Here is a 54515-nt window from a genome sequence, read left to right as displayed (position 1 = left end):
GGTTCTACCCGGTCGCCTGCGTGGCGTTGGAGGTGACGCAGCGCTGCAATCTGGATTGCACGCTTTGCTATCTCTCGGACCGGGCCGAGATGACCTATGATCCGCCTCTCTCGGTTCTGTTAGCGCGGTTGGCCATAATCCATAGCCATTACGGAGATGGCGTCTCGGTTCAGTTGACCGGCGGTGACCCAACCCTGCGCAAGGTCGAGGATCTTGAGGCTCTGTGCCGCGAAATCCGCAGGCTGGGCATGCGATCCTGCCTGATGACAAACGGTATCCGCGCCAGCCGCGCATTCCTGACCCGTCTGGCAGCGGCCGGGCTGGAAGATGTGGCGTTTCACGTGGACATGACGCAGGAACGTTCGGGGTTTCACTCCGAGGTCGAGCTGAACCATGTGCGCGGCAAATACATCGACCGAACGCGGGGCCTCGGGCTGCGGGTCTTGTTCAACACAACCGTGTTCGAAGGCAACTTTTCGGAACTTCCTGCCCTTGCCCGTTTTCTGCGCGATCAGCCCGAGGTCGCCTTTGTCTCGTTCCAGATGCAAGCCGATACCGGGCGCGGTGTCCTGCGAGCGCGACCCGATGCGATCACGCAGGACAGTGTGATCAGGGCAGTGGAGGCCGGGTATGAGACGCCGCTGCATTTCGATGCTGCGGCAGTCGGCCATTCCCGTTGTAATCGTTATGCCAGCGTGTTGGTCGCCGGGGGGCGGGCCGTTCCGGTACTGTCGAACCACCGCCTTGTTCAGCGCGGTATTGCGGCGTTGGAACAACTTGAGGAAGGGCAAGAGGCGCATTTGGATATCCGCGCAACCGTCTTGCGACTGGCCGTGCGGCGACCTCTGCTCGCCCTGCGTGTGGCAACACATCTGGCTCTGTCTACACTGAGGTTGGGCATGGGATTGTTACGTGGACATGTCCGGCGGCAGGCCATCTTCATCCATAATTTCATGGCCGCCGATGCGTTAGAGGAAGACCGCTGCACCGCGTGTGTGTTTATGGTCGCCACCGCAAACGGGCCGCTGTCGATGTGTGTTCACAACGCCGAGCGGGATATCCATTTGCAGGCAGCGGACCGGCTGGATGGTCCAAAAGGACCGCAATGGTGGAACGCCGCGAGCCGCAGCTTGTCCAACAAACCCAACCTGCCGGGGCTGGGCAATCCTGATCTGGCACCGATCAAACGGCTGAAGGGCCAGTTGAGAGCCAAACGCCGGAACCGGAAGGGCACGTCATGAGACTCGCGATTACCGTATTGCTGCTGCCGTTGCTGGCCACCTGCGCCAGCGTGGAGCGTTTGGTTTTGCCCGCGCCGGAGCCGTTGCAAAACCCGGCACTGACACAGGCGGCATTGCCGCCCGGCGCAAAGGTGGATCACAGCGATTGGAGTGCCTTCCTCTCGCGCTATGTCTCGTCTGACACGCAGGGTGTGAATCGGGTGGCCTACGCGCAGGTGACGCAAACCGATCATGCGCGGCTGGAGGCGTATCTGAAGAATATGCAAACGGTCGATCCCGCCCGGCTGACCCGAGATCAGCAATTGGCCTTTTGGATCAACCTCTACAATGCACTGACGGTCGACGTGGTTCTGAACAATTACCCTGTTGCATCGATCCGCGATATCAAAGACGGCCCATTGTCAATTGGCCCGTGGAATCGCTCTCTGGCACAGGTGGCGGGTCAAACCCTGACGCTGAACGACATCGAACATCGCATCATCCGCCCTACGTTTGACGAGCCGCGCATCCATTATGCCTTGAATTGTGCCGCCGTAGGCTGCCCGAATCTGATGGACCGGGCGTGGCAGGCCAGCACGCTTGAGGAAGACTTCGCCGCTGCCGAGCGCGCCTATGTCAACGACCCGCGTGGGGTGCGGTTCGATGATCGTGGGCGGTTGATCCTGTCGAAGATCTATATCTGGTTCCGCGAGGATTTCGGTGACAGCGAAAAGGCGGTGATTGCGTCTATTGCGCGAGCGGCAGAGCCGGAATTGAAAGCCCGATTAACGCAAGCCCCCCGTGTCAGTGCCTACACATACGATTGGGCACTGAACGATGTGGGGGGCTCGTAGTAGTGTGACTTAGCGACTTACAGCAAGCCTTCGGCGCGCAGCAGTTCCTGCATGTTCGCTTCGGGGCGCGGGCCAATATGGCTGATCACTTCGCCGGCGCAGACATTGCCGATCTTGGCACAGGTCTCGTAATCGCGGCCCGTGGCCATGCCAAACAGGAAACCCGCCGCAAACTGGTCGCCCGCACCTGTTGCGTCGACTGGGACAACCTTTTCGACGGGCACGTCAATACGTGTATCGCCGTTCAGAACGGTCACGCCGTCGCCGGACCGGGTGCAGACCACCAACGGGCAGATCGCAGAGGTTTTAGCCAGCGCTTCATCCAGATCGTCGGTTTCGAACAGGGATTTGATCTCGGCTTCGTTGCCGATCACGAAATCCAGTTCGTTTTCGATCAGCAGAAGGAAATCGACCCGGTGGCGTTCTACGCAGAACGGGTCGGAAATGGCGATACCCGCCTTGCCGCCACCCTTGTGGCAGGCGCGCGCAGCCTCAAGAAACGCGGCCTTGCCCTTTTCCTTGTCGAACAGATAGCCCTCGAGGAACATGATCTGGCTGTTGCCGGCGACATCATCGGACACGTCCTGAGACGACAGTTCCGAGGAAATACCCAGATAGGTGTTCATCGACCGCTCGCCATCGGGCGAGACAAAGATCATCGAGCGCGAGGTCGGCAGCTCTCCCCCCGGCACAGGCGGGTTAACGAAATCCACGCCGTCTTCGTTCATCGCGTCCGCATAGAACCGGCCCAGCGCGTCGTCGTGCACGCGACCGATAAAAGCGGCATCCAGCCCCAGCGCACCGGCACCCGCAATTGTATTGGCGACAGACCCACCCGGCGTCTGCACGCGGCCTTCCATCGAGGCATACAGCACCTCGCCGCGTTCCTGCTCGATCAGCTGCATGATGCCCTTTTCGATGCCCATCAGTTCCAGGAAACTGTCATCGGCCTGGGAAATCACGTCCACAACGGCATTTCCGATGCCGGTCAGTTGGTAGGTCTTCATAAGGTTTTGTCCTCGAATTGACAGAGATCACGGATGATACAGGTCGGGCATTGCGGCTTGCGCGCCTTGCAATGGTACCGGCCATGCAGGATCAGCCAGTGATGTGCATGGAGTTGAAAGTCTGCAGGTATGTTATCTTCGATGGCGCGCTCGACCGCGTCCACGTCCTTGCCGGGGCAAATACCGGTGCGGTTGCCGACGCGAAAGATATGCGTGTCGACGGCCTGTGCTGGCTGCCGCCACCACATGTTCAGAACCACATTTGCCGTCTTGCGCCCGACACCCGGCAGCGATTGCAGCGCGGCGCGGGAATTGGGCACTTCACCGTTATAGTCGTCGACCAGAATACGGCTAAGCTTGATGACGTTCTTGGCCTTCTGGCGAAACAAGCCGATGGTCTTGATATGCTCGATCAGCCCGTCTTCACCCAGATCCAGCATTTTTTGCGGCGTGTCGGCGATCTTGAACAACGCGCGCGTGGCTTTGTTGACCCCTGCATCGGTCGCTTGCGCCGAAAGGGCAACAGCCACGACCAGAGTATAGACGTTCACATGCTCCAGCTCGCCCTTGGGTTCGGGGTCGGCATCCTGAAAGCGCGTAAAAATCTCGCGGATCGTATGATAGTCGAGTTGCTTTGCCATCCGGGCCTTAATGCCGTTCGCCGGGCCATGACACAAGCCCAAAGCCAATGCGCAAGTTCCGGGTCGCTTGGGCGTGACCTGCGCGCTATGGTTTTGTCAGGAAATGAGGTGGAACCATGAACGTCCAGACCCCAGAAAGCGGATACCATTACAACGTCATGCGCCGGGCAATCGATTTGATCGATCAGGGCGGCGAAACCCTCAGCCTTGAAGAGCTTGCTCGCCAGATGGATATGAGCCCGGCCCACTTCCAGCGTCTGTTTTCGCGCTGGACCGGCGTGTCGCCGAAACGCTACCAGCAATACCTGACCCTGGGCCATGCAAAGGCTCTGCTGCGTGAACGGTTCACGACCCTGGAAACCGCGCATAACGTCGGCCTTTCCGGCAGCGGCCGCCTGCATGATCTGTTCCTGAAATGGGAATCCATGAGCCCCGGCGAATACGCCCGCAAGGGCGAAGGTTTGACGATCTATTGGGGCTGGTTCGAATGCCCGTTTGGCCCAGCGCTGGTGATGGGTACCGACAAAGGGATTTGCGGTATGGCCTTCGGAGCCGAGACCGGCGAAGAGGCCGCGATGGAAGACATGATCTCGCGCTGGCCCAAAGCGGAGTTCATCGAGGATCCGATGCGCCTGCGCCCCTGGGTGCTGAGCGCTTTTGGTGCCGCCAGCGACCGGCTGGAGCCAACGCCGCTCTACCTGATTGGCTCGCCCCTTCAAATCAAGGTGTGGGAAGCGCTGATGCATATCCCTTCGGGGCAGGTCACCACCTATTCCGAGATCGCCCAGCGGGTTGGTTCACCGCAGGCGGTGCGTGCAGTGGGCACCGCCGTGGGCCGCAACCCGGTCAGCTGGCTGATCCCTTGTCACCGTGCTTTGCGCAAATCGGGTGGGTTAGGCGGCTATCACTGGGGCCTGCCGGTCAAGCGCGCCATGCTGGCCTATGAAGCCGCTCAGGCGGATGCCTGAGAAATAGAGTGAGGCACCTTTGGGTGCCTCTCAACTGGATCACGTCACTGTCTGTCTATTCAGCAGCCCAGCCACCGACAGCTTTGACTTCGAGAAAGTCCTCCAGGCCAAAGACACCGCCTTCGCGCCCGTTTCCGGACTGTTTCATACCGCCGAACGGAGAGCCTGCGCTGCGCGATTGGCCGTTCATTTCAACCATGCCCGACCGCAGAACCCGCGCCATGCGATTGGCACGGGCGCCGTCTTGGGTCTGAACATAGTTGGTCAGGCCATAGGGCGTGTCATTGGCGATCTCGATGGCCTCTTCTTCGGTGTCGAAGGGGATCATGGTCAGGACCGGACCAAAGATTTCCTCACGCGCGACGGTCATCTGGTTGTTTGCATCGGCAAAGACGGTGGGGCGAACGTAGTAGCCCTTGTTCAACCCCTCAGGCCGCCCGGTGCCACCAGCGATCAGACGCGCGCCTTCGTCGATACCTTTCTGGATCAAGTCCTGAATCTTGGTCCACTGGACCTCATTCACAACCGGGCCGATATGACGGCCTGCTTCGGCTGCTGGCCCGACCTTGACCATGTTGGCTACTTCAGTCGCCATTTCCACCGCCTTGTCGTAGATCGGGCGCTGCACCAGCATCCGGCTGGGGGCGTTACAGCTTTGACCGGTGTTTTGCATCATGTGCAGCACACCGCGTTTGACCGCTTTCTCGTCCGCGTCTTCAAAGATCACGTTCGCGCCTTTGCCGCCCAGTTCCAGATGCACTTTCTTAAGCGTTTCGGCGGCATTCTTCGAAATCGCAGTGCCAGCGCGGGTCGAGCCGGTAAAGCTGACCATATCCACATCTGGATGACCTGACAGCTGAGAACCGACGCCCACACCGTCGCCGTTGACCAGGTTGAACACACCGGGCGGGAAGCCTGCCTCGTCCATCATCTCGGCAAAAATAATCGCGTTCAGCGGGCTTTGTTCCGATGGTTTCAGAACCATGGTGCAGCCTGCGATTGCCGCCGCACCGACCTTGAGCGTGATCTGGTTCATCGGCCAGTTCCAGGGTGTGATCAAAGCAGCGACGCCAACCGCCTCATAGATGATGCGATCATTCGGTGCGTGCCCCCCCAACGGGCGCTCGAATTCAAACGCCTTGGCCGCGCGGATGAAGTTCTTCAGGTGGTAAATACCCGCGCCCGCCTGCGCCGAGCGGGCCAGATCAATGGGTGCTCCCATCTCCAGAGACATCGCCTGGGCCAGATCCTCGGACCGCGCCGCATAAAGGTCGACCAGTTTTTCTACCAGTGCGATGCGGGTTTCCACCGGGGTTGCCATCCAACCGGGCAGAGCAGCCTTGGCAGCGGCAACCGCCGCATTTGTGTCGGCTTCTGCGCCAAGCGAAATCACCGCGCAGGGCTCCTCGGTCGAGGGGTTGATGACCTCGAAATCATTGGGTTGCGACGGTGCGACCCAGTGACCGTAAATATAGAAATCCCGCTTTTCGATCATCATGAGACCTCCTGAAGGTTCAGCATTCATCCGGCAGTTCGCGCACACTCTGTCACCCATCCCAAGATGGGGCAATAGAAGATTTGATCAAATTATTCTCCCAAATTGTCCACGAAATCCGTATCCTTGGGTGAGGTGGATGGTTTAACCTTCGCGCATAGTGATTAGGTTCTCAGCAACCGACTCAGGTTTTTCACAGGAAAGGAGATGCCCCATGGGTTTGCGCATCAACGATACCGTCCCGAATTTCACCGCAGAAACGGATCAGGGCACCGTTCAGTTTCACGACTGGATCGGCGATAGCTGGGCCATTCTGTTCTCGCACCCAAAGGATTTCACCCCTGTCTGCACCACCGAGTTTTCGGCTGTTGCGCAGCTGAATGATGAATGGGCCGCCCGCAACACCAAGGTGATCGGTGTGTCGGTCGACGGTGTCGAGGACCACAAGAAGTGGAAAAAAGATATCGAGGAATACGGCAACGCCAACCCCGGTTTCCCGATCATCGCCGATGACGGTTTGGCTGTGTCCAAAGCCTTCGACATGCTGCCTGCCGAAGCCTACCTGCCCGATGGCCGCACCCCGGCCGACAGCGCCACCGTGCGCTCGGTCTTCATCATCGGCCCGGACAAGCAGTTGAAACTGTCGATGACTTACCCGATGACCGTGGGTCGGAACTTTGCCGAGATTCTGCGTGCGCTGGACGGGCTGCAGATGTCGGCCAAGGGTGTGGCGACACCGGCCAACTGGGTGCCGGGTGAAGATGTGATCATTCCGCCTGCAGTGTCGAACGACGAAGCAAAAGAGAAGTTCGGCGAGTTCGAAACGATCTTCCCCTATTTGCGCAAGACCAAAGCGCCGTCTTAAGACGGTTGCCGGGTCAGGGGGGCTGTCTGCCCCCCATCGCGCCTGAAGGCACGATTCCCCCCGAGGATATTTTTAGCCAGATGAAGCAGGCGATTGTTGTGGACATGGCGCTCTACGGTACATCCGACATGAGTTGTTTTATCCGGATGCCCCCGCGCCTGAGGCACGAGGGCAAGAAGGCGACAGAAAACCGGTGAGAAACCTGACGCCCAACGCGATCAGAAGTTGTAGCGAAGCCCGAAATTGACGCTGAATGTGTCCAGATCATCTTCGACGGTGCCGGTCAAAGCTCCGTTCGGGGCCAGACGCTGTGAGGAAACGTCGAACGCCCGCGCATAACGCGCATCGACGGTAAAGGCAGTAGACGCATTGATGTCATAGGCCACACCGGCGATCAGTTGGGCTGCAAATGTGGTATCGCTGTCATCCAGCGCCACACCCGGCCCATAAGCAAAGTTCAGGTCCGAATAGGTGGCACCCAGACCAAACCCGGCAAACGGTGTCAGTGCACCTGCCTGTTTGAAATCGAATAACACATTGGCAAACAGCGAGGTCTGCGAGACATCGCCCGAGATATTGCCCTCGGCCCCCGGACCGTTGCCGGTAAAGTTCACGCCGTCCACGTCATTGTCGCGATAGGAAAGTTCCAGTTCCACCCGCGTTCCGATACTGTCATTGGACCATTGCGGGATCTCTTTACCGATCGCTACACCCAGACCGAAACCGGCGTCGAAATCCGTGTCGACCGATTGCGTCGAGCCACCGATGGTGCCCGAGAAATTGCTGTCCTGCAGCTGGCTGTAGCCGATGAAGCCCTGAATATAGGTGCCATCGCCCAGGCTCTGCGCGGCAAGCGCCGTTGAGCTGATAGCCAGAGCCGTTGAGGCAAGAATGAGGCGCGTGAACATTACCATCTCCATTGTTCCGAAGTCCGCATGGTTCGGATGTGGGCAAAGCGGGCAAAAAGGAAAGGCGCGAGGCCTTCACTTCAGTTCACAGGTTTTTAGGGGAGTGTGAGTGAATAAACGCGCAGTTGTGCAGGTAGGCCCTGCTGCGGGCTCAGGAGAACTGATCTGAGGGATCCGGGGCGTCTTTCACCAATGGCTCGGACAGAAGTTCGTCGACAAAAAAACTGAGCAACTGCAACCGGCTGGACACGCCTGCCTTGCGATAGACCGCAGCACTTTGCGCCTTGATCGTTCCCTCTTTGGTTTGTCGCATTTCCGCGATTTCAGCGATGGACAGGCCTTTGATCGACATCAGGGCCACGTCGCGTTCGGCGTCGCTCAGCTGCCATTCGCTGAACTGGCTTTCGATGATCTGGGCGAAGGCCCCTTGTGCAACACGCAGCTGCCGTTGCATGTCGCGCACGCGTCTGGTCTGGGACCGGATTAGGGCGATAGTGGCGCTTAAACCCCCGACAAGGGCCAGCGCCAGAAACAGCTCGAACGAATGCAGGAGGCGAAACCCGGCGCTTTCGCCGCCTGTCCAGTCCAGTGCCGCATCCGCCATGAAAAAGGCGGCGCAGAGGGCCTGCACCACCAGAAGGAGCCAGAGTAAAGTCGTTTGAGAGATTTTCATACGGCTCCTTGGATACAGTAAATTCAGTCGTCGTCCTCTTCGAGTTCGATGGCTGTCACCACGCCGTCAGTCTCGGTCAGAACCAGTTCAGTTTCCACCCCATCCTTGAGCAGTTCAACCTCGATCTCACCGTCTTCGAATTCGATCTCTTCGATCTGGTATCCTTGCGCTTCAAGTGTCGCGCGAATTTCGGCCTCGCTGGTGCCCAGTTTGTCACCCAACCCGACATTGGCCAAGGCAAGAACCGGTGTGGTTGCGATCAATCCAGTTAGGGTCAGCAGTTTCAAGGTTTCCATATCGCATCTCCTTTTTGCGTTGTGGCGATGCGGTTGAACTGGGGACGGGGAAGGGGCGCTGCGATTGGCTTTTGGTTGAAATGGGGTGAATTGAACCAAGGTTTATGCCATCCGATGGCCGTTTCAGGCTGTCAGGTTCTGATCTTGCTAAATTTGTGGTAGGTTGTTTCCGGGGGAAATACAGGCACGCGGCCAGCGACATCGGGTTTTCTGACTGTTTTGAACAGGAGATGACGATGGCATTTACAGATTGGTACGTAGAAGGCGATGCGTTCGGGAACTGCAATTGCGGTTATGCCTGTCCTTGCCAGTTCGAGGAATTGCCGACCCACGGCAATTGCCGCGGATTCGAGGTTCTGGAAGTTTCCAAGGGGCATTTTGGCGATACCGACCTTGCGGGCACGAAGGCCGCGCTGATCTATGCCTGGCCCGGTCCGATCTTCGAGGGCGGCGGCGAGATGCAAGTGATCATCGACCCCGGTGCCTCAGAGGCTCAGCGATCGGCGCTGGAAAAGGTTTTTCACGGTGAAGAAACCCAAGAAATGGCAACGCATTGGTTTGTGTTCCGGGCCATGTGCAAAACCGTTCACGACACCCTGTATGTGCCGATTGATTTCGAAATGGACATGGAGGGGCGTACGGCCAGAGTCTCAATCGGTGACGTCCTTCAATCCACCGGAGAGCCGATTCAAGCACCGCATGGCGGCGGGCCGCATCGTGTACGGATCGACATCCCCGGCGGTATTGAATTCACCCTGGCCGAGATCGGCAGCGCCTCGACCAAGGCGGACGCAGCGATCAAATTGGATCTGAACGACAGTTATGGCCAATGGCATGTGATGAAACACGGGCCGTCCGGGATTGCGGCATAGAGCGCTCTGACAATTCCCGTTTCAAGCACCGAGGAATACACTTGTTTCAACGTTTAGCGCGCATTATCCGAATTTAGCGAGGTCAGGAACCCGCGCATAACATTGATATTAAGGGTATGGTATGACGTTGATTTCCAAAAAGGTAAGTGCCGCTTGGGCGGCAACTGCTTTCGTTCTGTTCGGGTGCGCCGAAGATCCATCCAGCGAACGCGCAGAGCGAAATGTCGAGTATTCGGGATTTTATAACGAGATATCGGGCACCCTGTCAGACGGGTCCGCAGTTGCCGGCGTGGCGTGGTTCACCGGAGCGCCAGTCAGAGGCAACTTTTGTCTGCAGACGCAAGAAACCGTTTGCTCGGGCAAGTACTCGGCAAGTCTTGCACGCCGGATCTCAGGTGATTTTATCTGCGCGAATGGTTTGACGGGCAGCTACAAAACGCAACGTATTCCCAATGGCGACTTTGTCGTGCCAGTAAAGGCGACGGGCGCTTTGTCGGACGGGCGCAGTGCGAGCGTCGTTTTTTCCGAGCTCAAGCAGGGAAGCGGCACTACGTCCTGTTTCATCACAGCAGGCCGGTAAGCCCACCGTTTGTGACTCAGTAAAGTCCAGCGCAAAGACGAGCGGCCCTGAATCGCAATAGTCCCAATGAAAAAAGACCCCGGCGGAAACCGGGGTCCTTGGTGCTTTAAAGGAGCGACAGATTACTCTGCGCTTTCTTCTTTCTTTTCTTTCTTCTCGGGAACGATCTCTTCGCCGGTTTCCTGATCGACCACTTTCATCGACAGGCGAACCTTGCCGCGGTCGTCAAAGCCAAGCAGCTTGACTTTCACTTCCTGACCTTCCTTCAAAACATCCGATGGATGGTTCAGACGGCGGTTTTCGATCTGGGACACGTGGACCAGACCGTCGCGCTTGCCAAAGAAGTTCACGAAGGCGCCGAAGTCGACGATCTTGACCACTTTACCGGTGTAGACCTGACCTTCTTCCGGCTCTGCCACGATCGAATAGATCATGTCATAGGCCTTCTTGATCGATTCACCGTCAGGCGAGGCGATCTTGATGACGCCGTCGTCGTTGATGTCGACCTTGGCACCGGAAACCTCAACGATTTCACGGATGACCTTACCGCCCGAACCGATCACTTCGCGGATTTTGTCGGTCGGGATGTTCATGGTCTCGATGCGCGGCGCGTGGACTGAGAATTCGTTGGTCTCGGACAGGGCTTTGCCCATTTCACCCAGAATGTGCATACGGCCGTCCTTGGCTTGCGCCAGGGCTTTCTCCATAATCTCGGGTGTGATGCCCGCAACCTTGATGTCCATCTGCAGCGAGGTGATGCCGTTTTCGGTACCTGCAACCTTGAAGTCCATGTCGCCAAGGTGGTCTTCGTCACCCAGAATATCCGACAGGATGGCGTAGTTGCCGTCATCTTCCAGGATCAGACCCATGGCCACACCGGCAACCGGTGCTTTCAGCGGGACGCCCGCGTCCATCATCGACAGCGAACCGCCGCAGACCGACGCCATCGAGCTGGAGCCGTTGGATTCAGTGATCTCCGACACGATGCGGATCGTGTAGGGGAAGTCGGTCGCCGCAGGCAGAACCGCCTGCAGGGCGCGCCATGCCAGCTTGCCGTGGCCGATTTCACGACGGCCAGGGCCGCCAACGCGGCCAACTTCACCAACTGAGTAGGGCGGGAAGTTGTAGTGCAGCAGGAAGTTCGATTTGAAGTTGCCATGCAGCGCATCGATGAACTGTTCGTCGTCGCCGGTGCCCAGCGTGGTCACGGCCAGCGCCTGCGTTTCACCACGGGTGAACAGGGCAGACCCGTGCGTACGAGGCAACATCGAGGTTTCGGCTTCGATCCCACGGATGTCGGTGGTCGAGCGACCGTCGATCCGCTTGCCGCCTTTGACGACATCGCCGCGCAGGATGCCGGCTTCCAGCTTTTTCATTGCCGAACCCAGGTTGCCGTCTTCCAGCTGTTCCTCGGTCAGCGCTTCCTTGATCGCTTCACGGGCAGCGGCAACAGCGGCGGTGCGCTCTTGCTTGTCGGTGATTGCGAAAGCGGCCCGCATCTGCTCTTCACCGGCGGCTGCAACGGCGGCGTACAGTTCCGAATAATCAGGCGCCTCGAATTCAAACGGTTCCTTCGCGGTTTCTTCGGCCAGATCGATGATCAGGTCCAGAACCGGCTGAATCTGCTCATGCGCGAAGTTCACGGCGCCCAGCATCTCTGCCTCGGACAGCTCGTACGCTTCCGATTCCACCATCATCACGGCGTTCTTGGTGCCGGCAACAACCAGATCCAGACGCTGTTCGGGGTTCAGGCGCAGGTCCTGCATGTCGTCCACGGTCGGGTTCAGGACGTATTCGCCATCCACGAAACCAACACGGGCACCGGCGATCGGGCCCATGAACGGCGCGCCGGAAATGGTCAGCGCAGCAGACGCTGCGATCATTGCAACGATGTCGGGATCATTGACCAGATCGTGCGACAGCACGGTGCACATGACCAGAACTTCGTTCTTGAAGCCGTCAACAAACAGCGGGCGGATCGGACGGTCGATCAGACGCGCGGTCAGCGTCTCTTTCTCGGTCGGGCGCGCCTCGCGCTTGAAAAAGCCGCCCGGAACCTTACCGGCGGCATAGTATTTCTCTTGGTAATGTACGGTCAGCGGGAAAAAGTCCTGACCGGGCTTTTGTTGCTTGGCAAAGGTCACGTTTGCCATGACGCTGGTTTCGCCCAGCGTGGCAATCACGGTGCCGTCCGCCTGACGGGCAACCTTGCCGGTTTCCAGTGTCAGCGTCTCTTCGCCCCACTGCATCGATTTCTTAGTTACATCAAACATATGCGTATCCTAGATGGGAGCACTCCCGGCCCTCCGGGTCTCCCGTTTGCATGGCGGCCCCATTGCCGCCGACCCCACTTTATCTTCCATTCGAGTGCCGGGGTCAGGGCACAACGTCTCAGATACTCGCGCGCATACATGAGAATGCGTTGGAAGGAAAGAGAAACCGCATAGGGTGGCCGGATCATGCTGAGACAAGTAACCGTTTCTCCAACAGGCGCAAATTTATAACCGCAACAAAAATGGTTAATGGCAGAGCACCAAGTTTCATCATGGTTGGTGACCTTAGAGTTCAAGGCCCACCTGCATCGCTAACATCGTAAAATTTGAATGCATTTTGTATAAATATGAAGGCAGTATAAGCTTTTACCATAAAGCCCGCGGTCGAAATGACGGAAACGCGCCAAGGGGGTAACTATCTCATAACCGTCCGCTGACCGAATACCTTGGCGTTTGCAGATAGCGAACAGAAGGGCAATCGAATGGCACAAACAAAGAAGATGCTGGATCCGGACCCCCGGATTTACGACTTCGAAACGGAATATGAACTGGGGCAGGACAACGTCCGGCCATTTGGTCTGGACATCCACAACCCAGTCTTCCTGATCTCGAGTATCCTGATCTTTGCGTTCGTTCTGATCGCATTGGCCAACCAAGAGGCTGCCGCCTCGTTCTTTGGCTGGCTTCGGCCTTGGCTGACCAGCACGTTTGACTGGTTTCTGGTACTTTCGGTGGATGCAATCACCCTGTTTTGCCTCGTTCTGATCATCCTGCCCGTCGGCAGCGTGCGGATCGGAGGCAAAGACGCCAAGCCTGATTATTCTTATGCCGGATGGATCGCGATGATGTTCGCGGCCGGTATTGGTATCGGCCTGCTGTTCTTTGGTGTGATGGAACCGGTTTACTACAACTTTGCCGAAGACGGGAACGCACGGCCCCTGGGTATCGACATCGCTGTTCCAGGCAACGAGTACATAGGCGTCGTTGGCACCATTCATCATTGGGGTCTGGAAGGCTGGGCGGTCTATGCAGCTGTAGGCCTGAGCCTTGCTATCTTCGCTTATAACCTGAACCTGCCACTGACCCTGCGCTCGGCCTTTTATCCGATCCTAGGCGAGCGTGTCTGGGGCTGGTGGGGTCATATGATCGACACGCTTGCGGTTTTTGCCACCTTGTTCGGCCTGACGACCTCTTTGGGTCTTGGGGCGCAACAGGTTGCGGCGGGGCTGAACGAAGTGTTTGGCATCGAACCCAGTCCGACCGTGACAGTCCTGCTGATCATTGGCATCACTCTGATTGCGTTGGGATCAGTCCTGATGGGTATGGATGCAGGTGTCAAACGGCTGAGTGAGATCAACATGATCATGGCCGTGGGCCTGTTCATCTTTGTGATCGTCGTCACAGGCGTCGGCACGGCCATCGCGCGGTATTTCAACGTCATGGTAGATTACGTGACGCACCTTCCGGCATTGTCCAATCCGTTCGGGCGAGAAGACACCAGTTACTTCCATGGCTGGACGACCTTCTATTGGGCCTGGTGGATCGCGTGGTCGCCCTTTGTGGGCATGTTCATCGCCCGTATTTCCAAGGGCCGCACGGTGCGTGAGTTCATCCTCTGCGCGCTACTGGCCCCCACGGCGGTCTGCGCCCTGTGGATGTCGACCTTCGGTGGTGCCGCGATCGACATGCTGAACGCAGGCGGAGCCGAGGGCGTCCGCGCCACCGTGATCGACAGCTACGCCCCCGAGGGCGCCCTGTTCGGTTTCCTAAAGGAACTGCCGCTCTATGGCATCATCGCACCAATCGCCCTGATATTGATCGTTGTGTTCTTTGTGACCTCTTCGGATTCAGGTTCGTTAGTGATTGATACCATTACTGCCGGAGGCAAGATGGATGCTCCGGTGGTCCAACGGGTGTTCTGGTGTACGCTCGAGGGTCTGGTGGCAATCGCTCTGCTCTTGGGAGGCGGCCTTGCGGCTTTGCAAGGCGCAGCGGTGTCAACGGGCATCCCGTTCACGTTGGTGGTTCTGATTATGTGCTACTGCCTATGGCTGGCGCTTAAATCGGAAAAGGCAAAGATGTAGCGACGCACCTGCATGCAGGGCCTTCCAGCCCTGGCTACACAGCAACACCAAAAAAAACGCCCGCTGTTTCGGCGGGCGTTTGATATCAATTTGATCAGTTCTGATCTTAGCGGCGGATGCCCAGCTTTTTGATCAGGTCCTGGTAACGTGCTTCTTCCTTGCCCTTCAGGTAGTCCAGCAGCTTACGGCGCTGGGCAACCATCTTCAGCAGACCGCGACGACCGTGGTTGTCTTTCTTGTGAGTCTTGAAGTGCTCGGTCAGGGTGGTGATGCGCGAGGTCAGGATTGCAACCTGGACTTCAGGCGAACCGGTGTCGCCTTCTTTGGTTGCGAATTCTTTCATGACGCGTGCTTTTTCAGCGGCAGTGATCGACATCGGGGTCTCCTTTAAAGGTTAGAGTTGATGGCGCAGGCCGGGATGTCGTCCAGCACAGGCCCATGGAGAAAACCGCACCGATTCCGATGCGGATGGGCGCGTATAGGCGCATTTGCGGTAAATGGCAAAGGGAATCTGCGGGCGAAGACCAGCCTCCCGGCGATGCAGAAAAGCTCTGAGTGTGAAAATCCTGTGCAATCGGCATCGGGTCAAAGTCTGGCCATCGAAATGGTTGGTATTTGTCACCATTGCTCGGGCTGTTGGGTGTAGGCGATATAGAGCGGATGCTTGGGGTGCCCGTCCTTGGTCAGACCCAGATGAAACAATGGCTGTCCGGTTTCACGTAGCAGGTGTTCAACCGCTGGCCCGCGCTCCAGATGCGCACCATGTGTGCCCCAGGCGGCGATGACCTGATCGGCCCAGTCGACGCCCTCCAGAATGGCCGCATCATTCGCGGGCCCCACCGGATCGGAGGCGGCGCGCATCTTGCGCGGGTCGGTATCGCGCCAGGCGAAGATGTTGGTGACCTGAAACGCGCCGAAGCCCAACGCCCGCGCACGGCGTTCGCAGCGCTCGACCGTCGGATCGTTCTGCACCTCTGTTGCAGTCGAGGGGTTCAGCATCACGAACAGCGCCTTGCGCCCACCCGCATCCCAAATGCGGGTCAGGCTGTAGCGATACTTCTCGCAATCGGAATAAACGGCGGTCGAGGGCGCGTCGCCCTTGGTGTGGGAGCGGGTGATCATGGGCCGGGTGTGGCTGGATTCGGCCTGTTTTTCAAGGGTTGATGCCTGCCATCCCTTCCTGTGTTAACCTTCCGGCATTTGATTGGTTCTTCTGGGGGTTTGAAGATGAATTTCGAAACACTTGATCCGGCAGATTGGGAAGAGACGCGAAAGCTGGCGCATGCCATGCTGGACATGGCGCTGGATCACACTCGCGACGTGCGGGATCGTCCTATCTGGCAGGATATGCCGTCTGACATTCGCAACAGCTTTGACACGTCCGCGCCGCAGCAGGGGATGCCTCTGGCTGACTTGATGGACGATGTGGGCACCCGTGTGATGGATTATCCGATGGGCAATATCCATCCCCGTTTCTGGGGCTGGTACATGGGGGCCAGCAACTTCACCGGGGCCATGGCGGATTTTCTGGCCGCAGTTCAGGGGTCTAATCTGGGCGGCGGCAACCATGCAGCGGCCCTGATCGACCGGCAGGTGGTCGATTGGCTGCGCGAGATGATCGGCCTCCCCGATGGGGCCAGTGGTACGCTTGTCAGCGGCGGCAGTGTGGCGAACATGATTGGTCTGACGGTCGCGCGAAATGCGAAATCGGGGATCGACATGCGGCAGCTTGGTGTGGCGGCGATGGATCGTCCGATGCGGTATTACGGCTCGGACCAGATGCACAGCTGCCATCAAAAGTCACTTGAGACCCTTGGTCTTGGCGATCAGGCGCTGCGTCGGGTTCCGACCCGGGACGATTTGACGATGGAGCTCGACGCACTGCGCGAGATGGTCGCGCAGGACCGTGATGCGGGGCTGAACCCGGCTTGCGTCATCGCCACGGCGGGAACGGTGAACACTGGGGCAATCGACGATCTGACAGCAATCGCCGATTTCTGCACGGCAGAGGGGCTGTGGTTCCACGTCGATGGTTGCATTGGCGCGCTGATTGCAATCGCACCCGAAAATGGCTGGCGCGTGGCCGGGATCGAGAGGGCGGATTCCGTTGCGCTGGATCCGCATAAATGGCTGCATGCCCCGTTCGAGGTCGGGTGCGCCCTGGTCAGGGATCACGACACGCATCACGGAACCTTCACCTTGACGCCGGAATATCTGAAACCTCAGACCCGAGGCGTCGCGGGGGCCGCTTTCCTGCATGACTACGGTATACAGACGTCACGCGGATTTCGGGCGTTGAAGGTGTGGATGTCGTTGCGCGAACACGGTGTGCAGAAGTTCGGCAGGCTCATCGATCAGGATATTGAAAAAGCCCAATACTTGACGGGTTTGATCGAGGGGCAGGACAGGCTGAAACTGATGTTTCCGACCAATATCAACATCGTCTGTTTCCGCTATGATCCGGGTGGATTGAACCCCGAAACGCTGCGGGTGATCAATACCGAGATCATGTTGCATCTACAGGAAGAGGGGACGGCTGTCCTGTCGGATACAACAGTTAATGGAAAGCATTGCCTGCGGGTTGCCGTTAACAACCATCGGACACGGCCCGAGGATCTGGACCTGCTGGTGTCCGAGATTCTCAGATTGGGCAACAAGCTTCAGATGGCGGCTTAGGACCCGGTGACGAACACCCGGCTAGGATGCAATTCACCGGATTTGTAGATGCCCACTGCCACGGCTCTGCCATCCATCGAGGCCCATGCTTCGTCGCCATATTCAACGTCCGAGGCCAGAACCATGCCCGGATTGCCATTGCGCAGGCGGGTGGCACCTTCGGGTGTGCATTTCAGTTCGGGCAAGTCGGCGAGGCCGGTTTCCAGCGGGTGCAGGTAGTCATCCAGTGCAGCCGTTTTCGCCATCTCGTCGATCTGCTCGATGGACAGGCCGTCTTCGACCTCGAACGGACCGGACCAGATGCGGCGCAGTTCTCTGACGTGTCCATGACACCCCAGAGCCGCGCCCAGATCGCGGGCGATGGACCGGACGTATCCACCCTTGCCGCAGGTCATCTCAAGCACGACGTGATCTTCGTCAGGGCGGTCGACCAGAATCAACTCCTCGACCCATAGCGGGCGGGCCGACAATTCCACATCCTCACCATCGCGGGCCAGTTTATAGGCGCGCTGACCGTCGATCTTCACGGCTGAAAACTTCGGCGGCACCTGCATGATATCGCCCAGAAACGGGGCCAGCGCCTGTTTGATGTCTTCATCCGACGGTCGCGCATCGCTTTCGGCAATCACCTCGCCTTCGGCATCGTCGGTGTTGGTTGCCTGACCCAGCCGGACGGTGAAGGTGTAGGCTTTCAACGCATCGGTGATGTAGGGAACGGTCTTGGTCGCCTCACCCAGCGCCACAGCCAGAACGCCGGTCGCCTCGGGGTCCAGCGTGCCCGCATGGCCAGCTTTCTTGGCGTCCATCGCCCAACGCACCTTGTTGACCACAGCGGTCGAGGTCATGCCCGCGGGCTTGTCCACCACCAGCCAACCGGAAATGTCGCGGCCCTTGCGTTTGCGTCCCATTCTGCACCTTGAATCTTGCTGAGGCGCGCGACCTAGCGGATCGCCATCACGCTGTCAAATTCAGGGTGCGTCCTCGACAACGCCCACGATGGGACCCAGCGAGAACCCTATGTCCGACCGGCTGCTGGCGCGCTCATACATGCGAGAGATATTGCCGTCGAGAAACAGCGCGTTCGGCGTTTTCAGCACATCGCGGAACAGACTGCCGAATTCGTGGAAAGTGACATAATCGTCCGAGATCGCAAACACCGCCCGCGTCCCATCTGCGCTGGTGCCCACCCCATTGCGCACATAAACCGAGGTCGAATCGGGCAGAAAGCGCGGGTGCAATTCCCCATCGATCACCAGCATCGGGCCGGACTGGGTGGCGAACCGGCATTCAGGGGCCTGATCGACATAGGCCAGCGTCTCGAACACGTCAGCACGGCCCTCGCGGATGCAGAACACACCATTCGGTAGCAAGCCGAAATTGCCCGGTCCGGCATTTGGGATCACCCGCATCTGTTCCTGACCGTCTTCGACATAATGTCCGACGGGTGAGCGGTCGTCGTGATACATGCCCGCATTCATCGCAAAAGCCAGGCGTTTGCCGTCAGGGGCCAGCGCCTCGTTCACCGAAGAAAAGTGCCCCAGTAACTCGCCGTCTTCATCATTCAGAAACAGGCGCAGGTCTGCGGCAGAGGCATCCACCTCGCAGACCGTATACCGCTTGTTTTCATGGGTAACCTTTTCGCAGGTCACCGCAGCAGCTTGCGCGGCCCAGAGAGCCGCGCCAATCGAGACCAGAGTGCGGATCACTCGTCCAGATCGCGGCGCACCGCGTCCTGATCGAACATGCGGCGGGTGTCGTCCAGACGGTCGAACGTGTCATCCAGACGAAACCGCAGATCGGGCGAGAATTTCAGGCCGACCTTCTTGCCGACCATACGCCGCAACTCACCCTTATTGCGGGCGAGCAATTCGATCACGTCCTCTTGCCCCTTGCCGCCCAGAGGCAGCACATAAGCGGTAGCGATCTTCAGATCGGGCGAGGTGCGTACCTCACCCACGGTGATCGACATGCGGTTCAGGTCGGGATCGTGGACATCTCCGCGCGCCAGCACCTCGGACAGGGTGCGGCGGATCAGTTCGCCGACGCGCAGCTGTCGTTGGGACGGGCCGGGGCCATCGTGGAATTTGTTCTTTGCCATATCCCCGATCTAAGCCCAAAGCGGGGCTTTGCCAAGCGGGCGCGAACGGGTTAGGAGGCTTTGAGCCGACCACGAGTCAATCAATGCGAAAGGACCAGCGCAATGACCCATATTCCGGGGATCGTCATCACAGGGGCTTCGGGCCGTATGGGGCAGATGCTGATCAAGACCGTCACCGACAGTGATAAGGCACGTCTGGTCGGCGTGGTCGAGCGCAAAGGCCATGACTGGGTCGGTCAGGACGTGGGCGAGGCGATGGGCGGTCAGGCGCTGGGTGTCACGGTGACAGACGACCCGCTGGAGGCTTTCGCACAAGCGCAGGCGGTGATCGACTTCACCGCTCCTGAGGCGACGCTGGAGTTTGCAGCATTGGCGGCGCAGGCGCGCTGTGTCCATGTGATCGGCACAACCGGTATGACGAATGAACAGATCGCAGCGCTAGAGCCTGCGTCTCGTCACGCGGTGATCGTGCGGGCAGGGAATATGAGCCTGGGCGTCAACCTGCTGGTGCAACTGACCAAAAAGGTCGCCGCCGCTTTGGATGAAGATTTCGACATCGAGGTGATCGAAGGCCACCACCACCACAAGGTCGATGCGCCCTCGGGCACCGCGCTGATGCTGGGTGAGGCCGCTGCCGAGGGGCGCGGGGTCAACCTGGCCGATGTGTCCGATCGGGGTCGCGACGGCATTACCGGCGCGCGCAAACGCGGGGACATCGGGTTCCACGCAATTCGCGGGGGGGACATCGTGGGCGAACATGACGTGTTGTTCGCTGCCCCCGGAGAGCGTATCGTCTTGCGTCACCTCGCCACCGACCGCGCCATCTTTGCCCGCGGTGCGCTGAAGGCGGCTCTGTGGGGACAGGGCAAGGCGCCCGGTCAGTATGACATGGTGGATGTGCTGGGGCTGTAGGCCATAGACGCACCGTCCGGCTGCGCTAAGGTTGGGTGGTGCAAACCATGAAGTCACGATTTCTGACAATAAGTCTGTTTGCCGCGTTCTATCTGACGCTGTTGCCCTTTGTCGTGCATGGGGTGGCAATGATCGGCGTCGGCCTGTCCGAGGATGCTCCCGGGCAGAGCTATCTGTTTGCCGACGGTCAAGGCGTCGGCAATGCGGCGATGATCCTGCATATCCTGACCGGCACGCTGTTGGTCGCACTGGTTCCGCTGCAATTGGTAAGAGCGGTACGGCTGAAATACACCCGGTTTCATCGCATGCTGGGCCGGGGGCTGATCACGCTGGGGCTGATCACGGGGCTGGCAGGAATGACCTATATCCCCTTGCGCGGCACAATTGGCGGGCCGGTGATGTCAGCCGCGTTCTTCCTGTATGGGTTCTGCCTGTTCACAGCCGCGCTGATGGTCGCGCATATGGCCCTGGTCAGAGACCGTGCAGGCCATTGGGCCTGGGGGCTGCGGCTGTTCTGGCTGGCGCTGGGGTCGTGGCTCTACCGGTTGCACTATACGCTTTGGTACGTGCTGACCGATGGGTTGGGATCAGAGCCCGATTTCTCGGGCCCTTTCGATCTGGTGCAGAACTTTGCGTTTTTCGTGCCGTACCTGCTGGCTGTACAGGTCTGGATTGCGCGTAAGCGTCCCGATCATCAGGGGGCCTTGGCTACAGATCCTTGACTTTGTCGGCCCGCAATGGACAAGCGAGGTAGACGCCGAATTCCTGTCCGATATCGGCACTGACCCGCGCATGAACCCGGCCTTGACGGTCGAGAAAACGCTGGTTGTCCTCGACCGGGAAAATCCCCTCATGCCAGATACCGGGGTGGATGTAGAGGCCACGAGAGCCGTCGCACCAGAACGCCACCACTTTGTCCGGGGTCAGGTTGTCGCCGGGCAGGGCGGCGGGGACGATGAACGGTTTGTTGTCCAGCGGCCAGAACATCTGCCCGCCGTCGGGGTGATAGTTCATGTGCCACAGCAACACCTGATTGCGCGGCGCGGTTTGCCGATCCGTCTGCGCCTGCTGAGGGTCGGCTGACCAACCCAGCACGTAGTGGCCTTTGACGGCCTCGTTCTCACCGAAGAGCACATCACCCTGCCAGTCACATTTGAACGTGCCCTCGACCCAGCCCCCTTCATCACCGGTGCCTTCGTCAATCGGCCGCCAGCCCTGTTGCGGCCAGCGGACGATCTCAATCTCGAAGGTTTCAGGGTCGTCGACCAGACAGCCATAGCCTTTGACAGACGCGTCCGTCGCACGGATCAGAGGAACCTCGTGCCAGGGCAACGACGGCTTGGAACTGGCCTCAAAGATGTACTCCGGGGCGGTCATGTCGAGATCAGATGTTTGTCGACCATGCGCTGCACCATCGGTGCGAAATGGGCAAAATCCGGTGTTTCCATATCCGCGCGTTTGCCCGCCTCATCCAGATACCGGACTTGAATGATCTCTTTCAGGTTCGGATTGGCTTCGAATTCCGCGACCTCTTTTGCATTCATTGGACCGCCTTGCAATTCCAGCGTGTGGACCGAGGCAGCAGAGAGCCGATCAAAGTATTCGGGTTTGGTTGCACAGAGATAGCGTTTGGCCGCCACGTGATATCGGCAACAATCGGTGATGACCGAGGGGAAGAACTGTTCCAGCACCTCCGCACCTGCGTCCTCATGATGGCGGTCTTCGGTATCGTCGGGGTGATAAGTGCCGAACTCGGACGTAAAGTGCCCGATATCGTGTAGCAACGCGCCAACGATGATTTCCTCGGGCTGACCGTTCTGTTCGGCGATAGTGGCGCCTTGCAGCATATGCTCGGCCATGGTGACGGGTTCACCCAGATATTCCTCACCGCCGCGACGCTCGAAGATGTCACCGATGAAGGCCACGATATTGTCCCGGTTGAGGGTCGAGAAATCGGGTTTCATTCCGCCGCCTCCGGCTGCGCCATCTCCATCGCCGCAAGCGTGGACAGCAACCCGTCCTTGTCGGCGTAACAACCCTGCAACCAGCGCGAACCGGCTCCGGAATAGCCCAGACGCGCGTGCAGCACGCGGGTGTTGTCGACGATAAAGCTTTCGCCCGGTTCCAGTTTGAACGACACGCCCATGGCCGGATCGTCGATGATCTCGCCCAATTGGCGATAGGCGGCATAATAGGCTTCCATCCGGTCGAACGGGATATCGACCAGAGGCGCAGACGAGCGGTTGTTGAAGCGGATGCCGACCAGTTCACCATCCGGTGACAGTTCGATCATCGGACGACGCGACCGCAGGCAGACCCCGTCCGAGCCTTTGTATTCGAAGCGGGCAGGATAGCCCGCCAGCAGGGCAAATCCCTCGGGGTTCCGGTCCCGCAGTTTCTCGGCAGCGCGGAAGCCGTCAACGACGATCGAGTCACCCCCTTCAGCGCTGTTTTCAAGGCAATACAGAATTTGCAGGGTCGGCACCGGGTCTCGATAGGGGTTGTCGGTATGGGCCTGCAACCCCAGCCCGGTATAGGCGAGGTTGGTGGGGTTCACCTCGGTCCGCACCTCGAAATACGGGCCGTAATTGGTTTCGCGCACATAGCCAAACAGGTCGGCCACTTTCAGCAGCGATTCCGGCTCGGTCGGGCCGCCGGTCAGTTTGGCAAACCCGAACTCGGCAACGGAAGCCAGCCAATTGCGCTTGGCGGCGGGACTGGCATGGACCTCGGTCCAGTCCCCACTGGGCGCGTCGATACCGCGCTCCCACGTCGTGATGCCGGGGGCGATGCGACCCGGTGCAACATCATGATCGCGGTCATAGCTATGTTTGGCCAACCAATCGGACGGGAAGGTGACGGTCTTGCCCTCTGGCTGAAACGTGACTTGCAAGTTGCCCGAGACAACCTCGGCGGCACTGATCGAGATGTCAGCGGGGATATCACCGATGGTGATCAGGCGCTGACCGTTGCACGGCGCGCGGGTCTCAGAGTCCAGCGCATTGTCGCGTAGCCAGATGGCATGAAAGCGGGCTTGGATACCTGTGTCGAATTCGACGGTGACGACCGAGGTGTCGTGGGTGGCGGTGCGCAGCATTTGGGGGGCTCCTGTTCAGCGCGGGCTATGGTTGAGGAAATACGCGCCCCGTGGCATTACGACAATTAATCCTTATTACGGCTGAGGCTTGGAAAATCTAATGGCTAAGAAAAAGATCGGGTTACCTCCGCTGGATTGGTTGCGCGTGTTCGAGGCTGCGGGTCGTCTGGGTGGGTTCTCTGCCGCTGCAAAAGAGTTTGGACTGACGCAGGCGGCGGTCAGCCAGCGGATCGGCAATCTCGAGGCGTGGCTGGGCCGATCCTTATTCGTGCGTGAGGCGCGAGGCGTGTCACTGACGGTCGAGGGGGAAAGCTATCTGCCTCTGGTGCAGGACAGCCTTCGGGCACTGGAACGCAACACAGAGGACCTGTTTGGAAAATCCCCGCGCGAATTGCGCGTCGCCGGGTTGTCGTCGCACATTCACGCGCTGATCGTACCCGCCCTGACCAGATTTCATGGGGTGCGGCCCAAGGTTCGGGTGATGACCGACTCGGTCGCGCGCCGGTCGTCTCTGGATGAAGAGCGGACCTGGCTACAAATCCGCTATGGTCGGGGTGTTTGGGCCGGGCGCGATGCCGCATTGATTGCACGTGAGGTTCTTGCGCCCATGGCGGCACCGGGTGTCGATTGGGGTGCACCTTTGATCGACCTGCGTGGTGAGCGCCCCGGTTGGCAAGAATGGAGCCAAAAAAGTGGCCAACAGGATTTGCCGCCTTCACAAATCAGCTTTGATTCGATGGAACACGCGATTTCGGCAGCTCGACGCGGTATGGGCGTGGTTTTGGGATCTGTTCCGCTGGCCTCTGCCGATCTGCAGGAGGGCCGGTTGCGCAGGATGGACCTACCGGAATTGCAAACCAAAGACGGCTACTGGCTGACCTGGCCCGAAGATCGGGCAAAATCCAAAAAACAACGCGCTTTGATCGAGGATTTCCTGCAGGCACTGCGCGGCTGATCGCTCAGAAATCGATGGCGATGCCCTTCTTTTCCCAATCGCCATAGCGCGCCGGGTCCGGTCCGTCGCGGCCACCCAGTTCCTTGGGCAAATCCTTTGCCTCGGCTGCGGCCTTGCGGCGGCGTTCATCTGCTTCGGCCAGCGCACGCAAGGCGGCGGGGGGCAGGTCTTTGCGGTCGTCACTCATGACATCGGGTTCCTTTCCGTGCACAGCCTTGATATACGCCCGCGTCCGCCATTGGCAATGCGGGCGCAGGTCACATGAAGGCGGTACCATGTCAAACAGCGCAACAGCAGCACGGCGCAGCGCAATCTATCTTCTGGATCAGGTTCTGGGCGAAGGTCGCCTGCTATCCGAATGTCTCGCTGCCGGCGCACTGGATCGGCTGGGTCCCGAGGATCGCGCACGTGCCCAGCGGCTGGCATTGGAAACGCTGCGTGGGCTGGAACGCGCCGACAGGTTGCTGGACAACCACCTGAACCGCACACCCGCTCTGACGGTTCACAACACGCTGAGGCTGGGCGCGGTTGAGTTGTGCAACGGTGAAGCCGCCCACGGCGTTGTGAATTCCATGGTCGAGATCATCAGCCGTTCGCGCAAGCATGGACGTCTCAAGGGCCTGGTGAATGCCGTTCTGCGCAAGGTTGCAGCCGAAGGGCCCGAGGCGTGGCCGAAGATGCGTGTTCCGCGTTTGCCGGAGTGGTTGCGGGATCCGCTGATCATGGCCTGGGGCGCGGATGCCGTGGCCGGGATGGAGCAGGCGCATTTCACAGGCGCACCCCTTGATTTGACTGTAAAGCCGGGGGCAGTTGGCCCCGCAGGTAGCCTGCTGCCTACGGGTTCGGTGCGCATGCACGATGCTGGTCAGGTCTCGACCTTACCGGGGTACCAAGCGGGCGAGTGGTGGGTTCAGGATGCCGCCGCGGCTCTGCCGGTTGGCGTTCTGGCACCGAAGGCGGGCGAAAAAGTGCTGGACCTCTGCGCAGCCCCAGGTGGCAAAACGATGCAGTTGGCAGCGGCCGGTGCGGATGTCACGGCCCTGGATGTATCGGAAACCCGGATGGAGCGGGTGCGCGAAAACCTTGAGCGCACCGGGTTGAAGGCGCAGGTTGTTGTAGGTGATGCGTTGGAGCATCAAGGCCAGTATGACGCAATCCTGCTGGACGCGCCCTGTTCGGCCACCGGCACGATCCGCAGGCATCCCGATTTGCCGTTTGCCAAGGATGGTTCGGAATTCGGCGGTCTGATCGAACTCCAGGCGCGCATGTTGGCCCACGCATGGACCCTGCTGAAACCCGGTGGGCGCTTGGTCTATTGCACCTGTTCTTTGTTGCCGGATGAAGGTGAGGTGCAGGTCGAAGAGGCGCTGGATATGTATCCAGAGATGGCCGTGGACCGCGACGCCTTGAAGATCCCCGGCGTTGAAGACGACTGGATCACCGAAGAAGGCGGCCTGCGGCTGCGGCCCGATTACTGGCCGGATCAGGGTGGTATGGACGGGTTCTATATCGCCTGTCTGAACAAATCGGCCTGAGCGCACGCTTTTCGATGACTTGACGATCGGCGCGGTCTATCGTTGGGTCTCAAGCGCCAGCAGAGCGCAAGGGGCAGAGTAACGCGAGACATGTCGAACTCGGACACCATGACCAGTCGGTGGATGCGGTTTCAGAACCGTTTCTACGCGCGTCTCAGTCAGCGGCAAAAGGCAGTCACAGGGTTTGTCGCGCAACCTGATCCGCGCACCGTGGGCTCGTTCGCACGTGGACGGCAACTGGTCGCCGGAAATCTTTTGTTCGCCGGATATCTGGTCGAGGCCGAGGATACCGGGCTTTGGGATGTTTCCGCGCCCAGCGCGGGCTTTGACGACGAACGCCACGGCTTTGCGTGGTTAGATGATCTGGCCGCAGTCGGAGATATGCGCGCACGGGAAAAGGCGCAGCGCTGGGTCTGGGGCTGGATCGAAGCGCACGGTCGCGGGCAGGGCCCGGGTTGGGTGCCCGACCTGACCGGTCGACGTGTGATGCGCTGGATCAATCACGCGATTTTCCTGTTGCGTGGCGCCGATGAAAAGCAAAGCAGGTTGTTCTTTCGGTCGCTGGCCCAACAGACATGGTTCCTGTCCAAACGCTGGCAGGCCGCTACTCCGGGGTTGCCGCGATTTGAGGCTCTGGCCGGTTTGGTACAGGCCGGTTTGGCGTTGGAGGGGTTGGAGCAGATGGCCGATCCGGCCTTGCGTGCCCTGGCCGGGGAATGCGACCGGCAGGTGGACGCGCAGGGCGGTATCCCAACACGCAACCCGGAAGAACTGCTTGAGGTGTTCACGCTGCTCAGCTGGACCTCGGCGGCACTGAATGATCTGGGACGCGGTACGCCTGTCGCGCAGGCTAATGCGATCAAGCGAATCGCGCCGACCCTGCGCAGCCTGCGCCACGCGGACGGGGCGTTGGCGCGGTTCCATGGCGGCGGACGCGGAGTCGAGGGACGTCTGGAACAGGCCCTGGCGCAAAGTGGCGTCAAACATAAGGCAGCAACCGAATTGCCGATGGGCTATGCCCGTCTGTCCGCCGCGCGCACCACGGTGATCGTGGATGCCAGTGTACCGCCTTCCGGGGCTGCTTCGTTCAATGCACATGCCTCTACTCTGGCGTTCGAGCTGACCTCGGGGCGGCGTCCGTTGATCGTGAATTGCGGGTCCGGGGCCAGTTTCGGGTTGGATTGGCGGCGTGCCGGACGGGCGACGCCGTCGCATTCGACCTTGTGTCTGGACGGGTTTTCCAGCGCCCGACTGGCCAACCCATTACCGGGCCGAGAGGCTCAGGCGCTGGTTGACGCGCCACAAGAAGTACCAGTCGATTTCGAAGACGCGTTCGAGGGCATCCGCTTTATGGCCGGTCATGATGGGTACGCCAAAGTGTTTGGCCTGACGCACGCTCGGACCTTTGAGTTGCGATTTGATGGCCGGGAACTGACGGTCGAGGATATTTTGCTGACCGCGACCGACAAGGCGAAGCGTCAGTTCGACAAGGCGATGGATGCCTCGGGCCTTAAAGGTATCGGTTACGACATCCGTTTTCATCTGCATCCGGATGTCGATGCGGCACTGGATTTGGGCGGGGCGGCGGTGTCGATGGCGCTCAAAAGCGGTGAGATTTGGGTTTTCCGCCATGATGGCGTTGGAAAATTATCTGTCGAGCCAAGCGTTTACCTTGAAAAAGGGCGTTTAAAGCCACGCGCGACAAAACAGATCGTTCTATCTGGGCGCGCAATGGAGTATGCGACCCGCATCCGGTGGACGCTGAGCAAGGCGCAGGACACAGCCTATGCCGTGCGCGATACGCACCGGGACGAGCCAGAATTCGACTGACGCCAAAAGGACCTTTGGACCCATGACCGATCTTCACCCCGTGCGCCGCGCGTTGCTTTCCGTTTCCGACAAGACCGGGCTGATCGAGCTGGGTAAGGCGCTGGCCGAGCGTGGGGTCGAACTTCTGTCGACCGGTGGCACCGCCAAGGCGCTGCGCGACGCGGGGCTTGAGGTCAAAGACGTCAGTGAGATCACCGGCTTCCCCGAAATGATGGACGGCCGTGTGAAAACTCTGCACCCGATGGTGCACGGCGGCCTGCTGGCACTGCGTGACAACGACACCCATGTCGCTGCGATGGAAGAACACGGCATTGGCGCAATCGACCTGCTGGTGGTGAACCTCTATCCGTTCGAGGCGACCGTGGCCAAAGGGGCGGATTACGAAACCTGCATCGAGAACATCGATATCGGTGGTCCGGCGATGATCCGTGCGGCGTCAAAAAACCACGCCTTTGTGAACGTGGTTGTGGACGTCGAAGATTACTCCTCGCTGCTGGATCAGTTGGAAGAAAATTACGGCAAGACGTCCTATGGCTTCCGCCAGTGGCTGGCGCAGAAGGCTTATGCTCGAACTGCCGCCTATGATACCGCTGTGTCGAACTGGATGGCCGACGCGCTGCAGCTTGAAGCCCCGAAACGCCGCGCCTTTGCCGGTGAGCTGAAACAGACTCTGCGCTATGGTGAGAACAGCCACCAGCAGGCGGCATTCTATACCGACGGCACCAACCGACCGGGCGTCGCGACAGCGGTTCAGCATCAAGGCAAGGAACTGAGCTACAACAACATCAACGACACGGACGCGGCCTTTGAGTTGGTGGCCGAGTTTGACCCCGCACAAGGCGCTGCCTGTGCGATTATCAAACACGCCAACCCTTGCGGCGTAGCCAAGGGCGCGACCCTGATCGAGGCTTACAAAGCGGCCTTCGATTGCGACCGCACTTCGGCCTTTGGCGGGATTGTGGCGCTGAACCAGCCACTGGATGCCGAAACCGCGCAGGAGATCACTGGGATTTTCACCGAGGTCGTGATTGCTCCGGGTGCATCAGACGAAGCCAAGGCGATCTTTGCCGCCAAGAAAAACCTGCGCCTGTTGACGACCGAAGCGCTGCCGGATGTGACCGCTGGTGGCAAAACCGTGCGTCAGGTCGCTGGTGGCCTGCTGGTGCAGGACAAGGACAACGGTTTTGTCGGCATGGATGATCTGAAGGTTGTGACCAAGAAGGCCCCGACCGATGAACAGATGCGCGACCTGTTGTTCGCCTGGAAAGTGGCCAAGCACGTCAAGTCCAACGCCATCGTTTACGTCAAGGATGGCGCGACAGTGGGCGTGGGCGCGGGGCAGATGAGCCGTTTGGACTCGGCCCTGATCGCCGCCAAGAAAGCCGAACGTATGGCCGACGCGCTGGGCTTGGCCCAACCGTTGACCATCGGCTCTGCCGTGGCCTCGGATGCGTTCTTCCCCTTCCCCGACGGGCTGATGGAAGCGGCCGAGGCGGGCGCAACCTGCGTCATCCAGCCGGGTGGGTCCATGCGCGATGACGAAGTGATCGCCGCTGCGGATGAGGCCGGATTGGCCATGGTCTTTACCGGCATGCGCCATTTCCGTCACTGATGCGGTCACGCCTGCTTCTCTGGGCGGCTTTGGCCGCCTTTGCGATCGACCAGATCAGCAAATATCTGGTCGTTCACGTCATGCGTGTGGCCGATGGAAACATCGATGTTTTGCCGCCGCTACTGGTGTTCAAGTACGGCGAGAATCGGGGCATCAATTTTGGCCTGTTCCAAGGGAATTCTGAGGCCGCGCGCTGGGTTTTGATCGGTATTTCCGTCGCGATCTGCGTCGCTGTTCTGATCTGGCTCAGCCGGGCGGCCTCGTCCAAGGTGATGCTATTTTGTGGCGGACTGTTGATTGGCGGTGCGCTAGCCAATGTGCTGGACCGGGTTCTTTACGGCTATGTTCTGGATTTCCTGAACATGTCCTGCTGCGGCATCAACAACCCGTTTGTGTTCAACCTGGCGGACGTGTTCATTTTTGCGGGAGCCATCGGCCTGGTTCTGTTTGACGGCAAAAAGGCCTCGTGACGCGCGGAATGAAATGCGATAAAAGCGCCTGAAACAGGCTGGAGACACCAATGCGGATGCCGCGTGCCATATTTGTTTTGACTGTTGCCGCTGCGGTTGCGGCATGTTCGAATCCCGGTCTGCGGGATCTGGCGCCTCCGGGGGAGGGCCCGGATGAGTTTTCGGTGTTACCGGTGAAACCGCTGACGCAGCCCAAGGACTATGCCTTTTTGCCAGCGCCCACGCCGGGTGGTGCGAACCTGACGGATCCGAACCCCAATGCTGATGCCGTGGTCGCGTTGGGTGGTAACGCCGCCGCGCTGAACCCCAACACTGCCGTGCCGTCTTCGGATGCGGCGCTTGTCACGGCCTCCAGCCGGTATGGCGTGTCTCCCGATGCGCGTCAGGTGGTCGAGGCCGAGGATGCCGCGTTCCGCAAACGCCGTGGCCGCTGGACCGGTTTGCGCCTGTTCCCGGTCGACCGCTATGGTCAGGTCTATGAACGGCAATCGATTGATCCATTCTCGGAAACCGAAGCGGCCCGACGGGCCGGGGTCGAAACCCCATCATCCCCTCCGGGTGAATAATTCTTAACTTTCCGTCATCAGGGTTGAACCTGGGCCGCGTCACCGTAGTTTGAGTACCAGAAACGAAACGGAGGATGCCCCATGGTTCGGGCCCTGGCCTTGTCGGCTGCCCTGATCGCTGCCGCCCCGGTGTTTGCCGAGGACGGTAAAGAAGCGGTCACCACATTCACCCTGGACAACGGCATGGATGTCGTCGTGGTCGAAGACCACCGCGCCCCGGTCGTGCAGCATATGGTCTGGTATCGCGCCGGTTCGGCGGATGAGCCGATCGGGTCCTCCGGCGTTGCGCATTTCCTGGAGCATCTGTTGTTCAAGGGCACCGATACGTTGGCTCCGGGGGAGTTTTCGGCCACCGTTGCAGCCAATGGCGGCGATGACAACGCGTTCACGTCCTATGACTATACCGCCTATTTCCAGCGTGTCGCCGCAGACCGGCTGGAGTTGATGATGCGGATGGAGTCGGACAGGATGCGCAATCTCCGCCTGAGCGAAGAGGATATCCTGACCGAACGCGACGTGATCCTTGAGGAACGCAACCAGCGCACGGATAACAGCCCCCGCGCCCTGTTCGGCGAACAGATGAACGCGGCGCAATACCTCAACCACCGCTATGGCGTGCCGATCATCGGCTGGCGGCACGAGATGGAGACGCTGGATATGGAGGATGCGCTGTCCTTCTACCAGACCCATTATGCACCCAACAACGCTATTCTGGTCGTCTCGGGCGATGTAGATCCCGACGAGGTCAAAGCGCTGGCCGAGCAATATTATGGCGTGATTCCGTCCAATCCGGACCTGCCCGAAAGGGTCCGCTCGCAAGAGCCGCCGCAAACCGCCGAACGTCGCCTGACATATAAGGATGCCCGTGTATCTCAGCCTTATGTTCAGCGCAGCTATCTGGCACCGGAACGCGATCCAGGGGACCAGGAAAAAGCCGCTGCTCTGTTCCTGCTGGCTGAACTTCTGGGCGGCAGCACAACGTCCTATCTGAACGAGAAACTGCAGTTCGAACAGCAAAAGGTCGTTTACACCGGGGCGTTCTATCGTGGCGTTTCGCTGGATGATACGACCTTTGACCTGATCGTGGTGCCGGCCGCTGGTGTTTCCCTGCAAGAGGCCGAAGAGGCCATGGATCAGGCCGTTGCCGATTTCATCGCCGAAGGTGTGAACGACGAAGATCTGGACCGGATCAAGATGCAGTTGCGTGCGGCGCAGACCTATGCGCGCGACAATGTGGACGGGATCGGCAACCGATATGGCCGCGCCCTGACCAGCGGTCTGACCGTCGAGGATGTGCAGGCCTGGCCCGATATCCTGCAAGCCGTGACCGGGGATGAGATCATCGCCGCCGCCCGCGAGGTGCTGCAACCCGAAACATCGGTCACCGGATGGCTCATGCAGGACGATGAGGTGACGCAATGAAACGGATTTTCGCAACCCTGATCGCATTCGTCATCGCCCTGCCAGCATGGGCCGAGATCGAGATCAAGGAGGTCACCTCGCCCGGTGGCATCTCCGCCTGGCTGGTCGAGGATCACTCGATTCCCTTCACGGCGCTGGAACTGCGCTTCCGCGGCGGGACCTCGCTGGATGACCCCAACAAGCGCGGCGCGGTTTACCTGATGAGCGGGTTGATCGAGGAAGGCGCAGGCGACATGGATGCCCGCACCTATGCGCGTGAGTTGGAGTCGCTGGCGGCCTCGTTCCGGTACAATGCATCCGATGATACAGTCTCGATTTCCGCGCAGTTCCTGACCGAGAACCGGGATGAGGTTGCCGATCTGCTGCGCACGACGATTCACGAGCCGCGCTTTGATCAGGATGCGGTGGAACGCGTGAAGGCGCAGATCGTGTCAGGGCTGCGCTCGGACCAGACCGACCCGAACGATATCGCTGGTCGCAGTTTTGCGCAGATGGCCTATGGTGATCACCCTTACGGCTCGGAAGGCAAGGGTACGATTGACAGTGTATCGGCGCTGACCCGCGACGATGTCATGACCGCTTATGACAATGTGTTTGCAAAGGACCGGCTTTATGTTGGTGCCGTCGGTGACATCACGCCCGAAGAACTGGGCGCATTGCTTGACAAGCTGCTGGCCGATCTGCCTGAAACCGGCAAGCCCATCCCGGACCGTGCTGAAGTGACCATCCCTGGCGGCGTCAGCGTGGTCGAATTCGACACGCCGCAATCGGTGGCCCTGTTCGGCCATGCAGGTATTGACCGCGACGATCCGGACTTCTTTGCCGCCTTCGTCCTGAACCACATTCTGGGCGGTGGCGGGTTCGAAAGCCGTCTAATGCACGAGGTGCGCGAAAAGCGCGGGCTGACCTATGGTGTGGCGACCTATCTGGTGCCCAAGGATCTGGCCTCGGTCTATCTGGGATCGGTCTCGTCCTCCAATGATCGCATCGCCGAAGCCGTGGATGTGATCCGGTCCGAATGGGCCCGCGCCGCTGCCGACGGGGTCAACCAAAAGGAACTGGACGACGCCAAAACCTATCTGACCGGAGCCTATCCGCTGCGGTTTGACGGCAATGGCCGGATCGCCGGGATCATGGTCGGTATGCAGATGGAGGGCCTGCCCATCGACTACATCGCCACCCGCAACGATCAGGTGAATGCGGTGACATTGGAAGAGGTGAACCGCGTCGCCGCCGAGTTGCTGGACCCGGAAGGGCTGCATTTCACAGTGGTCGGCAAGCCGGTCGGTTTGGAAGCCACCAATTGATCGAAAGGGGCTGAGCGCTGCTCAGCCCTTTTTCATGCTGCGCAGCATCTGTCCCATCATCTGGCCGAACTTGCCCGATCCGCGTTGATATAGCGCGCCGTCGACGGCCAGAACCGTACCGCTGATATAGCTGGCCATGTCCGAGCTGAGGAACAGGCAGGCATTCGCCACGTCCCGCGGCTGCCCCCACCGACCCAATGGGACATCCTTGCGCAGTTCTTCGTGGGCGTTTTCCGTGGGGGCCAGACGTTTCGCCCCTTCGGTGCCTTCGATGAACCCGGGCACGACCGAGTTCACGCGGATGCCCTCGACCCCCCATTCCATCGACAGGGTGCGCGTGATCTGATCGACGCCCGCCTTGGCGGCGCAGACATGCGATTGGCCTTCATATGGCAAATAGGCTTGCGGGGCCGAGATGTTGATGATGCTGGCACCGGGGCGTTTGAGATAGGGATAGGCCCCCTTCATCACATGGATTGTGCCCATCAGGTCGATGTCGATCACGGTCTTGAACGCGTTGACCGACATCTCGGATGCCAGCGCCGGGAAGTTCCCCGCCGCGCCCGAAACCAATACGTCAAACTCGCCAAACGCGTCGTGGAACTGTTTCAGTCCCGCCGCCACGGCCTCTGCGTCGCGCACATCAAAGGCGACACCGATGGCCTCCTGCGCGCCCGCGGCTTGCAGCGCAGCAACGGTGTCGTCCACCTTGTCCTGCGACCGGCTGGCGACGGCCAGTTTCGCGCCCGAAGCGGCAAAGGCTTCGGCAATGCCGCGATTGATACCGCTGGTTCCGCCAATGACGATGACGGTTTTTCCTGAAAAATCGCCTGAAAATTCCATATGGGCCTCCCGTGATGCGGGAGCCCTACTCGCCGTAGGGCACCCAGATGTTTTTCACTTCGGTCGCAGCCTGCAGGAACCGGCGCGAATGGTCCACGCCCCAATCAAGTGCCGTCGCGTTATTCACCCATGTCCGTTTCAGGTTCCCGGCCGAGACCGCCTCGATCTCTTTCGACAGGTCGGTGGACGAGAACGACCAGACCGCATCCACGTTCAGGTGCGAAGCCAGCGGTTTGGCCAGTTCCGCATGGCTGCCGGTCAGGATGTTGACCACACCAGCAGGGACGTCTGAGGTCTCAAGGATCTGGTAGAAATCGGTGGCTGCCAGTGGATAGGGCTCCGAGGCCACCAGAACCGTCCGATTGCCCATCGCAATCGCCGGTGCCATTGCAGACACCAGACCCAGCAGGGGCGCTTCGTCGGCGCAGAGCGCGCCGATAACACCTACGGACTCTTTCATGGCAATGGCCACGCCTCGGATCGGAACGCCATGTACCTGACCGTCATACTTGTCGGCCCAGGCGGCGGCGGTGAACAGGCGCTGGATCGAAGCTTCGACCTCTTTCGCGCCGCCCTTCCTGCCGATCATTGCGTCGATACGAGCAGCAAATTCATCAGCACGCGCCGAGAGGTTTTCGCCGATGTAATACAGGATCTGCGCGCGCAGGTGGCCGGTGGTCTTGGACCAGCCTTTGGCACCCGCCGCAGCCTCAACCGCGTTGCGCACGTCCTTACGGTTGGCAAGGCCCACATGGCCAAGCAGGCCGGATTTGCCCCAAACGGGTTTCGAATAACCGCCATCGGGCCGTGCCTGCTTGCCGCCGACATACATCTTGGCGGTGCGGTCAATCGGGTCGACCGGAGCGCCCTCGCCCATGATCGCCTCGACCTTCGCCAGCGGCTTGGCTTTGCCCTTTGGCTTGGTGTACGCGGTCAGGCCTTCCCAGCCGCCTTCACGGCCAAAGCCGCTTTCGCGCACGCCGCCAAAACCAGCCGCGGCGTCAAACAGGTTGGTGGCGTTCACCCAAACCACACCCGCAACCAGCTTGGGCGCGATATCCAGCGCGAGGTTCACATTCTCGGTCCACACAGTCGCGGCCAGACCATAACGGGTGTTGTTGGCCAGCTCGACCGCCTCTTCCGGTGTGCGGAAGGTTGAGGAAACCAGAACAGGGCCAAAGATCTCTTCCTGCATCAGCGGGTCAGAGGTTTCGAGCCCCGAGATCAGCGTCGGCGGGTAGTAGCAGCCGTTCTCAGGCAAGTCACAGGCCGCCTGATGCACGTGACCAACCGTGTTGTTTTCAACCATCCCCTTGATGGTCTGCAATTGAACCGGGTCCACCACAGCGCCGACGTCGATGCATTTGTCCAGCGGATCACCCACACGCAGCATGTCCATCCGCGCGCGCAGTTTATCGTGGAACCTGTCGGCAATGCCTTCCTGCACCAACAGGCGCGAACCCGCACAGCAAACCTGGCCCTGATTGAACCAGATCGCATCGACCAAACCTTCAATGGCGCTGTCGATATCGGCGTCGTCGAACACGACGTAGGCGGACTTGCCGCCCAATTCCAACGTCAGTTCTTTGCTGGAACCAGCGGTCGCCTCGCGGATACGCCGCCCAACGACCGTCGATCCGGTAAAGGCGATCTTGTCCACATCCGCGTTTACGATCATCTCGCCCACAGCGCCGTCTCCGGTCACGATGTTGACCACGCCCTTCGGCAGCCCGGCCTGCGAGCAGATGTCGGCGAACAGCAATGCGGTCAGCGAGGTGTACTCGGCCGGTTTCAAAACCACCGTGTTGCCCATCGCCAGCGCCGGAGCGATCTTCCACGCCAGCATCAGCAGCGGGAAGTTCCACGGAATGATCTGCCCGCAAACACCGAGTGCCTGAGCATCGGGCAGCTCGCTCTCCATCAGCTGCGCCATACCCGCGTGATAATAGAAATGCCGCTGCGCCAGAGGAATGTCGATGTCCCGCGACTCACGGATCGGCTTGCCGTTGTCGAGGCTCTCCAACACCGCAAACAGGCGCGAATGCTTCTGCAGCAGGCGCGCAATGGCATAGAGATACCGCGCACGACCTGCGCCGCCCAGCTTCTCCCATTTCGGCTGCGCTTTGCGCGCGGCGGCAACGGCGGCGTCCACGTCGGCTTGTTTGGCTTGCGTCAGCTTGGCCAGCACCTCTCCGGTCGCCGGGTTGCGGCTGTCAAAGCCTTTGCCCGGCTTGGTGAAGGCGCCATCGATATAATGACCGAACTTGTCACCCTGATCGACCAGCCAGGCCAGCGCCTCGGCTGCGCTTTCGGGGGCGGGGCCGTAATCCATGGTCTCGAAGATCTCTTTGACTGTCATAACTTCATCTTTTCCCAAATACTCACTGTCCAAACATTTCCACAGGCTCAGCCCATCGAATGCCTGTATCCAGCCGAGTAAGCCCCGGTGACATAGTGTTCCAACTGCCGCTCGATATCGCCCAGTAGCGACGAGGCGCCAAAGCGGAACAGGTCGGGTTCCAGCCAGCGGTCGCCCAGCTCGTCCTTGATCAGCGACAGGTAGACCAGCGCGTCCTTCGCCTTGGAAATCCCGCCCGCAGGCTTGTAGCCAACACGGTACCCGGTGCGGTCATAGTAGTCGCGGATTGCGCGGATCATCACCAGCGACACGGGCAGCGTGGCGTTGACGCTTTCCTTGCCGGTCGAGGTCTTGATGAAATCAGCACCCGCCATCATGCACACCAGCGAAGCGCGGGCGACATTGCGCAGGCTGCCCAGCTCTCCGGTGGCCAGAATGGCTTTGACATGGGCATCACCGCAGGCGACGCGGAAGGCCTTCATCTCATCATACAACGCCTGCCAATCGCCAGACAGCACATGACGGCGCGAGATGACAATGTCGATCTCTTCGGCCCCGGCCTTCACACTTTCCTCGATCTCGGCCACGCGCAGGTGGAAGGGCGACAAGCCCGCCGGAAACCCGGTCGACACGGCTGCGACCGGAATGCCGGTGCCGTGCAGCGCTTCTACGGCAGTTTCGATCATATCGTGGTAGACGCAAACGGCTCCGGTCGTGATCGGCGGCATGTCCAACGCTTGCAATACCGAAGAGGCCACGGGTTGCCGCGCCTTTGCACAAAGACGGCGGACACGTCCGACCGTGTCATCGCCCGACAACGTGGTCAGGTCGATCATCGTTATCGCCTTCAGCAGCCACGCGGCCTGATACTCTTTCTTCACCGACCGCCGACCGGGCAGGGTCGCGGCGCGGCGCTCAATGGCTGAAGTGTTGGCTTGCACGGCGCGCACCCAGTCCAGGTCCAACTCCATGCCGGGGTTTCTGGGCTCGGTCACTTGCGGCAGATGCGCGGTGCGCACGGGGCTTTCTGAGCTCTGCGTATCCATAGTCACGTCCTTTGGGAGGTTTGCGACAAAATCGCATGCCGGGCCGGGGAATGGAAGGTGTTGTAGGGAACTGATCGGAAATTTTTTGACCAAATGGACAAAGAATCCCGACTTTCTTGCGAATAATTCGCATTAGCGTTGACTTAGTTGCGAATGGTTCTCATATTCATCCTAATCAGGACGCGAAATTGAGGTCGAAGATGATTCGTCGGAGTTTTCTTTCCGCATTGATGCTGGCGGTTTCACTGCCCCTTGCAGCCTGGGCCGAGGCACCCCTTAAGGTGGTTGCCACGACGGGCATGATCGCAGATGCGGCGCGTCAGGTCGGTGGTGATGAGGTTGAGGTCAAAGGGCTGATGGGCCCCGGTGTGGACCCTCATGCCTATCGCCAGACACGCAGTGATATAGTCGCCATGACCCGAGCTGACCTGATCCTGTGGCACGGCCTGTACCTCGAGGCGCAGATGGAAGATTTCTTCCATGTTCTGGAACGTAAGCGAACCGTGATCGCGGTAGCCGAAGGTGTTGATAAATCCAAGCTGCGGTCGCATGACGATTATGCCGACAAGTTTGACCCTCATGTCTGGATGACACCCGTACTGTGGCGTGACGTCGTTCTGGAGGTTCAGGCCGCCTTGACCGAAGTGCGCCCCGATGCGGCCGAGGTTTTTGCCGCGAACGCGCAGGCCCATCTTGCAGATATCGATCGCTTGGCGATCTATGCCAACACCGCTTTGTCGTCGGTCCCTGAAAACAGCCGAGTTCTGATCACCGCCCATGACGCCTTTGGCTATTTTGGCGAAAGCTTCGGGTTCGAGGTTCTGGGCATTCAGGGCATCTCGACCCAGTCCGAGGCTGGTCTGAACCGGATTGGTGAACTGGTCGATCTGCTGGTCGAGCGTCAGGTCACGGCCGTCTTCGTCGAAAGCTCGGTCTCGGATCGTTCGATCCGCGCATTGATCGAGGGTGCTGCGGCCAAGGGGCATGAGGTCAAGGTCGGAGGCGAACTGTTCTCGGACGCCATGGGTGAAGACGGAACCTATGAAGGCACCTATGTCGGAATGCTGGACCACAACATCACTGTTATTGCCGGCGCGTTGGGTGGCGATGTCTCTGGTCGTGGCATGGACGGCAAACTGTCGGCGGGATTTTGATTGATGTTGGATCTGGTCAGCAATGAAGGTGTGACAGTTGAAGCGCAGGGGTTGGCGGACAGCCCCCTTGCCGTGCGCGGGCTGACAGTCTCATACGGGCAAAAGCCAGCCGTCTTTTCAGTTGATATGACCGTCCAGCCCGGTGCGATGACTGCGATCATCGGGCCGAACGGGGCCGGAAAATCCACTTTGCTCAAGGCGGCGCTTGGCATCGTTTCGCCTCTGTCAGGTCAGGTCACCGTGTTCGGCCAGCCATTGGACAAGCAACGTGCCCGCATCGCCTATGTGCCTCAACGTGCCAGTGTAGACTGGGATTTCCCGACGCGCGTCATCGATGTGGTTCTGATGGGTCTGTCGCGCGAACTTGGATTGTTGGGCCGTGTGCGTGCCCGTCACAAGGCCTGCGCGATGGATTGTCTGAACCGTGTCGGCATGCGCGATTTCGCGGACCGCCAGATCGGACAATTGTCCGGTGGACAGCAGCAGCGCGTGTTTCTGGCGCGTGCTTTGGCGCAGGGCGCTGACCTGTATCTGCTGGATGAACCTTTCGCAGGCGTGGATGCTGCCACGGAGAAAGCCATTATTGCGGTGCTGAAATCTCTGAAAGAAGCGGGCAAGACAGTTGTGGTGGTGCATCACGATCTGGCGACCGTGACCGATTATTTCGATCATGTGTTCCTGATCAATACCCGAAAGGTTGCCGAAGGGCCGGTGTCCGAGGCTTTCACGGCCGAAAACCTGCAATCGGCCTATGGCGGAAGACTGGCGACCGCGCAGATCGATCAATTATCGCGCGCTCTGGGGTAACTCATGCTTTGGGACGCTCTGACCCTGCAGCTTGGCTATAACGCCACGCTGGTAGCCCTTGGTGCGACCTTGCTGGGCGTTTCGGCGGGTGTAACAGGGACGTTTTTGTTCCTGCGCAAACGTGCCCTGGTCAGTGACGCAATCAGCCATGCAACTCTGCCCGGCGTCTGTCTGGCTTTCATGGTGTTGGTTGCGCTGGGCGGGGACGGGCGCAATCTGCTGGGCCTTCTGGCGGGTTCTGCCATCTCGGCCTGGGTCGGCCTTCTGTGTATGAACTGGCTGACGCGGCACACGCGGCTGGCCGAAGATGCAGCTATCGGAGCGGTTCTGTCGGTCTTCTTCGGCTTTGGCATCGTCTTGCTGACAATCATTCAAACCATGGGCGTGGGCCGTCAGGCCGGGTTGGAGGGCTTCTTGCTGGGCTCAACGGCTGGAATGCTCTGGGCTGATGCGATGATCATCGCAATCGGTGGCGCGGCGACATTGATGCTGGTCATGATCATCCGCCGTCCCATGACCTTTGTTGCGTTTGATCCTGAATATGCTGCGGCCCGAGGGTTGCCGGTTCATAGAATTGACTTGGCCATGATGGGGTTGGTCATGGCCGTGACCGTGGTTGGCCTGAAAATCGTGGGTCTGATCCTGATTGTAGCACTTCTGATCATCCCGGCTGTGACCGCGCGGTTCTGGTCTGAACGCTCTGAACATGTCGTTCTGCTCGCCGGGTTGGCAGGCGGGCTGGCCGGATTTATTGGCGCAGCCATTTCGGCATCTGCACCAAACCTTCCAACGGGACCGATTATCGTTCTGGTCAGTTTTGCCTTCTTTGTCGTTTCCCTGTTCTTCGCTCCGATGCGCGGAGTACTGGCGGCGGTGTTGCGCCATTTGCGCTTTCAGCGGCGGGTGCATATTCGACAGGGGCTTTTGGCGCTGGCCCAAGGGCAAAAGATCTATGAACCCCTGACCCTGCGTTTGCTGCGCCGTGCCGGTCTTGCCCGTGCCGACGGTGTTGCAACCGACGCCGGTAAAGCCCGCGCAGCCAAGGCTTTGCGTGATGAGAAGCGGTGGGAGTTTGTCCGCGCAGATCAGGCGCATGAGGCAACAGCGGCGCTTTATGATGGGTTGCGGGATATCGAAACCGTCCTGACCCGCGACCAGATCGCCGAGATCGACCGCCAGATCGGCAGACCACAAGGGGTGCAGGTATGAGTGGTGAAGAATTCGTTCCGCTGTCGCTGACGCCGCTGCTGATAGGCACATTCGCGGCAATTGCCTGTGCCCTGCCCGGTAACTTCTTGGTGCTGCGCAAACAGGCGCTTATCGGGGATGCGATCAGCCATGTCGTGCTGCCGGGTATCGTCGTGGCGTTTCTGATCACGGGCACCATATCGACCTGGCCAATGATGCTGGGCGCGGCAGGGGCTGCGGTAGTCGCGGTGGTTCTGATCGAAGCCATTCGCCGACTGGGCCAGATCGAACCCGGTGCCGCAATGGGCGTGGTCTTTACGACCATGTTCGCTGCAGGCGTTCTGCTTCTGGAACAGACGGACACATCGACCGTGCATCTGGACGTGGAACATGCGCTTTATGGCAACCTTGAAAGTCTGATCTGGCTGGATGCAACCGGATGGTCATCCTTACTGGACGCTGAGGCGCTTGCAGGGTTGCCCCCCGAACTGCCTCGTATCGCTCTGACCTTAGTCGGCGTGTCATTGTTCACGTGGCTGTTCTGGCGGCCGCTGAAGATTTCTACCTTCGACGAAGGCTTTGCCCGGACGATCGGCATTCGAACCGGCGTTCTGGGCATGGCGTTGGTCATCACCGCAGCCATCGCCGCAGTGGCCGCTTTTGACGCCGTAGGCTCGATCATCGTGATTGCCATGTTCATCTGTCCGCCCGCCGCAGCACGGATGTTGACGAACCGACTGGAGGCGCAGATTGCCTGGAGCGTCGTGTTCGCCATTGCCTCAGCCGTGTCGGGCTATGTGCTGGCCGGCTACGGCCCCTTGTGGCTGGGCGGGGCGGATGCCGTAAGCGCCGCCGGTATGATCGCCACAATGTCGGGTCTGATTCTTGCCGTGGCGGCGATGTTCGGCCCTTGCCGAAATCGGATCGGTGCTCACACGTCTGCGTGAGCAGGCATCTTCCTGCCACACATGCCCGCACGTCATCGGCCAATCTCTGCCCAGAAACTGAACAAGTGAATCTTAAGCAGATTTTCAGGCACGTACATGATACACCCCGTCTCATAAATGAGCTGAAAACACACCACTCACTTGGCACGTCCGGGTGATCCTGAATGAAGCGTCATTCGCGGTCATCCGGACGCCCCCTACCTTCAAAACGTGCTGCGCAAACCGGTGGCAGAATCGTATGCGACTGTGCTAGGTCTAGGGGTATGGCGCAGGCAAACCCCAATATCAGCGAAAATCGCCCGGTCATCCGACAACTGGATGATGCTGCAATCAACAGGATTGCTGCCGGTGAAGTGGTGGAACGACCGGCCTCGGCGGTCAAGGAACTGGTCGAGAACGCAATCGACGCCGGAGCCACGCGGATTGCCATCGACATCGCCGATGGCGGCAAGACCCTGATCCGTGTGACGGATGACGGGTGCGGTATCGCGGCCCAAGATTTGCCGCTGGCCTTGTCTCGCCACGCCACGTCAAAGATTGACGGGTCGGATCTGCTCAACATCCACACCTTCGGCTTCCGGGGTGAGGCTCTGCCCTCTTTGGGCGCGGTCGGGCGTCTTACCATCACCAGCCGTGTGCCGGGCGCGGATGCGGCACAGATCCACGTCGCGGGTGGAAAGATGGATGCGGTCAAACCCGCCGCCCTGCGCGCGGGCACGGTGGTCGAACTGCGCGACCTGTTCTTCGCCACGCCCGCCCGGCTGAAATTCATGCGCACGGATCGGGCCGAAGCACAGGCGATCACCGACACGGTGAAACGGTTGGCCATGGCCGAACCTTCGGTGACCTTCACCCTGCGCGATGTCTCCGGCGGGGGAGAGGGGCGTGTGACCTTCCGCGCGGATCGCGAGAACGGAGACCTCTTCGATGCGCTCCACGCCCGTCTGGCCCGCGTGATCGGGCGCGATTTTGCCGAGAACGCTCTGCAGATCGACGCCACGCGTGAAGGCATCCGGCTCTATGGCTATGCTGCCTTGCCGACCTATTCCCGGGGCGCTGCGGTGGCGCAGTACCTCTTTGTCAATGGCCGTCCGGTACGTGACAAGATGCTGACCGGTGCACTGAGGGCGGCCTATTTCGATTTCCTTAGCCGCGATCGTCACCCGGCGGCGGCACTGTTCATCGACTGCGACTCCACGCTGGTGGATGTGAACGTCCACCCGGCCAAGTCCGAGGTTCGGTTCCGTGATCCCGGTATCGCGCGGGGCCTGATCGTGTCCAGCCTGCGCCATGCCTTGGCCGAGGCCGGGCATCGGGCGTCCTCGACCGTGGCCAACGCGACCTTGGGGGCGATGCGACCGGAACCCGTACAGCCTGCCCCCGCGCGGGTCTATCAGATGGAGCGCCCGTCCCCTGCGGCTCGTCAGGCGGCGTATCGTGCACAGGCTCCGGGTTTCGCCGAACTGGCCAATGATTACAGCGGCAGCATTGTCGATCCGACCCCGGTTGTACCGACCGCTGAGGTTCAGGAACCTCAGGCGCAGGATCTGCCACTGGGCGCTGCACGCGGGCAGGTGCATGAAAACTACATCATCGCCCAGACAGCTGATGGGATGGTGATCGTCGACCAGCACGCCGCGCATGAGAGGCTGGTTTATGAAAAGCTGAAAACGCAGATGGCCGATAACGGCGTTGCTGCACAGGCGCTTCTGATCCCGGAAATCGTGGAGCTGTCCGAAGGTGATTGCGCCCGTCTGATGGCGGTTTCTGATGATCTCACGCGGTTTGGCCTGACCATCGAGCCCTTTGGCGGAGGGGCCATTGCCGTGCGCGAAACCCCTGCCATTCTGGGTGAGGTTGATGCCCGCGCGATGATACTCGATGTTCTGGACGAGCTGGCCGATCAGGGCGAAAGCCAGAAGGTACAGGCCAGGATCGAGGCGATTCTCAGCCGCGTCGCATGTCACGGTTCGATCCGGTCCGGCCGCCGGATGCGGGCCGAAGAGATGAACGCCCTGCTGCGCGAGATGGAGGCGACGCCCCATTCCGGCCAGTGCAACCACGGACGACCGACCTATGTTGAACTCAAACTCAGCGATATCGAACGCCTGTTCGGACGCAGTTGATTTGATTTCGGACAAGCATTAAGAAGATAGAAACAAAACGAGAACAAACTGAACGCCATGATCCAGATTGCAGGCACTGAAATAGCGTTGAATGACCCCGTGATTCTGGTCACGGGCGGGGTGGTGGCGCTGGTTCTGCTGCTGCTATTTCTGTCGCTGCGGGCGGCCAATCGCTCGGCCCGGATGACGGAACCTCTGGCACGGCAGATGGCGCATCTGGGTCAGCACGTGCAGCAACTGGGACAAGGGCAGGAACAACTGCGCGGCGGCTTGCAGCATGTCTCGGACACGCAGGCCAATGCACAGGTGCAGGTGATCCAGACGGTCGAGGCGCGCTTGTCTTCGGTTCAGCAGCAGATGAACGACCGGCTGGCGGACAACGCCATGAAATCGGCCCGCGCGCTGGCCGAGATGCAGGAACGGATGAAGGAAACCCTGCACGGTTCGTCGAAACAGACGGCGACCTCGCTGACGCAGTTGCAGGAACGTCTGGCCGCCATCGACAAGGCGCAGGACAATATCACCAAGCTGTCGGGTGACGTGCTGTCGTTGCAGGATATCCTGTCGAACAAGCAGCGGCGCGGGATGTTTGGGGAGATTCAGCTGAACGACATCGTGTCCAAAGCGCTGCCTGCGGACAGCTATTCGCTGCAGGCCACCTTGTCGAATGGCAGGCGGGCGGATTGCCTGATCCACCTGCCGAACCCGCCTGGGCCCATCGTGATCGATGCGAAATTCCCGCTGGAAGATTTCGAAGCGCTTGCCGCCGCGCAGACCAAGGCAGATGTTGAAAGATGCCTGCGGGCGTTTGGTGCCGCCGTGAAAGTGCATATCAAGGCCATATCCGAGAAGTACATTCTTGATGGTGAAACCGCAGACGGCGCGTTGATGTTCGTACCGTCCGAGGCGATTTATGCCGAGTTGCACGCTCGCTTACCCGATGTCGTGCGAGAAGGGTTTGCCGCGCGGGTTTGGATCGTTTCTCCCACCACCTGCATGGCCACGTTGAACACCATGCGGGCGATCCTGAAAGATGCCCGTATGCGCGAACAGGCCGGTGCGATCCGGAAAGAACTGGGGATGCTGCACAAGGATGTGGAGCGTCTGGGGGATCGCGTCTCGAACCTGGATCGTCATTTCGGGCAAGCGGCCAAGGATATTTCGGAAATCAAAATCAGCGCCGAGAAAGCTGGCCGCCGGGCGCAGCGCTTGGATAATTTCGACTTTGAAGAAATCGCAGCTGAGGCCGAACCGGACGTCGTGCCCTTGGCGCGTCACGAAGGCTGAGGTCTACTGGATCGACAGGTCCAGATTGTACCCCACGGTTTTGCCGGTGTCCCTGTCATTGCCCATTAGATAGACGCGGATCGTATACTCCCCATCCTCGGGCAGATCGATCAGTGCTGTGTTGCCGTTGATCGATCCGTTATAGATCGCGACCCCGTCGCTGCCGGGCGGCAGAATGTTGAAGTAGATCACACCGTTTCCGTTGGTGTCGCTGACTTGAAGGTCAGCGAACATCTTCTGACCGGATTTGGCACCCAGTCTGTAGTCGGAGTATTCATCCCCAGTGACCGTCCCGCTGACCATGGTGCCAAAATTGCCGGGCTCAAACTGCACCTCGGCCGTCATTTGGGCAGAGGCGGCGGGCGCGACCGCAAGCAGAAGGACAGACAAAAGCAATCTTCCGATCAAGACCTTTCCTTTCAATGTATGCCCGCTGCAATCATCCTCCGCGAACTTAAATGCGCAGGAACGGCTGGAACAAGCGAGGCATCAGCTTGGTGAACTTCAACGGTGCATCCGTGACGGCCAGACATATGCAATCTTCCGAGATATCCGCCACGGGCGTGTGTTCCAAATCCTCGTCAGCGATTTCGACATCGCCACGGGCGAAGCGATCTACTTCGTCCGAAAACGCGCCCTGCAGAACCATCGTCAGTTCCATACCATGATGCCCATGATCTGGGACGGCGACACCGGCCGGAATAAACAACAGGCGGGCCGTGGCCTCTTTGGTGGTCGGCAGGATGGCCTGTTTGACACCCATACCAATCGGTTTCCAGCGGATGTCTTCGACGGTTCCACCCACATAATCCTGCAGCGGAGCCGGGAGCACAGTGCAACCCGGTTGCGTCGGCTTGGGGGCCGGTGCGCCCTGGGCGATCAAGGCCATCGTCGCGGCCAGAGACGCGTCACTCATGGCGACGGACGCAGTCTGTTCTTCCAGAACATGCCCACCCACAGCGTCAAAGCTTTCAGCCCGCGCGCGGCAGTGGTCGCACAGGGAAAGATGCGTGGCGACCATCAGATCGAACGCTTCGGGCAGACTGCCTGCGGCATAAGCCATCAGCAGGTCATCTGTCAGGTGATGTTTGATCGACTTGTTCATCATACTCATCTCAGTTCATCGCATGGCGCAAGCGGTCCAGCGCCAGCCTAATTCGTGATTTGATCGTTCCGAGCGGCAACCCGGTCTGAGACGCGATTTCCCGGTGACTCAGATCGCCAAAATACGCCTTCTCGATCAGTTCTCGCTGCGCCTCCGGCAACGCCGACAAGGCGGTGCGCAGCTGCGCGGTTTCCTGTTGCAGCGCAATGACGTCGTCCTGATCAGGCTCTGCCTCGGGACCCCATCCCAGTTCTTCCGGTTCGGGGCGGCGTTGTTTGCGCAGCACGTCAATGCGCTTGTTCCGAGCGATCGTGAACACCCAGGTGGCCACCGTTGCCCTCGACGGGTCAAACAGATGGGCCTTGTGCCACAAGGTCGCCATCACCTCCTGCGCGCATTCTTCTGCCATCGTAGCGTCTGATCCTGACTTCATCAGGAACGCCTTGATGCGCGGCGCGAAGTGCTGGAACAGCTCGGCAAAAGCCGCCTGATCCTGCGCGTCGCGAATGCGTTTGACGTGATCCACCCATTCGGTTCTGGTTTCGCACGTTCCGTTGGTTCCGTTCACCCGTCTACCCTTGATGCGTTTTTGTGCGCGCCGAGGCTGAAGGGCGGCCGGTTCAGCCGCAGGTTCGTCCAAGGTCACGGTATCGATCTCGGTAAACATAACCACATTACGCGGGTCGGCCAAAGCCGGATCACTTTATCGGGACATTATGATCCAAATCGTGCAGGTTCCCGTATCATGGATATCGGCAACTGAAAGAAATCAGTGCTGTGCAAAGTGTTTACAGAAAAGTCAGAAAGCAGCGGATGGCGCAAGAAATAGACCATATAGCGGGTCATACCTTCCACGGGCGCAAGGGCGCGATTGAAAACGCGTTTCGCTATTCCGTCGATTACATCCTGCTGGACCCCGAAGCGGACCTGAACACGCCTTTGCTGTTTTCGGTGGATCGCGCGAACGTAACGAACTGGCGCAGTTCCGATCACGGGGGAGAGCCCGGCCAAGGTGAAGGTGCACGCTGGGTGCGCGCGCGTTTCACTGACATGGCGGTGGCGCAACCGGCGCGTATCCAGCTTTTGACTCAACCCCGTGTGCTGGGTCATGTGTTCAACCCGGTCAGCTTCTGGTTCTGTTTTGATGATCGCGACCAGCTCTATGCCGTGGTGGCTGAGGTCACCAATACCTATGGCACGCGCCACAGTTACCTGTGCCATAAACCTGATTTCTCACCGGTCGAACCGTCTGACCGGGTGGTGGCGGACAAGTTGATGCATGTCTCACCTTTTCAGAAGATCGAAGGCAGCTATACCTTCCGATTTGATTATCGCCCGGACCGGGTCGGCGTTTGGATCGATTACGGCCGCGCTGACGGTGGGTTGATCGCAACACTGACCGGACCGCGCCAGCCCCTGACGAATCGGGTGATCCTGTGGTCCTTGCTGCGGCGCCCGTTTGGGGCCCGCCGAACCTTTGCTCTGATCGTCTGGCAGGCGTTCAAACTGTGGCTAAAGAAGGCGACCTTTCGCCCGTTTCGCAGAGAACCGGTGCCGGACCAGCCGGTTTCGCGCGTCCGGCACTAGCGCAGGGTTTGCGTAAGATCAAAGACTCGCCCCTCGTTCGGTGGTTGTGATGGAGTAACAACCGCGAACACGAGGAACTGATCCATGTTGGAAATTTCGGCAAGAAAAGTCGCTCAGGTCGCCCTGATGGGGCGCGAGCTGAACCGGGCAGAAGGTGAAATGCGCGCCTTTATCGAACGCATGAGCGAAGACGAGCAGGCCGAACTGGTTGCCATCATGTGGATCGGCCGCGAGAGCTTTTTCGCCGAAGACCTGGCCGAAGCGATTGCCACCGCCAAGTCCGAGGCCTCGACCCCCTGCGCCGATTACCTGATCGGCACCCCGCATATGTCCGATCATCTTGAGAACGGTCTGGATGCGCTGGGGATATCCGCCGAGGATGTTGAAAACGATCTGATGTAGCCTGCTCAGCGGGCCAGGCCCGCTGACACTTTCCTTCAAGCCAGTCTTAAAGAAACCTTAATGAACTGCTTTGGTAACGTTAAGGCAGCCTTCCCAAATTTGATGTCAGGACGACAATCCACATCAAATTCAGGAGGAACAAGACATGGCACATACACAAACTGTAGACACCCACAGAGGCCTGTTTGACGGCCTGTTTTCAAACTACGCGGATGCAAAGGTTGAGCATTTTCGCCGCCGGATTTTCTCGAAAACCGTGCGGGATCTGGAAAAGCTCGACGATCAGCAACTGGCCGACATCGGCGTCCAGCGGGATCAGATCAAGCGGTGCGCGTATGACAGTGTGTATCACAACAAGCCTTACCGTCAGTGATGGCGCATCCGACGTGAACTGAATCCGATCCCTATAATCCCATTAGTGAGGTACCAGTATGTTTGACGTTATCCCACCAACCAATCAACCGGGTCCGGCTGCAAGCGCGTTGTTGCTTTTCGACCGCGCCATGCGAATTCGGGCGATCAGCCCCGACATTGTCCGCGCCGCGCAGCATCTGAACGCCATGACTGACAATCAGTTGTCGGAACTCGGCATCAACCGCAGCGATATCGAAGACACGATCGAGCGGTATATCTGAAGGCCCGGTCAAGACAGTCAAGACGAGGTAAACATGCCTTACGAAGACCAATGAAAGCCATTCCAGCAAATCTGGAATGGCTTTTTTGTTGCGATCAGGCTGTGTGATCGACGATTTGCAGATGCTGGGCCAGCTTATCGATCTCGCCCATCCATCCCTGCACCAGCTTCGGGTCGCTGGGGGCCGCGTGAACACCAGCCGGGATGGCCCGGTTCAACACCGCTTCAACAGCCAATGAGACCGGAATCGATACCAGACGCGCCATTGCCGTGCCGCGTTCGTCGCCCCAGGCGTCCATAACGTAGGTCTTGTTCCAGACCTCAGCGCCATCTTTCTCGGCTTTCAGACCAACGCACAGGACCACGCGATCGGGTTCACCTTCGTCATAGGCGTTTTCGTCCCAGAACTGGTCCGACATCTCTTTCAGGCGGGCATCCCCTTCGGGGCCGGACAAGGTCTCGATCTCGGTGAACACGTCCGACCACGCATCGGCCCAGCCGTTCAGGCGCAGGGTGCCGCGGACAAATTCCTTGACCGGCCAATGTTCCTCGAACTGGTACTCGGCCATGAAGGGGATCGAGTCGCGGTTCGGATAAACCTCGAAGCTTTCCGGCGTCGGCAACGGGGCGATATAGCTGCTGATCGCGTCCCAGGGGCGGGCAACGTCGAGCGGGGCGTAGTCGCGGATCGATTTCGACGGAGACCGCAACGCCTTGAGCACGCCCAGTGGCGACCAGCTGAACTTGTAGCGGAATGGGTTGGCGTTCTTGGGGATACCACCGCAATAGGAAATGAAACTCAGGTGGTTTTGCGAGTCGAACGCATCCGAGGCGCGGTAATCCGCGACCAATGCGTGGGCCATCAGGTGGTCGATGCCCGGGTCCAGACCGACCTCGTTGACCAGCGCCACACCGGCCTCGCGTGCCTTGACATCCAGCGCGCGCATCTCGGGCGCGATGTAGGACGACGAGACAAAGTTGGCCTGTTTGGAAATGGCCAGCTCGGCCAGAGGCACGTGCCAGTCACCCGGCAGCATGGACACGATCACATCGTCTTTCTCCAACACCTCGCCCAAAGCGTCGATGTCGAAGGCACGGATGTCGTCGGTCAGGTCCCCGACCTCGGCTTTGGCCTTGCCGATGGTCCGGTTCCAGACGGTGACCTTGTGGCCGCCTTCGATCAGGCGGCGCAGGCCGGGGATGGCCGACAGGCCGGTGCCACACCAATGAATGGTCATCGTTCAGAGTCCTTCAATATGCGTTTTGTAAGTTGCTTCAGCCCGACCCCAGACGCCGCTGTCCAGATCGGTCAGCGTCAGCAGAGAGGGCAGCAGTTGCGCCGCGTAGTCTTCCGAGCTTTCGACCGGCAGCATCGACGGCAGGTTGTCGATGGCCATCACGTCCATCACCGGGTCGGTGGCCACCCGCAACGCCGGGGCCTCCCACGTGGTAGCGCGGTCATAGACCGGCACCGGGTTGTAATCGCTGTCCGGGTCGCAGGCCACGTCGCCGATGGCAGTCAGGTTTCGCGGGGCGGTCAACGCGTCGCGCGGGACGAAAACCGGCGTGCCGGGGCGTGCGAAGATGCAGTTCAGAAATAGATTGTGGTCGAGGATTTCGGGGAACGGCCCGCCGCTGGCGGTCTCGGCCATGTCCCATTTGGTGACGCTGACGCCCATCGCCTCGCACAGATCGGCAGCACCCGTTCCCACGCGACCCAGCGCGCCGATGACGATGGCGCGGGGACGTTCGGCACCGGTCGCGTCTAACTTGGCCAGCAACTCGGCGTTCAGCGCATCCTTGCTCGGGTAAACACCCACGGGCGGGCATTCCTTGCCCCGTTGCTGCGCGGTCCATGTTTTCAGCGTCACCGCCGCACCCGCATACCCGGCCCAATAGCCAAAAGCGGCCACCCGGCGACCGGTTTCGTCCACCAGATATTCCAGATCATACAGCGTGCCGCCGCCTGCCTTGAACCGTTCCAGCAACGCACGGCCGGAATGCTGACCTTTGAAGGCGTGACCGAACATGATGTGACGATGGGGCAGGGGCGTGCCGTCCTCGGGCAGTTCCTTGAGGCCGAAGATGATCGCATCCAGCGGGGCCTCGGGCCAGGAATTCTCGGGTGCGATCTCGCAGCCCGCGTCCTTGTATCCATCAATCGGAATGGCGCGGACATGGCTTTCCTCGACCGTCACGCGTATACCTGCCGCGATCAGCGCAGCGGCCCCTTCTGGGGTCAGCCCGACCCGTTCTTCGTTCGGGCGCTGTTCTGCCCGGACCCAGAGATGTGTCATTCTACTTCCTTTTGTCAGAGCATTCCTGCGGCTTTGACAGCCTGTACAGAGGGCCGTGCCTCCATCGCCTCGCGGAAGGCGATGATCTTGGGAAAGGCCGAGACATCAACCCCGTCGCCCTCCAGCCAGCTGCTCACCACATACAAATAAGCATCGGCCATCGAGAACGCCTCACCCAGCACAAACGGCCCGCGCAGCCCGTTTGAACAGATGTATTCGCAGGATGCGGTCATCGTCTGCGGCACCTTATCCTTCATGTCCTTCCAGCTGGCTTTCTTGTCCGCCCAACGCGCGCCACGCAGCTTGTGCGCGTGGTTCACATGCATGGTCGACGCCAGATAATACATCACTTCCCGCATCCGAGCGGCCATGACCGGATCACCGGGCACCAACCCGGCCTGTGGGGCAACCGCCGCGATGTAATCCAACAAGGCACCGGTTTCGGTCAGGATGCCGCCATCGACCACCAGCGCAGGAACCCGGCCCTTGGGGTTGATCTGCTTATAGGCGGGTTTGGTCTGCTCGCCCTCGGCGAAATCCAGCTTGATGGCCTCGTAGTCCAGCCCGGCCTCTTCCAGTGCGATAGCAACAGCGACCGAGATGGTGCGGGGGGCATAGTAAAGCTGCATCGAATATCTCCGATCCGGTTAAAGATGCGTCTGCGCGTATTGCCGGTCCGGTGCTTCCAGATGCGGCACAGCGTTGAACAGAACCGGGCTCAGTTGGGCACCGATCGGGTGCAGACGATGCAGCGATGTGTTCATGATGGCAAGGGCCACCCGCGCCATCGCCGGAATGTCCAGCCCCATCGCCTGCCGCACCACCATCGAGATCAGCCCGCCCGAGGTCACGACAATGGCCGGCCCGCCCTCGGTTCCGATCTCGCGCAGCGCGCTGGAAACGCGGTTTTCGAAATCCACGAAAGTTTCCGGCGTGCCGCTGATTTCGCCATTGGCCCAGGCGGCAAAGGTTTTCGGCAGGTGTTCGACAAAACCCTCGCGGTCGGTCGGAACCACAACACCGTGCTGTTCTTCGAACAGTTTGGCGAGGGTGAAGTATTCGATCTCGTTCAGGCGGGCGTCGCGAACGGGTTCCGGCAAGCCCATGCTGGCGGCGGTTTCAACATGCCGGGTCAGGGTGCCACAATACACACGGGGATAATGGGCCCGCGTGCTATGCAGATGCGCGCCCAGCCAGCGGGCCTGCTGATGACCCAAATCGCTGAGCTTGTCATAGTTCTCTTCATCCCGTGCAGTTGTGTTGGCCTGCCCGTGGCGCACCAGTGTGATATGTGACATGTCGGTCCCTCTTGCGCAGATGTCTTAGGGCAGGTTCGGAGGCGGGGCCAGAGGGGTTTCGCACGCGCTCGAAAAAACTCCTGTCTGCGGATCGGTTTGTGGCTATGGTCGGCGTAGTCAACACGCCGGAGGAACCTATGGATATCGATCACACCCGTTTTCTGGCCGACCTGCACAAGCTGCGCGAATTCGGGGCGTCGGGCGTGGGCAAGGGCGTTGTCCGACCGGCCTATTCCGAGGCAGACATTGCCGCCCGCCAATGGCTTGCCGGACGTATGGTTGAGGCTGGCCTGACCCCGCATTTCGATCCTGTGGGCAATCTGTTTGGGTTGGCTCCGGGTGCGTCCCTGCTGATGGGCTCGCATTCCGACAGCCAGCCTGAGGGCGGCTGGCTGGACGGTGCGCTGGGCGTGATCGCCGCGCTGGAGATTGCACGGTCCTGCGATCAACCCATCTCGGTCGTCAGCTTTCAGGACGAAGAAGGGCGGTTCGGGGTGACGACCGGATCGGCGGTCTGGTCAGGCGGGTTATCTCTGCAGAAGGCAGATGGTCTGACCGATGGCGCCGGCATCAGCTTTGGATCGGCGCGCGCGTCGATGGCCGACCTATCGCAGGATTTCGTCGATCCGGCCCGCTTCACGGGTTTCATCGAGATGCATATCGAACAGGGTCCCACGCTGGACACAGCTGGTGAAAAGATCGGCGTTGTCACCGACATCGTTGGAATCCGCGACATGTCCATCAGTTTCGAGGGGCAGCAGAACCATGCCGGCACTACTCCCATGCATCTGCGCCGGGATGCCTTTCAGGCTCTGTCCCTGTTCAATACGCGGCTCAATGACCGGTTTCTCAATGTGGTGACGCCGCAAACCGTCTGGACCATCGGGCGCGTCGACCTGCATCCCAATGCGTCCTCTATCGTGCCAGGGCGCGTGCGGTTCTCGATGCAATGGCGTGACGGCGATGCCGACAGGTTGATGCGGATGGAAGAGATCATCCGCGACACGGCTCAGCAGGTCGCAACGGAACAAGGTATGATCTTGGACTACGGCCCGATGCTGGGGTTGGAGCCTGTCGCCATGAACCCGGACCTGCGTCAGGCGCTGGAAAACGGCGCAGAGCAGGTCGCGCCCGGGCAATGGCGCCGGATGCCTTCAGGGGCATTGCATGACGCCACCAATGTCTCTCGTCTGATGCCGGTGGCGATGCTGTTTGTGCCTTCGATCAATGGAATCAGCCATGATTTTGCCGAAGACACCGCAGAAAACGACCTTGTCGCCGGGCTCAGGGTTCTGGATCATGCGGTTCGCTTGCTCGGGTCTCGAGGGCGATAAGGTGCAGGTAATATGCAGTATTTTCGATAGAGGTCCCCGGGTAGGCTATGCTCGGGGCCGTTGGTTCATTCCGTCTTTGACGTGGATGGGATGGAGATGTTGCCTAACGGAAAAAAGTTTCCTATAGGAACATTGTTGATGCATACGCCCGTATACTTACCTGTCCGGATGGAAGCGCTGCGCCAAAATACCGGGGGTGAATCGTTGCAATATGTGCAGCTTAGGTCAGACTGCGGGCATGCGTTCTGATCAACTGAGACAAGGTATCCGCCATGACATTGCTTAAGCGCACGCCTCTTTACGATTTGCATGTTGAGTTGGGAGGTAAGCTGGTTGATTTTGCTGGTTGGGAGATGCCTGTTCAGTATCCTATGGGGATTATGGGGGAGCATAAGCAGTGTCGTGAGAAGGCGGCGTTGTTTGATGTGAGCCATATGGGCCAGGTGATCCTGCGGGGTGAGAATGTGGGCGAGAAGCTCGAGGCGCTGTGCCCGCAGGCCTATGCGACGCTGAAGGAAGGCAAGGCGCGGTACGGGTTCTTCACCAATGCCGACGGCGGGATCATGGACGATTTGATCGTTTCGAACGCGGGCGATCACTACTTCGTGGTGGTGAACGCGGCGCTGCGCCATCAGGACATCCCGCATATGCGTGAGCACCTGGACGGCGTCGAAGTGACCGAGATCTTCGACCGGGCGCTGGTCGCGGTCCAGGGCCCCAAAGCCGAAGACGTGGTGGGGGAACTCTGCCCCGCGGCGCGCGATCTCAAGTTCATGGAAACCACCGTGGCCGACATCAACGGTGTCGAATGCCGCATCTCGCGTCTGGGCTATACCGGCGAGGACGGGTATGAGATCTCGATCCCCGAGGACAAGGCGATTGAGG

Annotated in this window: 56 protein-coding genes (1 of these 56 running past the window's edge); 30 read left to right on the top strand and 26 right to left on the bottom strand. The window is 59.7% G+C overall.

Features of this window, described 5'->3' with window-relative positions; all coding sequences use genetic code 11:
- On the top strand, window positions 1-1241 hold the 3' portion of the coding sequence (locus tag ACR0LF_RS11425; protein WP_480579845.1) for a radical SAM protein. It extends 133 nt beyond the left edge of the window; 1241 of the gene's 1374 nt are visible here — the last part of the coding sequence; its start codon lies beyond the left edge, outside the window; it ends in the stop codon at window positions 1239-1241.
- Window positions 1238-2074 carry a DUF547 domain-containing protein gene (locus ACR0LF_RS11420; protein ID WP_480579847.1) on the top strand — a complete coding sequence of 279 codons (837 nt, stop codon included), beginning with the start codon at window positions 1238-1240 and terminating at the stop codon, window positions 2072-2074. The genes ACR0LF_RS11425 and ACR0LF_RS11420 overlap by 4 nt, the downstream gene beginning before the upstream one ends.
- A gap of 17 nt (window positions 2075-2091) precedes the next feature.
- On the opposite strand, the gene ACR0LF_RS11415 is transcribed toward ACR0LF_RS11420, so the two are convergent.
- Complete coding sequence (locus tag ACR0LF_RS11415) at window positions 2092-3081, bottom strand: adenosine kinase (protein ID WP_480579849.1); 990 nt, start codon at window positions 3079-3081, stop codon at window positions 2092-2094.
- A complete protein-coding gene (nth, locus tag ACR0LF_RS11410; protein WP_480579851.1) occupies window positions 3078-3722 on the bottom strand; it encodes an endonuclease III in 645 nt (214 codons plus the stop codon). Before nth ends, ACR0LF_RS11415 begins: the two co-directional genes overlap by 4 nt.
- A 116-nt stretch (window positions 3723-3838) precedes the next feature.
- Here nth and ACR0LF_RS11405 point away from each other — a divergent pair, with 116 nt between their 5' ends.
- Window positions 3839-4690: a methylated-DNA--[protein]-cysteine S-methyltransferase gene (locus ACR0LF_RS11405; RefSeq protein WP_480579853.1), complete on the top strand. Its 852-nt coding sequence runs from the start codon at window positions 3839-3841 to the stop codon at window positions 4688-4690.
- A 55-nt stretch (window positions 4691-4745) separates the two neighbouring features.
- Here ACR0LF_RS11405 and ACR0LF_RS11400 read toward each other — a convergent pair whose 3' ends face one another.
- A complete protein-coding gene (locus tag ACR0LF_RS11400) occupies window positions 4746-6185 on the bottom strand; it encodes an aldehyde dehydrogenase family protein (RefSeq protein WP_480579959.1) in 1440 nt (479 codons plus the stop codon).
- A gap of 214 nt (window positions 6186-6399) precedes the next feature.
- Here ACR0LF_RS11400 and ACR0LF_RS11395 point away from each other — a divergent pair, with 214 nt between their 5' ends.
- Window positions 6400-7050, top strand: a complete 651-nt coding sequence (locus ACR0LF_RS11395; RefSeq protein WP_480579855.1) for a peroxiredoxin — start codon at window positions 6400-6402, stop codon at window positions 7048-7050.
- Between the two features lie 218 nt (window positions 7051-7268).
- On the opposite strand, the gene ACR0LF_RS11390 is transcribed toward ACR0LF_RS11395, so the two are convergent.
- From ACR0LF_RS11390 to ACR0LF_RS11380, 3 genes are all read right to left on the bottom strand, one after another.
- Window positions 7269-7958, bottom strand: coding sequence for an outer membrane protein (locus tag ACR0LF_RS11390; RefSeq protein WP_480579857.1), 690 nt, complete (start codon window positions 7956-7958; stop codon window positions 7269-7271).
- Between the two features lie 151 nt (window positions 7959-8109).
- Window positions 8110-8631, bottom strand: a complete 522-nt coding sequence (locus ACR0LF_RS11385; RefSeq protein ID WP_480579859.1) for a helix-turn-helix transcriptional regulator — start codon at window positions 8629-8631, stop codon at window positions 8110-8112.
- Window positions 8632-8654: 23 nt separating this feature from the next.
- Complete coding sequence (locus tag ACR0LF_RS11380; protein WP_480579861.1) at window positions 8655-8927, bottom strand: PepSY domain-containing protein; 273 nt, start codon at window positions 8925-8927, stop codon at window positions 8655-8657.
- A 236-nt stretch (window positions 8928-9163) separates the two neighbouring features.
- Between ACR0LF_RS11380 and ACR0LF_RS11375 the strand changes: the two genes are divergently transcribed.
- Together ACR0LF_RS11375 and ACR0LF_RS11370 are read left to right on the top strand one after the other, a co-directional pair.
- The gene (locus ACR0LF_RS11375) at window positions 9164-9799 is read left to right on the top strand and encodes a DUF1326 domain-containing protein (RefSeq protein ID WP_480579863.1); all 636 of its coding nucleotides are present in this window, start codon (window positions 9164-9166) and stop codon (window positions 9797-9799) included.
- Window positions 9800-9920: 121 nt separating this feature from the next.
- Window positions 9921-10379 carry a hypothetical protein gene (locus ACR0LF_RS11370; protein WP_480579865.1) on the top strand — a complete coding sequence of 153 codons (459 nt, stop codon included), beginning with the start codon at window positions 9921-9923 and terminating at the stop codon, window positions 10377-10379.
- Window positions 10380-10501: 122 nt separating this feature from the next.
- Here ACR0LF_RS11370 and pnp read toward each other — a convergent pair whose 3' ends face one another.
- Complete coding sequence (gene pnp / locus ACR0LF_RS11365; protein ID WP_480579867.1) at window positions 10502-12652, bottom strand: polyribonucleotide nucleotidyltransferase; 2151 nt, start codon at window positions 12650-12652, stop codon at window positions 10502-10504.
- 482 nt (window positions 12653-13134) lie between these two features.
- Between pnp and ACR0LF_RS11360 the strand changes: the two genes are divergently transcribed.
- Window positions 13135-14736, top strand: coding sequence for a BCCT family transporter (locus ACR0LF_RS11360; RefSeq protein WP_480579869.1), 1602 nt, complete (start codon window positions 13135-13137; stop codon window positions 14734-14736).
- 106 nt (window positions 14737-14842) lie between these two features.
- Here ACR0LF_RS11360 and rpsO read toward each other — a convergent pair whose 3' ends face one another.
- Window positions 14843-15112 (bottom strand): 30S ribosomal protein S15, encoded by a 270-nt coding sequence (gene rpsO / locus ACR0LF_RS11355; protein ID WP_039528663.1) that lies wholly within the window; start codon window positions 15110-15112, stop codon window positions 14843-14845.
- Window positions 15113-15354: 242 nt separating this feature from the next.
- Complete coding sequence (locus ACR0LF_RS11350) at window positions 15355-15858, bottom strand: DUF1643 domain-containing protein (protein ID WP_480579872.1); 504 nt, start codon at window positions 15856-15858, stop codon at window positions 15355-15357.
- A 105-nt stretch (window positions 15859-15963) separates the two neighbouring features.
- Here ACR0LF_RS11350 and ACR0LF_RS11345 point away from each other — a divergent pair, with 105 nt between their 5' ends.
- Entirely contained in the window at window positions 15964-17412 is a 1449-nt protein-coding gene (locus ACR0LF_RS11345; protein WP_480579874.1) for a pyridoxal phosphate-dependent decarboxylase family protein, read from the top strand.
- Here the strand turns inward: ACR0LF_RS11345 and truB are convergent.
- From truB to rbfA, 3 genes are read right to left on the bottom strand one after another with little or no spacing between them, the layout of a single operon-like run.
- Complete coding sequence (gene truB / locus ACR0LF_RS11340) at window positions 17409-18320, bottom strand: tRNA pseudouridine(55) synthase TruB (protein ID WP_480579876.1); 912 nt, start codon at window positions 18318-18320, stop codon at window positions 17409-17411. The two genes, ACR0LF_RS11345 and truB, sit on opposite strands and share 4 nt — an antisense overlap.
- 60 nt (window positions 18321-18380) lie before the next feature.
- The gene (locus ACR0LF_RS11335; protein WP_480579878.1) at window positions 18381-19118 is read right to left on the bottom strand and encodes a phosphodiester glycosidase family protein; all 738 of its coding nucleotides are present in this window, start codon (window positions 19116-19118) and stop codon (window positions 18381-18383) included.
- Window positions 19115-19510, bottom strand: a complete 396-nt coding sequence (gene rbfA / locus ACR0LF_RS11330; RefSeq protein ID WP_170562172.1) for a 30S ribosome-binding factor RbfA — start codon at window positions 19508-19510, stop codon at window positions 19115-19117. The genes ACR0LF_RS11335 and rbfA overlap by 4 nt, the downstream gene beginning before the upstream one ends.
- A gap of 102 nt (window positions 19511-19612) precedes the next feature.
- Here rbfA and dapB point away from each other — a divergent pair, with 102 nt between their 5' ends.
- On the top strand, window positions 19613-20422 hold the full coding sequence (gene dapB / locus ACR0LF_RS11325) for a 4-hydroxy-tetrahydrodipicolinate reductase (protein WP_480579880.1): 810 nt from the start codon (window positions 19613-19615) through the stop codon (window positions 20420-20422).
- 47 nt (window positions 20423-20469) lie between these two features.
- Window positions 20470-21144: a DUF2306 domain-containing protein gene (locus ACR0LF_RS11320; RefSeq protein ID WP_480579882.1), complete on the top strand. Its 675-nt coding sequence runs from the start codon at window positions 20470-20472 to the stop codon at window positions 21142-21144.
- Here ACR0LF_RS11320 and ACR0LF_RS11315 read toward each other — a convergent pair.
- The 3 genes from ACR0LF_RS11315 to tmpA are packed head-to-tail and all read right to left on the bottom strand — an operon-like array spanning window position 21131 to window position 23519.
- Window positions 21131-21799 carry an ureidoglycolate lyase gene (locus ACR0LF_RS11315; RefSeq protein ID WP_480579884.1) on the bottom strand — a complete coding sequence of 223 codons (669 nt, stop codon included), beginning with the start codon at window positions 21797-21799 and terminating at the stop codon, window positions 21131-21133. The two genes, ACR0LF_RS11320 and ACR0LF_RS11315, sit on opposite strands and share 14 nt — an antisense overlap.
- Window positions 21796-22386, bottom strand: coding sequence for a (R)-1-hydroxy-2-trimethylaminoethylphosphonate oxygenase (tmpB, locus tag ACR0LF_RS11310; RefSeq protein ID WP_480579886.1), 591 nt, complete (start codon window positions 22384-22386; stop codon window positions 21796-21798). The genes ACR0LF_RS11315 and tmpB overlap by 4 nt, the downstream gene beginning before the upstream one ends.
- A complete protein-coding gene (gene tmpA / locus ACR0LF_RS11305) occupies window positions 22383-23519 on the bottom strand; it encodes a 2-trimethylaminoethylphosphonate dioxygenase (protein WP_480579888.1) in 1137 nt (378 codons plus the stop codon). Before tmpA ends, tmpB begins: the two co-directional genes overlap by 4 nt.
- A gap of 100 nt (window positions 23520-23619) precedes the next feature.
- On the opposite strand from tmpA, the gene ACR0LF_RS11300 reads away from it, so the two are divergent.
- On the top strand, window positions 23620-24474 hold the full coding sequence (locus tag ACR0LF_RS11300) for a LysR family transcriptional regulator (RefSeq protein WP_480579890.1): 855 nt from the start codon (window positions 23620-23622) through the stop codon (window positions 24472-24474).
- Between the two features lie 4 nt (window positions 24475-24478).
- On the opposite strand, the gene ACR0LF_RS11295 is transcribed toward ACR0LF_RS11300, so the two are convergent.
- The gene (locus ACR0LF_RS11295; protein WP_480579892.1) at window positions 24479-24661 is read right to left on the bottom strand and encodes a DUF1674 domain-containing protein; all 183 of its coding nucleotides are present in this window, start codon (window positions 24659-24661) and stop codon (window positions 24479-24481) included.
- An 88-nt stretch (window positions 24662-24749) separates the two neighbouring features.
- Here ACR0LF_RS11295 and ACR0LF_RS11290 point away from each other — a divergent pair, with 88 nt between their 5' ends.
- The 7 genes from ACR0LF_RS11290 (at window position 24750) to ACR0LF_RS11260 (ending at window position 33216) form a co-directional block, all read left to right on the top strand.
- Window positions 24750-26009: an RsmB/NOP family class I SAM-dependent RNA methyltransferase gene (locus tag ACR0LF_RS11290; RefSeq protein WP_480579894.1), complete on the top strand. Its 1260-nt coding sequence runs from the start codon at window positions 24750-24752 to the stop codon at window positions 26007-26009.
- Between the two features lie 90 nt (window positions 26010-26099).
- A complete protein-coding gene (locus ACR0LF_RS11285) occupies window positions 26100-27839 on the top strand; it encodes a heparinase II/III family protein (protein WP_480579896.1) in 1740 nt (579 codons plus the stop codon).
- A gap of 22 nt (window positions 27840-27861) precedes the next feature.
- Window positions 27862-29451, top strand: a complete 1590-nt coding sequence (purH, locus tag ACR0LF_RS11280) for a bifunctional phosphoribosylaminoimidazolecarboxamide formyltransferase/IMP cyclohydrolase (protein WP_480579898.1) — start codon at window positions 27862-27864, stop codon at window positions 29449-29451.
- Window positions 29451-29921, top strand: a complete 471-nt coding sequence (lspA, locus tag ACR0LF_RS11275) for a signal peptidase II (protein WP_480579900.1) — start codon at window positions 29451-29453, stop codon at window positions 29919-29921. The genes purH and lspA overlap by 1 nt, the downstream gene beginning before the upstream one ends.
- 50 nt (window positions 29922-29971) lie before the next feature.
- Window positions 29972-30487, top strand: coding sequence for a DUF3035 domain-containing protein (locus ACR0LF_RS11270; RefSeq protein ID WP_480579902.1), 516 nt, complete (start codon window positions 29972-29974; stop codon window positions 30485-30487).
- Between the two features lie 81 nt (window positions 30488-30568).
- Window positions 30569-31909 carry a M16 family metallopeptidase gene (locus tag ACR0LF_RS11265; protein ID WP_480579904.1) on the top strand — a complete coding sequence of 447 codons (1341 nt, stop codon included), beginning with the start codon at window positions 30569-30571 and terminating at the stop codon, window positions 31907-31909.
- On the top strand, window positions 31906-33216 hold the full coding sequence (locus ACR0LF_RS11260) for a M16 family metallopeptidase (RefSeq protein ID WP_480579906.1): 1311 nt from the start codon (window positions 31906-31908) through the stop codon (window positions 33214-33216). Before ACR0LF_RS11265 ends, ACR0LF_RS11260 begins: the two co-directional genes overlap by 4 nt.
- Window positions 33217-33237: 21 nt before the next feature.
- Here ACR0LF_RS11260 and ACR0LF_RS11255 read toward each other — a convergent pair whose 3' ends face one another.
- From ACR0LF_RS11255 to deoC, 3 genes are read right to left on the bottom strand one after another with little or no spacing between them, the layout of a single operon-like run.
- Window positions 33238-34059: an SDR family oxidoreductase gene (locus ACR0LF_RS11255; RefSeq protein ID WP_480579908.1), complete on the bottom strand. Its 822-nt coding sequence runs from the start codon at window positions 34057-34059 to the stop codon at window positions 33238-33240.
- 25 nt (window positions 34060-34084) lie between these two features.
- Window positions 34085-36418 (bottom strand): aldehyde dehydrogenase family protein, encoded by a 2334-nt coding sequence (locus ACR0LF_RS11250; RefSeq protein WP_480579910.1) that lies wholly within the window; start codon window positions 36416-36418, stop codon window positions 34085-34087.
- 47 nt (window positions 36419-36465) lie between these two features.
- Complete coding sequence (gene deoC / locus ACR0LF_RS11245; RefSeq protein WP_480579912.1) at window positions 36466-37464, bottom strand: deoxyribose-phosphate aldolase; 999 nt, start codon at window positions 37462-37464, stop codon at window positions 36466-36468.
- A gap of 200 nt (window positions 37465-37664) precedes the next feature.
- On the opposite strand from deoC, the gene ACR0LF_RS11240 reads away from it, so the two are divergent.
- The 6 genes from ACR0LF_RS11240 (at window position 37665) to ACR0LF_RS11215 (ending at window position 44973) form a co-directional block, all read left to right on the top strand.
- The gene (locus ACR0LF_RS11240) at window positions 37665-38618 is read left to right on the top strand and encodes a metal ABC transporter solute-binding protein, Zn/Mn family (protein WP_480579914.1); all 954 of its coding nucleotides are present in this window, start codon (window positions 37665-37667) and stop codon (window positions 38616-38618) included.
- Between the two features lie 3 nt (window positions 38619-38621).
- Window positions 38622-39425: a metal ABC transporter ATP-binding protein gene (locus tag ACR0LF_RS11235; RefSeq protein ID WP_480579916.1), complete on the top strand. Its 804-nt coding sequence runs from the start codon at window positions 38622-38624 to the stop codon at window positions 39423-39425.
- 3 nt (window positions 39426-39428) lie between these two features.
- Complete coding sequence (locus ACR0LF_RS11230) at window positions 39429-40634, top strand: metal ABC transporter permease (RefSeq protein ID WP_480579918.1); 1206 nt, start codon at window positions 39429-39431, stop codon at window positions 40632-40634.
- Window positions 40631-41560 (top strand): metal ABC transporter permease, encoded by a 930-nt coding sequence (locus tag ACR0LF_RS11225; RefSeq protein ID WP_480579920.1) that lies wholly within the window; start codon window positions 40631-40633, stop codon window positions 41558-41560. The genes ACR0LF_RS11230 and ACR0LF_RS11225 overlap by 4 nt, the downstream gene beginning before the upstream one ends.
- A 263-nt stretch (window positions 41561-41823) precedes the next feature.
- Complete coding sequence (gene mutL, locus ACR0LF_RS11220; RefSeq protein WP_480579922.1) at window positions 41824-43686, top strand: DNA mismatch repair endonuclease MutL; 1863 nt, start codon at window positions 41824-41826, stop codon at window positions 43684-43686.
- A gap of 57 nt (window positions 43687-43743) precedes the next feature.
- Entirely contained in the window at window positions 43744-44973 is a 1230-nt protein-coding gene (locus ACR0LF_RS11215; protein ID WP_480579924.1) for a DNA recombination protein RmuC, read from the top strand.
- Window positions 44974-44976: 3 nt separating this feature from the next.
- On the opposite strand, the gene ACR0LF_RS11210 is transcribed toward ACR0LF_RS11215, so the two are convergent.
- The 3 genes from ACR0LF_RS11210 to ACR0LF_RS11200 are packed head-to-tail and all read right to left on the bottom strand — an operon-like array spanning window position 44977 to window position 46604.
- Window positions 44977-45381, bottom strand: coding sequence for a hypothetical protein (locus tag ACR0LF_RS11210; RefSeq protein ID WP_480579926.1), 405 nt, complete (start codon window positions 45379-45381; stop codon window positions 44977-44979).
- A gap of 46 nt (window positions 45382-45427) precedes the next feature.
- On the bottom strand, window positions 45428-46078 hold the full coding sequence (locus ACR0LF_RS11205) for a ChrR family anti-sigma-E factor (RefSeq protein ID WP_480579928.1): 651 nt from the start codon (window positions 46076-46078) through the stop codon (window positions 45428-45430).
- A gap of 10 nt (window positions 46079-46088) precedes the next feature.
- Window positions 46089-46604, bottom strand: a complete 516-nt coding sequence (locus ACR0LF_RS11200; protein WP_480579963.1) for a sigma-70 family RNA polymerase sigma factor — start codon at window positions 46602-46604, stop codon at window positions 46089-46091.
- A gap of 287 nt (window positions 46605-46891) precedes the next feature.
- On the opposite strand from ACR0LF_RS11200, the gene ACR0LF_RS11195 reads away from it, so the two are divergent.
- The 4 genes from ACR0LF_RS11195 to ACR0LF_RS11180 all read left to right on the top strand — a co-directional run bounded on the left by ACR0LF_RS11195 (window position 46892) and on the right by ACR0LF_RS11180 (window position 48702).
- A complete protein-coding gene (locus tag ACR0LF_RS11195) occupies window positions 46892-47665 on the top strand; it encodes a DUF1365 domain-containing protein (RefSeq protein ID WP_480579930.1) in 774 nt (257 codons plus the stop codon).
- A gap of 84 nt (window positions 47666-47749) precedes the next feature.
- Window positions 47750-48067, top strand: coding sequence for a DUF3775 domain-containing protein (locus tag ACR0LF_RS11190; RefSeq protein WP_480579932.1), 318 nt, complete (start codon window positions 47750-47752; stop codon window positions 48065-48067).
- A 145-nt stretch (window positions 48068-48212) separates the two neighbouring features.
- Window positions 48213-48440 (top strand): DUF1127 domain-containing protein, encoded by a 228-nt coding sequence (locus ACR0LF_RS11185; protein ID WP_480579934.1) that lies wholly within the window; start codon window positions 48213-48215, stop codon window positions 48438-48440.
- Window positions 48441-48498: 58 nt separating this feature from the next.
- On the top strand, window positions 48499-48702 hold the full coding sequence (locus ACR0LF_RS11180) for a DUF1127 domain-containing protein (protein ID WP_480579936.1): 204 nt from the start codon (window positions 48499-48501) through the stop codon (window positions 48700-48702).
- Between the two features lie 94 nt (window positions 48703-48796).
- Here ACR0LF_RS11180 and ACR0LF_RS11175 read toward each other — a convergent pair whose 3' ends face one another.
- From ACR0LF_RS11175 to ACR0LF_RS11160, 4 genes are read right to left on the bottom strand one after another with little or no spacing between them, the layout of a single operon-like run.
- Complete coding sequence (locus ACR0LF_RS11175; protein ID WP_480579938.1) at window positions 48797-49939, bottom strand: saccharopine dehydrogenase family protein; 1143 nt, start codon at window positions 49937-49939, stop codon at window positions 48797-48799.
- 3 nt (window positions 49940-49942) lie between these two features.
- Window positions 49943-50998 (bottom strand): saccharopine dehydrogenase, encoded by a 1056-nt coding sequence (locus ACR0LF_RS11170; protein ID WP_480579940.1) that lies wholly within the window; start codon window positions 50996-50998, stop codon window positions 49943-49945.
- 14 nt (window positions 50999-51012) lie between these two features.
- Window positions 51013-51627, bottom strand: coding sequence for a glutathione S-transferase family protein (locus ACR0LF_RS11165; RefSeq protein WP_480579942.1), 615 nt, complete (start codon window positions 51625-51627; stop codon window positions 51013-51015).
- 18 nt (window positions 51628-51645) lie between these two features.
- The gene (locus ACR0LF_RS11160) at window positions 51646-52296 is read right to left on the bottom strand and encodes a histidine phosphatase family protein (RefSeq protein WP_480579944.1); all 651 of its coding nucleotides are present in this window, start codon (window positions 52294-52296) and stop codon (window positions 51646-51648) included.
- 137 nt (window positions 52297-52433) lie between these two features.
- Here ACR0LF_RS11160 and ACR0LF_RS11155 point away from each other — a divergent pair, with 137 nt between their 5' ends.
- On the top strand, window positions 52434-53630 hold the full coding sequence (locus ACR0LF_RS11155; RefSeq protein ID WP_480579946.1) for a Zn-dependent hydrolase: 1197 nt from the start codon (window positions 52434-52436) through the stop codon (window positions 53628-53630).
- A 272-nt stretch (window positions 53631-53902) separates the two neighbouring features.
- Window positions 53903-54515: aminomethyltransferase family protein (locus tag ACR0LF_RS11150; RefSeq protein ID WP_480579948.1), on the top strand; the 613-nt coding region annotated here is incomplete at its 3' end.

The organism is Ruegeria sp. E8 (genome assembly GCF_056533985.1).
The sequence above is the reverse complement of the archived record's forward strand: the minus strand, read 5'-3'. Positions and strand labels throughout refer to the sequence as shown.

What these genes read in the sequence shown, in the direction of transcription:
- mutL (WP_480579922.1), top strand. Translation starts at nt 41,824, where the DNA reads ATGGCGCAGGCAAACCCCAATATCAGCGAAAATCGCCCGGTCATCCGA.
- ACR0LF_RS11165 (WP_480579942.1), bottom strand. Translation starts at nt 51,627, where the DNA reads ATGCAGCTTTACTATGCCCCCCGCACCATCTCGGTCGCTGTTGCTATC.
- ACR0LF_RS11225 (WP_480579920.1), top strand. Translation starts at nt 40,631, where the DNA reads ATGAGTGGTGAAGAATTCGTTCCGCTGTCGCTGACGCCGCTGCTGATA.
- ACR0LF_RS11390 (WP_480579857.1), bottom strand. Translation starts at nt 7,958, where the DNA reads ATGTTCACGCGCCTCATTCTTGCCTCAACGGCTCTGGCTATCAGCTCA.
- pnp (WP_480579867.1), bottom strand. Translation starts at nt 12,652, where the DNA reads ATGTTTGATGTAACTAAGAAATCGATGCAGTGGGGCGAAGAGACGCTG.
- ACR0LF_RS11260 (WP_480579906.1), top strand. Translation starts at nt 31,906, where the DNA reads ATGAAACGGATTTTCGCAACCCTGATCGCATTCGTCATCGCCCTGCCA.
- ACR0LF_RS11195 (WP_480579930.1), top strand. Translation starts at nt 46,892, where the DNA reads ATGGCGCAAGAAATAGACCATATAGCGGGTCATACCTTCCACGGGCGC.
- ACR0LF_RS11185 (WP_480579934.1), top strand. Translation starts at nt 48,213, where the DNA reads ATGGCACATACACAAACTGTAGACACCCACAGAGGCCTGTTTGACGGC.
- ACR0LF_RS11385 (WP_480579859.1), bottom strand. Translation starts at nt 8,631, where the DNA reads ATGAAAATCTCTCAAACGACTTTACTCTGGCTCCTTCTGGTGGTGCAG.
- ACR0LF_RS11315 (WP_480579884.1), bottom strand. Translation starts at nt 21,799, where the DNA reads ATGACCGCCCCGGAGTACATCTTTGAGGCCAGTTCCAAGCCGTCGTTG.
- ACR0LF_RS11270 (WP_480579902.1), top strand. Translation starts at nt 29,972, where the DNA reads ATGCGGATGCCGCGTGCCATATTTGTTTTGACTGTTGCCGCTGCGGTT.
- ACR0LF_RS11170 (WP_480579940.1), bottom strand. Translation starts at nt 50,998, where the DNA reads ATGACACATCTCTGGGTCCGGGCAGAACAGCGCCCGAACGAAGAACGG.
- ACR0LF_RS11300 (WP_480579890.1), top strand. Translation starts at nt 23,620, where the DNA reads ATGGCTAAGAAAAAGATCGGGTTACCTCCGCTGGATTGGTTGCGCGTG.
- ACR0LF_RS11155 (WP_480579946.1), top strand. Translation starts at nt 52,434, where the DNA reads ATGGATATCGATCACACCCGTTTTCTGGCCGACCTGCACAAGCTGCGC.
- rbfA (WP_170562172.1), bottom strand. Translation starts at nt 19,510, where the DNA reads ATGGCAAAGAACAAATTCCACGATGGCCCCGGCCCGTCCCAACGACAG.
- ACR0LF_RS11235 (WP_480579916.1), top strand. Translation starts at nt 38,622, where the DNA reads ATGTTGGATCTGGTCAGCAATGAAGGTGTGACAGTTGAAGCGCAGGGG.
- nth (WP_480579851.1), bottom strand. Translation starts at nt 3,722, where the DNA reads ATGGCAAAGCAACTCGACTATCATACGATCCGCGAGATTTTTACGCGC.
- ACR0LF_RS11420 (WP_480579847.1), top strand. Translation starts at nt 1,238, where the DNA reads ATGAGACTCGCGATTACCGTATTGCTGCTGCCGTTGCTGGCCACCTGC.
- ACR0LF_RS11295 (WP_480579892.1), bottom strand. Translation starts at nt 24,661, where the DNA reads ATGAGTGACGACCGCAAAGACCTGCCCCCCGCCGCCTTGCGTGCGCTG.
- truB (WP_480579876.1), bottom strand. Translation starts at nt 18,320, where the DNA reads ATGGGACGCAAACGCAAGGGCCGCGACATTTCCGGTTGGCTGGTGGTG.
- lspA (WP_480579900.1), top strand. Translation starts at nt 29,451, where the DNA reads ATGCGGTCACGCCTGCTTCTCTGGGCGGCTTTGGCCGCCTTTGCGATC.
- ACR0LF_RS11360 (WP_480579869.1), top strand. Translation starts at nt 13,135, where the DNA reads ATGGCACAAACAAAGAAGATGCTGGATCCGGACCCCCGGATTTACGAC.
- ACR0LF_RS11230 (WP_480579918.1), top strand. Translation starts at nt 39,429, where the DNA reads ATGCTTTGGGACGCTCTGACCCTGCAGCTTGGCTATAACGCCACGCTG.
- ACR0LF_RS11395 (WP_480579855.1), top strand. Translation starts at nt 6,400, where the DNA reads ATGGGTTTGCGCATCAACGATACCGTCCCGAATTTCACCGCAGAAACG.
- purH (WP_480579898.1), top strand. Translation starts at nt 27,862, where the DNA reads ATGACCGATCTTCACCCCGTGCGCCGCGCGTTGCTTTCCGTTTCCGAC.
- ACR0LF_RS11250 (WP_480579910.1), bottom strand. Translation starts at nt 36,418, where the DNA reads ATGACAGTCAAAGAGATCTTCGAGACCATGGATTACGGCCCCGCCCCC.
- tmpA (WP_480579888.1), bottom strand. Translation starts at nt 23,519, where the DNA reads ATGCTGCGCACCGCCACCCACGACACCTCGGTCGTCACCGTCGAATTC.
- ACR0LF_RS11405 (WP_480579853.1), top strand. Translation starts at nt 3,839, where the DNA reads ATGAACGTCCAGACCCCAGAAAGCGGATACCATTACAACGTCATGCGC.
- ACR0LF_RS11415 (WP_480579849.1), bottom strand. Translation starts at nt 3,081, where the DNA reads ATGAAGACCTACCAACTGACCGGCATCGGAAATGCCGTTGTGGACGTG.
- ACR0LF_RS11265 (WP_480579904.1), top strand. Translation starts at nt 30,569, where the DNA reads ATGGTTCGGGCCCTGGCCTTGTCGGCTGCCCTGATCGCTGCCGCCCCG.
- dapB (WP_480579880.1), top strand. Translation starts at nt 19,613, where the DNA reads ATGACCCATATTCCGGGGATCGTCATCACAGGGGCTTCGGGCCGTATG.
- ACR0LF_RS11190 (WP_480579932.1), top strand. Translation starts at nt 47,750, where the DNA reads ATGTTGGAAATTTCGGCAAGAAAAGTCGCTCAGGTCGCCCTGATGGGG.
- ACR0LF_RS11380 (WP_480579861.1), bottom strand. Translation starts at nt 8,927, where the DNA reads ATGGAAACCTTGAAACTGCTGACCCTAACTGGATTGATCGCAACCACA.
- ACR0LF_RS11375 (WP_480579863.1), top strand. Translation starts at nt 9,164, where the DNA reads ATGGCATTTACAGATTGGTACGTAGAAGGCGATGCGTTCGGGAACTGC.
- ACR0LF_RS11180 (WP_480579936.1), top strand. Translation starts at nt 48,499, where the DNA reads ATGTTTGACGTTATCCCACCAACCAATCAACCGGGTCCGGCTGCAAGC.
- rpsO (WP_039528663.1), bottom strand. Translation starts at nt 15,112, where the DNA reads ATGTCGATCACTGCCGCTGAAAAAGCACGCGTCATGAAAGAATTCGCA.
- ACR0LF_RS11320 (WP_480579882.1), top strand. Translation starts at nt 20,470, where the DNA reads ATGAAGTCACGATTTCTGACAATAAGTCTGTTTGCCGCGTTCTATCTG.
- deoC (WP_480579912.1), bottom strand. Translation starts at nt 37,464, where the DNA reads ATGGATACGCAGAGCTCAGAAAGCCCCGTGCGCACCGCGCATCTGCCG.
- ACR0LF_RS11400 (WP_480579959.1), bottom strand. Translation starts at nt 6,185, where the DNA reads ATGATCGAAAAGCGGGATTTCTATATTTACGGTCACTGGGTCGCACCG.
- ACR0LF_RS11240 (WP_480579914.1), top strand. Translation starts at nt 37,665, where the DNA reads ATGATTCGTCGGAGTTTTCTTTCCGCATTGATGCTGGCGGTTTCACTG.
- ACR0LF_RS11255 (WP_480579908.1), bottom strand. Translation starts at nt 34,059, where the DNA reads ATGGAATTTTCAGGCGATTTTTCAGGAAAAACCGTCATCGTCATTGGC.
- ACR0LF_RS11285 (WP_480579896.1), top strand. Translation starts at nt 26,100, where the DNA reads ATGTCGAACTCGGACACCATGACCAGTCGGTGGATGCGGTTTCAGAAC.
- tmpB (WP_480579886.1), bottom strand. Translation starts at nt 22,386, where the DNA reads ATGAAACCCGATTTCTCGACCCTCAACCGGGACAATATCGTGGCCTTC.
- ACR0LF_RS11370 (WP_480579865.1), top strand. Translation starts at nt 9,921, where the DNA reads ATGACGTTGATTTCCAAAAAGGTAAGTGCCGCTTGGGCGGCAACTGCT.
- ACR0LF_RS11345 (WP_480579874.1), top strand. Translation starts at nt 15,964, where the DNA reads ATGAATTTCGAAACACTTGATCCGGCAGATTGGGAAGAGACGCGAAAG.
- ACR0LF_RS11205 (WP_480579928.1), bottom strand. Translation starts at nt 46,078, where the DNA reads ATGAACAAGTCGATCAAACATCACCTGACAGATGACCTGCTGATGGCT.
- ACR0LF_RS11290 (WP_480579894.1), top strand. Translation starts at nt 24,750, where the DNA reads ATGTCAAACAGCGCAACAGCAGCACGGCGCAGCGCAATCTATCTTCTG.
- ACR0LF_RS11215 (WP_480579924.1), top strand. Translation starts at nt 43,744, where the DNA reads ATGATCCAGATTGCAGGCACTGAAATAGCGTTGAATGACCCCGTGATT.
- ACR0LF_RS11160 (WP_480579944.1), bottom strand. Translation starts at nt 52,296, where the DNA reads ATGTCACATATCACACTGGTGCGCCACGGGCAGGCCAACACAACTGCA.
- ACR0LF_RS11350 (WP_480579872.1), bottom strand. Translation starts at nt 15,858, where the DNA reads ATGATCACCCGCTCCCACACCAAGGGCGACGCGCCCTCGACCGCCGTT.
- ACR0LF_RS11175 (WP_480579938.1), bottom strand. Translation starts at nt 49,939, where the DNA reads ATGACCATTCATTGGTGTGGCACCGGCCTGTCGGCCATCCCCGGCCTG.